The following is a 57,671-nucleotide window of genomic DNA, read 5'->3' as shown; positions in this document are numbered from 1 at the left end:
AGGTCGTAGAAGTCGCCACCGACCTCGTTGCCCTCGCCTGCGGCGCGGTAGATGACGTCGACCTCGACGCCTCCCGAGACCTCGGGCAGCTCAGGCGGCAGCAGGCTGCGCTGGAGGGACTGGCTGATGGCGGTGCGCTCGGAGTAGAGGCGTGCGTTGTCGAGGGCGAGCGCGGCACGGCGGGAGAGGTCCTCGGCAAGCTCCAGGATCTCCTGGCGGAATCTCTCGTCCGTGGGCTTTCCGAGCGTCAGCATGCCGATGACGCGGTTGCGCGCCACGAGGGGGAGCACGACCGTCTCGCCGCCGACCGCCGCCGCCGTGGCGAGGGTTGTGCCGGGGGAGAGGTGGTGGTCCTCCTCGCTCATCACGACGCTGCGCAGCGAGGTACGCAGGGCAGCCGAGTGTGCCGCATCGGTGGGCGCGGTCCAGACGCGGGCTCCGGGAGTGGGGACGGGCTCGGGCGGATCGACCTTGGCGAGGAGCGCCTTGAGGTTGTCGATGCGGTCCTCGTCCTCGTGCAGCACATAGGAGAGCTTGGGTTCGGAGCCCGGCTCGGCGACGGTGTAGACGGCGCACCAGGTGGCGAGGGTGGGGACGGTCATCTGGGCCATGAGCGCGAGCGTCTGGTCCCGGTCGAGCGTTCCGGCGAGCAGGTCGGACGCTTCGACGAGGAACGAGAGCGAGCCGCGTCGCAGCCGCTCCAGCTCGGTGAGCCGGGCACGTTCGACGGCGAGCGCGATGCGGTCGGCGGCGAACTGGAGGCGGAGGGCCTCCTCGTTGGTGTAGCGGCCAGGGGCTTCGGTGGCGACGCCGAGGGAACCGGTGAGCCTGCCTTCGACCTTGAGGGGGACGGTGACCACGGAGCGCATGCCGGTGCCGGCGAGCAGCGGAACCGCGCCGGGTACGACGGTGAGGTCCTCGTGGACGGAGGGCATGCGCGCCGAGCCGTAGCGTCCGCTGCCGGCCTCCACGGGGACGCGGGCGAACCGCTGGCGGGCCGAGGGGAGTCCGGTGGAGGCGCGGACCTCCAGCTCCGTTTCGTCGTCGGTGGCGAGGAGCAGGTAGGCGGCGTCGCCGTCGAGCATGTCGCGGGCGCGTTCGACCGTGCGCTGGAGGAGGCCGTCGAGGTCGTCGGGTGCCGGTGAGCCGATGAAGACCTCGAAGGGGTCGGCGGCCGTGGGCTCGTTGCCGTCCGAGGCGGTGCCTGTGTCGCGGGCGTGGACGCGGGGCGGGGACTGGAGGATGGCGCGTTCGTGCTCGCGCACGAGGAGGCAGACGGTGGACGGCTCGCCGTCGCTGTCACGCACGCGCAGGTGGGAGGCGTAGACCGGGATCGTACGGCCGTCGGCTCCGCGCATGCCGTACGAGCCTTCCCAGCGGGAGAGGCGGAGGGCCTCGGCGACGCCCGTGCCGGTGCCCGGGGTGTGGGGCCAGGCGGCGAGGTCGGTGAGCGGTTTGCCGATGACCTGCTCGGCCGGGTAGTCGAACAGCTCGGTCGCGTCCTCGTTCCAGGCGCTGATGGCGCCGCTGCGGTCGACCTGGATCACCGCGACGTGGACGCGGGTGTCGGTGAGGGGCAGGGCGTTGTCGGGGAGCGCGGGGCCCGCTGTGCGGGTGCCCACGGGGCGCTCGGGGAGGTTGAGGCGGAACCAGACGCGTTTGTCGGCCGCTGTGTAGTCGACGCCCCAGCGCGTGGCGAGAGCGGCGCACAGGAGGAGGCCGCGGCCTCCCTCGCGGTCGGGGCTGGCCGGTTGCTGCCCGGGCTCCAGGAGGGGCAGCTCGCGCTCGGGATAGCGGTCGATGACCTCGATGCGGACGCCGTCCTCGTCGCGCAGGCACAGGACCTCGGCCGAGGTGCCGGCGTGCACGACAGCGTTGGTGACGAGTTCGCTGGTCAGGACGACGGCGTCATCCACGATGTCCGCGAGACCCCACCCTTGGAGGGTGTCGCGCACGAAGGCGCGTGCGGTGGCGACCGAGCGGCCTACCGGCTCGAACGTGGCGGCGGCTCGCGCGGTGATCACTGGTCTCCCCATGGATGTCCTGTCGGCCGGACGCTCTGGTGTGCGCTGCGTGGCCACGGCAGTGGTGCTCCCCGCTTCCGCCGGGCTTTCAGGCCCAGGGGGAATTCCGGTGGGGATGCCCCCACGCCCGGCGCCCTGCTCTTGCGTCACCGCAGCGCCCCTCCGTTGCCTTCGTGCTCACCGCTGTCCCTGTCAGCCCCCTACCCAGTGGACCGGCGAGGGCACCCCGTCAGCGTGGGGGTTACGGACAGCCAGGTGCCAGGTTACTTACGTTCGCGCGGCGCGTGGCCGCCGGATGCGGGTGATTTCCGTCCGGGTCCCGAAGGAGAGGCGTATGCCATGCTGCCGAACTGTTATCGCCGGGTTCGGGCAGGGTGAAACACTGGGAAGGCTCGGAGTAATGGGCCCGGGCACGGAAGGTCGACCCGCAGGAGGGACAGTGGAGTCTGGCGCAACGGCGCGTAGCACCAACACGCGCGCGAAGGGCGGACGGTCCCGGAGGAATGGGACGATCGAGGTGGATGCGGCGTCCGTCAACAAGCTTCTGGGCGCGCTGACCGCCATGCGTGACGGCAATTTCCGTAAACGCCTCACTGTCACGGGTGAGGGCCCGATGGCCGAGATCGCCGCGGTCTTCAATGAGGTCGCGGACCAGAATCTGCATCTGACCGGCGAGCTGTCACGGGTGCGCCGAGTGGTCGGGCGTGAGGGAAAACTCACAGAGCGGCTCCAGACCGGCACCTGCGAGGGCTCGTGGGCCGCTGCGATCGACGCGTCGAACGCGCTCGTGGACGACCTGGTGCGGCCGGTCTCGGAGGTCGGCAGGGTGCTGTCGGCCGTCGCCGACGGCGATCTGGAACAGCGCATGGACCTGCGCTCGCGTGGTGCCGAGGGGGGCGGGCACCCGCTGCGCGGTGAGTTCCTGAAGGTGGGCCGTACGGTCAACGGCCTCGTGGATCAGCTTTCTGCGTTCACCGACGAGGTGACGCGGGTCGCGAGCGAGGTCGGTACCGAGGGGAAGCTCGGCGGGCAGGCACGTGTGCGGGGAATGTCCGGTTCCTGGAAGGACCTGACCGACTCCGTCAACACGATGGCGTCCCGGCTGACCGCTCAGGTGCGCGACATCGCACTGGTGACGACGGCCGTGGCCAAGGGCGATCTGTCACGCAAGGTGACCGTCCATGTCGCGGGCGAGATGCTGGAGCTGAAGAACACCGTCAATACGATGGTGGACCAGCTCTCCTCCTTCCAGTCCGAGGTCAACAGGGTCGCGCGCGAGGTCGGTACCGAGGGTGAACTCGGGGGGCAGGCCAGGGTCCAGGGCGTCGCCGGTGTCTGGAAGGACCTCACGGACTCCGTCAACCTCATGGCGGGCAACCTCACCTCCCAGGTACGGGAGATCGCGCAGGTCACGACGGCTGTCGCCAACGGTGACCTGTCCCAGAAGATCACGGTGAACGCGCGCGGCGAGGTGGCGCAGCTCGCCGAGACCATCAACGCGATGACGGACACGCTGCGTACGCTCGCCGACGAGGTCACACGCGCGGCGAGCGAGGTCGGGACGGACGGGGTGCTGGGCGGCCAGGCGGCTGTCCCGGGTGCCGCCGGAATCTGGAAGGATCTGACCGATTCGGTCAATACCGCCTTCCGTAATCTGACCGCTCAGGTGCGGGACATCGCTCAGGTGACGACCGCTGTGGCCAACGGTGATCTCTCGCAGAAGGTGACCGTCGATGTCTCCGGCGAGATGCAGGAGTTGAAGAACACCGTCAACACGATGGTGGACCAGCTCTCCTCGTTCGGCGCCGAAGTCACGCGCGTGGCACGGGAGATCGGGGTCGAGGGCGAACTGGGCGGCCAGGCGGCCGTGCCCGGTGCCGCGGGCACCTGGAAGGACCTGACCGACTCGGTCAACACGGCCTTCCGCAACCTCACGGGCCAGGTGCGCAACATCGCGCAGGTGACGACGGCCGTCGCCAACGGTGATCTCTCGCAGAAGGTGACGGTCGACGTCTCCGGCGAGATGCTCCAGCTCAAGAACACCGTGAACACGATGGTGGATCAGCTGTCGTCCTTCGCCGAGCAGGTCACCAGGATGGCCCGCGACGTCGGTACCGAGGGCAGGCTCGGCGGCCAGGCGCGCGTGGACGGCGTCTCGGGCACCTGGAAGGACCTCACCAACTCCGTCAACTTCATGGCGAACAACCTGACCTCGCAGGTGCGTCAGATCGCACAGGTCACGACCGCCGTGGCGCGCGGCGACCTGTCGCAGAAGATCGAGGTCGACGCGCGGGGCGAGATCCTGGAGCTGAAGAACACCATCAACACGATGGTCGACCAGCTCTCCGCCTTCGCCGACCAGGTCACCCGCGTATCCCGCGAGGTGGGCACCGAGGGCAGGCTGGGCGGCCAGGCGCAGGTGCCCGGCGTCGCGGGCGTGTGGCGCGATCTCACGGACTCCGTGAACGGGATGGCGGGCAACCTCACCACGCAGGTGCGCAACATCTCGCAGGTCGCGACGGCGGTCGCGCGCGGTGATCTGTCGCAGAAGATCGACGTGGACGCGCGGGGCGAGATCCTGGAGCTGAAGACCACGCTGAACACGATGGTCGATCAGCTCTCGTCGTTCGCCGAGCAGGTCACCCGGGTGGCGCGCGAGGTGGGTACCGAGGGCATCCTCGGCGGTCAGGCGGAGGTGAAGGGTGTCTCGGGCACCTGGAAGGACCTCACGCAGTCCGTGAACTTCATGGCGAACAACCTGACTTCGCAGGTGCGGAACATCGCCGAGGTGACCACGGCCGTCGCACAGGGCGACCTCTCGAAGAAGATCACCGTCGATGCCAAGGGCGAGGTGCTCGCGCTCGTCACGACCGTCAACACGATGGTGGACACGCTCTCCTCGTTCGCCGAGCAGGTGACACGGGTGGCGCGCGAGGTGGGCACCGAGGGGCAGTTGGGCGGCCAGGCACGGGTGCGGGACGTGTCCGGCATCTGGAAGGACCTGACCGACAACGTCAACATCATGGCCAACAACCTGACGGGACAGGTCAGGAACATCTCCCAGGTCGCCACGGCTGTGGCCAACGGCGATCTGACGAAGAAGGTCACCGTCGAGGCCAGTGGCGAGGTCGCACAGCTCGCTGACACGGTCAACACGATGGTGACGACGCTGTCCTCGTTCGCCGACCAAGTGACGCGCGTCGCCCGCGAGGTCGGTACGGACGGCGTGCTGGGCGGGCAGGCGCGGGTGCCGGGCGTGGCCGGCACCTGGAAGGACCTGACCGAATCGGTCAACTCCATGGCGTCCAATCTGACGGGGCAGGTGCGCCAGATCGCCATGGTGACCACCGCCATCGCCAAGGGCGACCTCACCAAGAAGATCGACATCGAGGCGAATGGAGAGATCCTCCAGCTCAAGACGACGATCAACACCATGGTCGACCAGCTCTCGTCGTTCGCCGAGCAGGTCACGCGGGTCGCCCGCGAGGTGGGCACCGAGGGCGAGCTGGGCGGGCAGGCGCGCGTACAGGGCGTCGCCGGAACGTGGAAGGACCTCACCGACTCCGTCAACGAGATGGCGGGAAACCTCACCCGTCAGGTGCGGGCGATCGCCGAGGTGGCCACCGCCGTGACCCGCGGCGACCACAACGTCCGTATCGACGTCGAGGCAGCGGGCGAGATCCTGGACCTTCAGGGCTACATCAACACGATGATCGCCAACCTGCGTGACACCACACAGGCCAACCAGGAGCAGGACTGGCTCAAGGGCAACCTGGCCCGTATCTCCGGGCTGATGCAGGGCCGCCGCGATCTGCGGGACGTCGCCGGGCTGATCATGAGCGAGCTGACCCCCGTGGTCTCCGCACAGCACGGAGCGTTCTTCATCTCGCTGCCCGAGGGCACTCCAGAGGGCGCCGTCGGCGTCGGCGCCGGGCCAGGTGAGGACGGTTCGTACGAGCTGCGGATGCTGGGCAGCTACGGGTACTGCACCGGCAGCATGCCCACCTCCTTCCAGCCCGGTGAGTCCCTCATCGGTACGGCGGCGAAGGAGAAGCGCACCATCCTGATGCACGACGTGCCGTCGGGGTACCTGAAGATCTCCTCCGGGCTCGGCGAGGCGCCTCCCGCACATGTGATCGTGCTGCCGGTCATCTTCGAGGGCACCGTCCTCGGCGTGATCGAGCTGGCGTCCTTCCAGCCGTTCGGGCAGATCCACAAGGACTTCCTGAACCAGATCGCGGAGATGATCGCGACCAGCGTCAACACCATCAGCGTCAATATGCGTACCGAGCGGCTGCTGGAGCAGTCGCAGGAGCTGACGGCGCAGCTCAAGGAGCGCTCCGGCGAGCTGGAGAACCGGCAGAAGGCGCTCCAGGAGTCCAACGCGGCGCTGGAGGAGAAGGCGGAGCAACTCGCCCAGACCAACAGCGACATCGAGATCAAGAACCGCGAGATCGAGGAGGCGCGGCAGGTTCTTGAGGAGCGCGCGGAGCAACTGTCCGTCTCGATGCGCTACAAGTCGGAGTTCCTGGCGAACATGTCGCACGAGCTGCGCACTCCGCTCAACTCGCTGCTCATCCTCGCCAAGCTGCTCGCCGACAACGCCGAGTCGAATCTGTCGCCGAAGCAGGTCGAGTTCGCGGAGACCATCCATGGCGCGGGCTCGGACCTGTTGCAGCTGATCAACGACATCCTCGACCTGTCGAAGGTCGAGGCGGGCAAGATGGACGTCAGTCCCACCCGGATCGCGCTGGTGCAACTGGTGGACTACGTGGAGGCCACTTTCCGGCCGCTCACCGCGGAGAAGGGGCTCGACTTCTCCGTGCGGGTCTCGCCGGAGCTGCCTGCGACGCTGCACACGGACGAGCAGCGGCTGCTACAGGTGCTGCGGAACCTGCTGTCGAACGCCGTGAAGTTCACCGACAGCGGCGCGGTCGAGCTGGTGATCCGCTCCGCTCGTACGGACGTTCCCGACTTCATCCGGGAGCAGATGCTGGAGCACGGTTCGCTGAGGGACGCGGACGCTGAGCTGATCGCCTTCTCGGTGACCGACACCGGGATCGGTATCGCGCAGAGCAAGATGCGGGTGATCTTCGAGGCGTTCAAGCAGGCGGACGGTACGACCAGCCGCAAGTACGGCGGCACGGGGCTCGGGCTGTCGATCAGCCGGGAGATCGCCCGACTGCTCGGGGGCGAGATCTACGCGGCCAGTGAGCCGGGGCGCGGCTCCACGTTCACGCTGTACCTGCCGCTGCACCCGACCGAGCTGCCGCCCCAGGGGTACCCGCAGCTCGGCTCCGGCGCCACGCTGGCCCTCGCGGCATCGGCGACCGGCGCATCCGCTGCGGAACCCGTGGAGACGGAGGAACAGGCCGGCACGGCCGACGGGACGGGCAGTGTCCCGCCCGAGTCGGCGGAGGAGGCCGCGCACTCCCTGGCCGACAGGCGCCGTATGGGCGAGGCGACCGGCCACACGCAGCCCGAACTGCCTCCGGAGGCACGGCCGTCGGGAGGGGCGCGGGAGAACGGCGGAGCGCCGTTCCAGGGCTCCTTCACGACGGAACGCGGGAACGGGACGGCCGAGGAGACGGGTGACCACTCGATCATTGATTCCGCTGCGGAAACGGAAGTTGGTGCGTACGGTGGCCAGGAGTCGCCGTCGGTGGACCCCGGAGGCAGTCTCTCGGGCCGGAAGGTGCTCATCGTCGACGACGACATCCGGAACGTCTTCGCGCTGACGAGTGTCCTGGAGCAGCACGGCCTCCAGGTGCTCTACGCCGAGAACGGCAGGGAAGGCATCGAGGTGCTGGAACAGCACGACGACACCGCCGTCGTGCTGATGGACATCATGATGCCGGAGATGGACGGCTACGCCACCACGGCGGCCATCCGGAAGATGCCGCAGTTCGCCGGGCTGCCCATCATCGCGCTGACGGCCAAGGCGATGAAGGGTGACCGGGAGAAGAGCATCGAGTCGGGCGCTTCGGACTACGTCACCAAGCCGGTGGACACAGATCACCTGCTGTCCGTCATGCGGCGGTGGATGGGGGCCGGGCGGATGTGACACGGTGTCCAATGAGGGCCACATGCTGACTCAGTGTGGTCAAGCACGTGTGGAAACGCGGTAAACCGGGAACCTTTTGGTCCCCTGGGGCGTTTTTGCTATGTGCACAGTGACATCACGGTGACAGGGTGTGGCGGGCCGCGCGGTGCGGCTACCATGACCGGCACAAGGACGGGCGGCGGCGACAGAGAGCCGCTCCCAGGGGCGGCGTCCGAGGGGCTGCCGGGGCGAGGAGGACGGGCCATGGTGCAGAAGGCCAAGATCCTCCTGGTCGATGACCGGCCGGAGAATCTGCTGGCGCTGGAGGCCATTCTCTCCGCGCTCGATCAGACGCTGGTACGGGCATCGTCAGGGGAGGAAGCGCTCAAGGCGCTGCTGACGGATGACTTCGCTGTCATCCTGCTGGATGTCCAGATGCCGGGCATGGACGGCTTCGAGACAGCGGCACACATCAAGCGCAGAGAGCGCACACGCGACATCCCGATCATCTTTCTGACGGCCATCAACCACGGGCCGCACCACACCTTCCGCGGGTACGCGGCGGGTGCGGTCGACTACATCTCCAAGCCCTTCGACCCATGGGTCCTGCGGGCCAAGGTCTCGGTGTTCGTCGACCTCTACATGAAGAACGTGCAGCTGCGTGAGCAGGCGTCCCTGCTGCGGCTCCAGTTGGAGGGCAACGGCAGCGCACAGCGGCAGGAGGCGCCCGACGAGGGCGCCGAGGCACCCGGGTTGCTGGTCGAGCTGTCCGCGCGGCTCGCGGCCGTCGAGGAGCAGGCGGAGGCGCTCACCAAGCAGTTGGGCGACTCGGCCGACGCGGCCACGGCAGCGACAGCCGCGCACCTTGAGCGCAAACTCACGGGACTCCGCAGGGCACTTGACGCACTGGAGCCAGGAACGGGCGGCGACGCCTCCGCGCAGGTGTCGTCCCAGAACTGATCCCGGGGCACTTCCCGCGCCCCGGTCGTCCGTGCCTCACGTGCCCGTCCCCGGTAACCTCACCTCCATGGCCTCACGTACGTCGGGAACAGGAAAGGCAGCCAAGAAAGCGCCCGCTAAGAAGGCTGCCGCGAAAAAGCCCCCGGCGAAGAAGGCCCCTGCCAAGAAAGCGCCGGCCAAGAAGACCGCCGCCAAGCCGAAGGGCAAGGTCGCGGCGAAGTCCGCGCCTTCGCCGACCAACGGCGTCTTCCGGCTCGTACGGGCCTGCTGGCTCGGCCTCGCGCACGCGATCGCGGCGGTCTTCCGCGGTATAGGCCGCAGCGGCAAGGGACTCGATCCCGCACACCGGAAGGACGGCGTCGCACTGCTGCTGCTCGGTCTCGCGCTCGTCGTCGCGGCGGGCACCTGGTCCAACCTCCAAGGCCCCGTGGGCGACCTCGTGGAGGTGCTGGTCACCGGCGCCTTCGGCCGTCTCGACCTGCTGGTGCCGATACTGCTCGGTGTCATCTCCGTACGACTGATCAGACACCCGGAGAAGCCGGAAGCCAACGGCCGTATCGTCATTGGGCTTTCGGCGCTGGTCATCGGGGTGCTCGGGCTGGTGCACATCGGCTGCGGGGCGCCCGGCAGAGGCGACGGCGACGACGCGCTGCGGGACGCCGGAGGGCTCATCGGCTGGGCCGTGTCCCGGCCGATGATCTTCACCGTCGGCGAGATGCTCGCCGTCGCGCTGCTCGCGCTGGTCACCGTCTTCGGTCTGCTCGTGGTCACCGCCACTCCCGTCAACGCCATCCCGCAGCGGCTGCGCGCCGCGGGCGTACGGCTCGGTGTCGTACAGCCGTTGGAGGACGAGGAGGACGGCGAGCACGAGGAGGAGACGGGCGCGCGGCGCAGGCACAGCATGCGCAAGGACCACCTGGACGCGGCGCACGCGGAGAAGGAAGCGCTCGACCGCCGCCGCACGGCGCGCAAGGGCAAGCGCGGTGCGGGGACGCAGGAGCCGCTGCCGCAGGACGCGGAAGCGGTCGCGGCGAGCGCGGGTACGAGCGAACGGACCCTGGACGCCGTGGACGTGGCAGCCGCCGCTGCCGCCTCGCTGGACGGCGCGGTGATGCACGGCGTGCAGCCCTCGCCGCTCGTCGCCGATCTGACCAGCTCCGTATCGGCGGGCCGCCGCAAGGACAAGCGGGCCGAGTCCGCCGTGCCCGGTGCGCGCGGTGAGGAGCCCACGGAGGACACGCCTGTCCCCGACCTCACCAAGGCGCCGGCGCCGCCCGAGCCGGCCGAACTGCCGCCCCGCGCCGAACAGCTCCAGCTGCGCGGTGACATCACCTACGCACTGCCCTCCCTCGACCTGCTGGAGCGGGGCGGACCGGGGCGCACGCGCAGCGCGGCCAACGACGAGGTCGTGCAGTCACTGACGACCGTCTTCACCGAGTTCAAGGTGGACGCCTCCGTCACCGGCTTCACCCGGGGCCCGACCGTCACGCGCTACGAGATCGCACTGGGCCCCGGTGTGAAGGTCGAGAAGATCACGGCGCTCGCCAAGAACATCGCCTACGCGGTCGCCAGCCCCGACGTGCGCATCATCAACCCCATCCCGGGGAAGTCGGCGGTCGGCATCGAGATCCCCAACAGCGACCGGGAGATGGTCAATCTCGGCGACGTGCTGCGCTCGGCTGAGGCCGCAGGCGAGGAGCACCCGCTGCTGGCCGGTCTCGGCAAGGACGTCGAGGGCGGCTACGTCTCGGTCAACCTCGCCAAGATGCCGCACATCCTCGTCGCGGGCGCCACGGGATCCGGCAAGTCCTCCTGCATAAACTGCCTGATCACCTCCGTGATGGCCAGGGCGACGCCCGAGGACGTACGCATGGTGCTCGTGGACCCCAAGCGGGTCGAGTTGAACGCCTACGAGGGCATCCCGCACCTCATCACGCCGATCATCACCAACCCCAAGAAGGCCGCCGAGGCGCTCCAATGGGTCGTGCGCGAGATGGACCTGCGCTACGACGACCTCGCGGCGTTCGGGTTCCGCCACATCGACGACTTCAACGAGGCGGTGCGCTCGGGCAAGGCCACGGCTCCGGAGGGCAGCGAACGCGAACTGTCCCCGTACCCGTACCTGCTCGTCATCGTCGATGAGCTGGCTGACCTGATGATGGTGGCTCCGCGCGACGTGGAGGACGCGATCGTCCGGATCACGCAGCTGGCGCGTGCCGCCGGTATCCACCTGGTGCTGGCCACGCAGCGCCCCTCGGTCGATGTCGTGACCGGTCTGATCAAGGCCAACGTGCCCTCCAGGCTCGGGTTCTCCACCTCTTCGCTCGCCGACAGCCGCGTCATCCTGGACCAGGCGGGCGCGGAAAAGCTCATCGGCAAGGGTGACGGTCTGTTCCTGCCGATGGGCGCGAACAAGCCCATCCGTATGCAGGGTGCTTTTGTGACCGAGCAGGAGGTCGCGCGCGTCGTCGATCACTGCAAGGCTCAGATGGCACCGGTCTTCCGCGACGACGTCACCGTCGGACAGCAGCAGAAGAAGGAGATCGACGAGGAGATCGGTGACGACATGGATCTGCTCTGCCAGGCGGCGGAGCTGGTCGTCTCCACGCAGTTCGGCTCCACCTCGATGCTCCAGCGCAAGCTGCGCGTGGGCTTCGCCAAGGCCGGACGGCTGATGGACCTGATGGAGTCGCGCGGCGTGGTCGGCCCGAGCGAGGGTTCCAAGGCACGTGACGTGCTGGTCAAGCCGGACGAACTGGACGGGGTACTGGCGGTGATCCGGGGCGGCGGGGAGTCCTAGGACGGCCGTAACGCATTCGTAAGGTCAGGGCCTCACTCGGAGAGACGAGCGAGGCAACCGTTTCCGCAACCGATACGTCAAGTTGAAGAGTGGAGCGGCGGCAGGGCCGTGCGGTCGGGGCTCGTGGCCATCCCGATGGCGGACAAAGTCGCTCCGCCCGCTTGCCCCACCCTTTTGCTCCGCCCCTAGACTGAACCTCCAGCAGGTGGCTACACGCTCGAAAGGCGCCCCCGTGTCCATCGGCAACTCACCCGAAGAGGACCGGCCTTCGGTCGGTCGAGCCCTCCACCAGGCCCGGATCGTCGCACGGTTGAGCGTGGACGAGATCAGCACGTCCACGCGGGTGCGGATCCCGATCGTGCAGGCCATCGAGCAGGACGACTACTCACGGTGTGGCGGGGACGTCTACGCGCGCGGCCACATCCGCACTCTCGCGCGTGCCGTCGGGCTCGACGGCGACGCGCTCGTGGCGCAGTACGACGACGAACACGGCGGCCGTCCGGCGCCCACTCCGCCCTCCACCCTCTTCGAGGCCGAGCGCATCCGCCCCGAGCCCCGGCGGCCCAACTGGACGGCGGCCATGGTCGCCGCCATCGTGGCCGTTGTCGGCTTTGTCGGCTTCACCCTCTTCAGCGGCGGCGACAACGAGTCGGGCAAGCCCGTCGCCGAGGACACGCCCTCCGAGTCCCCGTCCAAGAAGGCGTCGGACAAGCCGAGCCCGTCCAGGACCTCCGACCCCAAGCCCTCCGACAGCGCCATCGCGGGGGCGCCCGCCGACAAGGTCACCGTCAGGATGACGGCGGAGCAGGGCAACAGCTGGATCTCCGCCAAGGACCACAACGGGCGCCTCGTGCATGAAGGCGTGCTCAGGCAGGGCCAGTCCAAGACCCTCACCGACGACAAGCGGCTCAACCTCGTACTGGGCAACGCCGGAGGCGTGAAGCTGTTCGTCAACGGCAAGGAGGTCAAGCACGTGGGCGAGGTCGGCCAGGTGCAGCGCCTCAGCTACACGCGGGGCGATCCCGAGGCGGGCTGAGCCGCGGGGGAACGTCCGAGCCTGGAGGTGCTGCCCTCGCGGCGGGTGGGGTGTGCGGGACAAAGTAGGCTGAGCCCATGCCCGAACGCCGTACCGTCGCCCTTGTCACTCTCGGATGCGCACGTAACGAGGTGGACTCGGAGGAGCTTGCAGGCCGCCTGGCGGCGGATGGCTGGGACCTCGTCGAGGAAGCCGCCGACGCCGATGTCGCAGTCGTCAACACCTGCGGCTTCGTCGAAGCCGCCAAGAAGGACTCGGTCGACGCCCTCCTAGAGGCCAACGATCTGAAGAACTCGGCACGCGAGGACGGCGGCAGGACCCAGGCCGTCGTCGCCGTCGGCTGCATGGCCGAGCGCTACGGCAAGGAGCTGGCCGAGGCCCTGCCCGAGGCCGACGCCGTGCTCGGATTCGACGACTACGCCGATATCTCCGACAGACTCCAGACCATCCTGAGCGGTGGTGTGCACGCCGCGCACACCCCCCGTGACCGGCGCAAGCTGCTGCCGGTCAGCCCGGCGGAGCGCCAGGACGCCACCGTCGCGCTCCCCGGACACGGCGCCTCGGCCGACGCGGTCCAGAGCGCGCCCCAGGACCTGCCCGAGGGCGTGGCACCCGCCTCAGGGCCGCGCGCACCGCTGCGCCGGCGCCTGGGCACCAGCCCCGTCGCCTCCGTGAAGCTCGCCTCCGGCTGCGACCGGCGGTGCTCGTTCTGCGCCATCCCCTCCTTCCGCGGCTCCTTCATCTCCCGCCGCCCCTCCGACGTGCTCGGCGAGACGCGCTGGCTGGCAGGCGAGGGCGTGCGCGAGATCATGCTCGTCTCGGAGAACAACACCTCCTACGGCAAGGACCTCGGCGACATCCGGCTGCTGGAGACGCTGCTGCCCGAGCTGGCCGCTGTGGACGGGATCGAGCGCGTACGCGTCAGCTACCTCCAGCCCGCCGAGATGCGCCCCGGGCTCATCGACGTCCTCACGGGCACCGACAGGGTGGCCCCGTACTTCGACCTCTCCTTCCAGCACTCGGCCCCCGGCGTGCTGCGCGCGATGCGGCGCTTCGGCGACACCGACCGCTTCCTGGGCCTGCTGGAGGAGATCAGAGGCAAGGCGCCGCACGCGGGCGTCCGCTCCAACTTCATCGTCGGCTTCCCCGGCGAGAGCGAGAACGACGTGGCCGAGCTGGAGCGCTTCCTGACCGGGGCCAGGCTGGACGCCATCGGGGTGTTCGGGTACTCGGACGAGGACGGGACCGAGGCCGCCGGTTACGACGGCAAGGTCCCCGCCGAGGAGGTCGCCGAGCGGCTGGCGCGGGTCTCGCGGCTGGCCGAGGAGCTGACCACCCAGCGCGCCGAGGAGCGCATCGGCGAGACGGTCAGTGTCCTGGTCGAGTCCGTCGACGCGGGCGAGGACGGAGAAGGGCCGGTCGGACGGGGTGCGCACCAGGCGCCCGAGACGGACGGACAGGTGCGTCTGGAGCCGGCCGCGGGCCCGGGTTCGACGGGACAGCCCTTCCGTATCGGACGTATGGTCGAAGCGAGGGTCATTGCGGCCGAGGGTGTGGACCTGGTGGCCGAGCCGCTCACAGCCGGTGCCGCGCTCCCTGTGGGGGTGGGCAGCGGCCCTCGCGAGGGCAGTGAGGAGGCGGGCAGATGACGGGAGTCCCGGCCTCCGCGGCGGGACGCGGTCCCGTCGCGAAGCCGAAGGCCGCCGCGAATGTGCGGCCTGTGAGCCTGTGGAACATCGCCAACATCCTGACGATGATCCGGCTGCTGCTGGTACCTGGCTTCGTCCTGCTCATGGTGGCCGACGACGGCCACGACCCCGTATGGCGCTCCTTCGCCTGGGCGGCCTTCACCGTCGCCATGATCACCGACCTCTTCGACGGTGAGCTGGCCCGCAGGTACGACCTCGTCACCGACTTCGGCAAGATCGCCGACCCCATCGCGGACAAGGCGATCATGGGCGCCGCGCTCATCTGCCTGTCGGCGCTCTCCGATCTGCCCTGGTGGGTCACCGGCGTGATCCTCTTCCGTGAGCTGGGCATCACGGTCATGCGCTTCTGGGTCATCAGACACGGGGTGATCCCCGCGAGCCGCGGCGGCAAGATGAAGACCCTCGCGCAGGGCGTCGCCGTGGGCATGTATGTCCTGGTGCTGACCGGGCCGCTGGCCACCCTCCGCTGGTGGGTGATGGCCGTCGCCGTGGTGCTCACCGTGGCGACCGGTCTCGACTACGTACGGCAGGCGGTCGTGCTGCGGCGGGCCGGCATGGCCGCCGAGGCCGCGGAGAACGAGCCGTCGTGAGTGGCGGTACCTGTGCTCCCGGGGCGCTGGCACTGCTCGCGGCACGCGGCGAGACGCTCGCCGTGGCCGAGTCCCTCACCGGCGGACTGGTCGCCGCCGAGATCACATCCGTCCCCGGCGCCTCACGGGTCTTCCGTGGCTCCGTCACCACGTATGCGACCGAACTGAAGAGGGATGTACTCGGGGTCGACGGGGCACTCCTTGAGGAGCGGGGCGCGGTCGACGCCGAGGTCGCGCGCCAGATGGCGCGGGGCGTACGCGAGGCGCTGGGCGCCGACTGGGGCATCGCCACGACGGGAGTGGCCGGCCCCGAGCCCCAGGACGGTCAGCCGGTCGGGACGGTCTACGTCGCGGTCGCCGGGCCCGGCACGCCTGCCGTGGGTGAACGGTTGGGCCTCGAAGGCAGCCGGAGCGGCGATCGGGCCGGTGGGAACGGTGAGGAGGCCGGTGAGCGTGTGCGTGACGGGATCCGTACAGAGAGTGTTCGAGGAGTCCTGGAGCTGCTCTACAAGGAACTGATCGAAAATGCGGGGCGACAGGATAGGGAACAGACCGGGGGGAATGGATGTTTGCAGCCCTGAGTGAACACGACATCGCTCCCCGCACGGGTGCGGGCCGAGGCGGTACGGTGGAGCCTGAAGGATTCGGGGCCAACTGGCCGTCCCGATACAGGCTGTGGAAGACGCCGCGCGTTGAGAGGGAGGAGCACCGATGATTCTGCTCCGTCGCCTGCTGGGTGACGTGCTGCGTCGGCAGCGCCAACGCCAGGGTCGCACCCTGCGCGAAGTCTCTTCGTCCGCCCGGGTCTCGCTCGGATACCTCTCCGAGGTCGAGCGCGGCCAGAAGGAAGCCTCGTCCGAACTGCTCTCGTCGATCTGTGACGCACTCGATGTGCGGATGTCCGAGCTCATGCGGGAGGTCAGCGACGAGCTGGCGCTCGCGGAGCTGGCCGAGTCGGCGGCGAGCGATGCGGTCCCGCCCATGCGGCCGGTGCTCAACCCGCTCTCCGTGACCTCGGTGACCGGGGTTCCGGAGGAACGCGTCACCATCAAGGCGCCGACGGAGGCCGTGGACGTCGTCGCGGCCTGAGTGCCGCGGTGGCTGTGGCGCCCTGCGTGGCCCGGGGGCGTGAGAGACGAAGAACGACAGGTCCCGCCGGGGAGTACCCGGCGGGACCTTCGTATGCGCCGGGCCGGTCGGACCCCGCTGTGTAGTCGCGTGGTCCCGGCGGGTGCGGGACGATGGCGGGTGTCCTCTGCGAGCCAGGGTCTCCGCATGTGAGCCAGGATCTCCGCACCGCCGCGGGAGGTGTGTGGCATGACGGCCGTGTCCCCGCTGCCGCCGGTCCGCCGGACGCCGGTCCGCTGGCTGCTGGGCGCCGTTTGCGCCCTCTGTGCCGTCGCCTGGGTGTGTGCCGTGTGGCGGGTGGCCGTGGGCGGGAGCGGGCCGCTGGAGGTCTCGGTCGCGGCGGGCGGCTGGGGGTTGAATCTGCTGCCGGTGCACGTGGCGAACGGGAGCGCGCGCGGAAGGCCGGTACGCCCGAGGCGCCCCGCCGCGCTGTCCCGGGGAGCCGCTGCGTCCCGGCGGTCCCGGCGGCTCGGCGGTGCGCGTTCTGCGGGGGCACCGCGACCTACCAGGGCATCGCGACGCCGCCGTTGGGCCGGAGGATCTGGCCGGTCGTGAAGGAGGAGGCGTCCGAGGCCAGGTGCAGCACGGCGTGCGCGATGTCACGGGCCTCACCGACCCGGTTCAGCGGAGACCTCCCGGCCATCGCCTCTTCCACCTGGTGCTGCGCCGTCGAGCTGTCCCTGTCGGTCATGGGCGTGCGTATCCAGCCGGGCGCGACCGCGTTGACGCGTATGCCGTGCCGGCCGACCTCGGAGGCGAGCGTCTTGGTGAGCTGGACCACGGCGGCCTTGGCGGCGCCGTAGCACAGCAGGCCGGGGGAGCCCGTGTCGATGGCGCCGGACGCCATGGTCACGATGCTGCCCCGGGTCCGCGTGGCGATCATGCTGCGGGCCGCTTCCTGGCAGGTGCGCAGGACACCCTTGAAGTTGATGTCGAGGACCCGGTCGAGGTCGGCGTCCTCGGTCTCCAGGACGGTGCTGCGGTGCATGATGCCCGCGACGGCCACCGCGATGTCGAGCCTGCCTCCGGTCCGTACGGCGGCGGCCACGGCATCGGTGAGGGAGTCCCGCTCCATGACGTCGACGGTGTGGGAGTACGCGGTACCGCCCGTGTCCGTGATGAGCGCTGCGGTGTCCGCCGCGCCTTTCTCGTCGCGGTCCGTGCAGTGCACGGCCGCTCCGGCCTCGGCGAGCAGGACGGCGCTCGCGCGGCCGATACCGCTGGCGGCGCCCGTGACGAGGGCGGTCCTGCCGGTGAGGTCGTACGCCGTAAGGCTCATGGTCCACGACGGTACGAGCAGAACTGACGGGGCGTCAATTAGTGCGACGGGCCCCCGGTCCCACGCGTGCCCGTTCCCGGGCCGCCGGAAGGGCTCGATGGTGCTCCCGGCTGGCAGTGCGGGCAGTACCAGATGGTGCGCGAACGCTCGGGCGAACCGTAGTGGCCGGTGCGTACCGGGGTGCCGCAGCGGTGGCAGGGCCGGTGCTCGCGGCCGTAGACGGCGAGGTTCCGGTCGCGGCGGTGGCCGTTGGTCGTGCGGCGGACCGTGCGGTCCTTGTTCGCCTCCAGCAGCCGCTTGGCGACGGTGAGCAGGCGCGTGGGCAGGGGCGGGGTGAGGGAGCCGACGGGCGTCCAGGGCGAGGTGCGGGCGAGAAAGCACAGCTCGGCCGCGTACACATTGCCGATCCCGGCGAGATTGCGCTGGTCGAGCAGCGCCTCGGCAAGGGGGCGGTCCGGGTCCTGGAGCAGCCGCCGCTCGGCCTCGGCCGGATCCCAGTCGGGACCGAGAAGGTCAGGGCCGAGATGGCCGACCGCGCGGAACTCCTCGCTGGTGCGCAGGAGTTCGAGGAGCGGGAGCCGGTACCCCGTGGCCGTATGGGTCGCGGTGGCGAGCACGGCGCGGATCTGGTGCGAGGGGCCCGAGCCCGGGAGACGGGACGCGGTGGCTGCCCGCGGACGGCCGGCCTCCGCACCGGAAGGTTCCAGGCGCCAGGCGCCCTCCATGCCCAGGTGGGAGTGGAGGGTGAGCCTGCCCTCGATACGGGTGAGGAGGTGCTTGCCGCGCGGTGCGACCTCCAGGACCGTGCGGCCGGACAGATCGACGGTGGCGATCTGGGGGACACGGAAATCCGTACGGGTCAGCGTCTGCCCGGCCAGGGCGACGTGCAGTGCGTGTGCCGTGCGCCAGACCGTGTCTCCTTCAGGCATGCGTCCATGCTCCCAGGGCTGGTGCGCGGGCGGGAGTGCGCGCGGGTGGGTGCCACAGTGCTCCCCGGGCTGCGCCGGCCCCGGCCCGCGTCGATCCCGGCACCGTCGCGGCCCCGGCACCGTCGCGGGACCGCGACGATCGGGGATCCGGGCCGGGAACATGTCGGGGTCCGGGCCGGGAGTGTCAGGTGGCCCGCAGGCGCAGACCGCGCGGTGTCGCGTGGAAACCGGCGGCCTCCAGGGCCGTACCGAGGTGGGAGGAGAGCGCCGAGGACCCGTTGACGCGTTCGACCGTGAGCGTGCCCAGGGCGCCCTGGCGGGTGGCCTGGGCGAGTGCCTCGACCGCAGCGGCGATACGGGCCGCGCCCTCCTCGCTGGCCTCCGGGGAGGGGCCCGTGTCCTCGGCCTCGGGGGCACTCGACGAGTCCGGGTCGTTCGTCCAGGCGAGCAGCGTCTTGCCGCCCCTCTCGACGTACAGCGTCAGTACGCCGTCGACCAGGACGACGAGGGAGCCCGCCTTCCGCCCCGGCTTGTGGGTGGCGCCTCCGGGCGGCGCGGGCCAGGGAAGTGCGGCGCCGTACGCGTTCGCGGGGTCGGCCGCCGCGAGGACGAGCGCGCGCGGCGCCGTTCTCCCCGCGCCCTCCTCGCGCTCGCGGGCCGTACTGGCCGCGCGGAGCCTGTCCACGGCGCCGTCCATGGCGAACTGTGCGGCGCCCAGCCCTTCGACGACGTAGCCGCGCCGGGCCTGGCCGCTCTCCTCGAAGACGGACAGCACGCGGTAGGCGGCCGAGAAACCGCCCTCCACGCCCTCGGCCGCGACGGCGCCCCGGGTGACGACGCCGTGCCGGTCCAGGAGCGTGCGTGCCAGGGCGTGCGCGCGGTGTGTGGGATCCGTCTCGGGGATGGGAAGGAGGGCCCAGCGGCCCGCCACGGTCGGTGGGGAGGAGGCCGCCGCACGCCCCGGCGCGCGCCGCGCCACGCCGCTGCCGGCGGAGACAGCCGCCGCCGTGAACGAGCCGTAACGCCCGCGCGGCGCCGCGCGTTTGGCGCGGTGCGCCGTGGAGCCCGCCGTACGTCCCGAACCGAGCAGGGCGCGCAGCGGCGCGAGCGTGTCCCCTGTGACACGGCCCGACCAGACGAGATCCCACAGCGCGTCGGAGAGCTGCGGATCGGTGGCGTCCGGATGCGCGGCGGCCCGCACCCGCTCGGCGATCTGCCGGAAGAACAGCCCGTAGCCGCCCTGGAGTGCCTCCAGCACCGCCTGGTGCAGCGGCGTCAGCTCCAGGGGATGCGGGGGCGGGAGCAGCAACGGCGCGGTGTCCGCCGGATACAGGGTGATCCAGCCGTCCTTGCCCGGCAGGCCCCCTGCGCCCGCCCACACGACCTCGCCGGAGGCGGTCAGCTCGTCCAGCATCGGTGCCGCGTAGTCCCGGACGCGGCCGGGCAGGACGAGCTTCTCCAGCGCGGAGGCCGGGACGGGCGCACCCTGCAACTGCTCGACGGTGCGCAGCAGTCCGTCGATGCCGCGCACGCTTCCCGTGCCCAGGTGCTGCCACTGCGGCAGGAAGGCGGCCAGTGCCGTCGGCGCCACGGGCTCCAGTTCGTGCCGCAGTGCGGCCAGCGAACGGCGGCGCAGACGGCGCAGCACGGTCGCGTCGCACCACTCCTGACCGACCCCGGAGGGATGGAACTCGCCCTGTACGAGCTTTCCGCTCGCCGCGAGCCGGTGCAGCGCGCCGTCCGCGACCGCGGTGCCGAGACCGAAGCGCGAGGCGGCGTCGGCGGAGACGAACGGCCCGTGCGTACGGGCATAGCGCGAGAGGAGGTCGCCGAGCGGATCGGCCACCGGTTCCGTGAACGCCTCCGGGACGCCGACCGGCAGCGCGGCGCCCAGGGCATCCCGCAGGCGGCCCGCGTCCTCGATCGCCGCCCAGTACTCCTCACCGGCGATGCGCACCCTGATGGCGCGGCGGGCGGCCTCCAGCTCTCCGGCCCAGTCCGGCTCGGCGCCCCGCTCCGCCAGCTCGGCCGAGGTGAGCGGGCCCAGCAGCCTGAGCAGGTCGGCGACGCCCTCGGCGTCCTTGACCCGCCGGTCCTCCGTCCGCCACTGAAGCTCGCGCTCCAGCTCGTGCAGCACGTCGGCGTCCAGCAGTTCACGCAGCTCGGCCTGGCCCAGCAGCTCGGACAGGAGCCGCGAGTCCAGTGAGAGCGCCGCAGCGCGGCGCTCGGCCAGCGGTGAGTCGCCCTCGTAGAGGTACTGCGCGACGTAGCCGAAGAGCAGCGAGCGTGCGAACGGAGAGGGCTCGGGTGTGGTGACCTCGACCATCCGGACGCGCCGGGACTCGATGTCGCCCATCAGCTCCGTGAGGCCCGGTACGTCGAAGACATCCTGGAGGCACTCCCGTACGGCCTCCAGGATGATCGGGAAGGAACCGAACTCGCTCGCCACCTGGAGCAGTTGGGAGGCGCGCTGACGCTGCTGCCAGAGCGGGGTGCGCTTGCCGGGGCTGCGGCGCGGCAGGAGGAGGGCGCGCGAGGCGCACTCGCGGAACCTGCCGGCGAAGAGCGCCGAGCCGCCGACCTGGTCGGTGACGATCTGTTCGATCTCGCCCTTGTCGAAGAGCACATCGGTCACGCCGAGCGGGGGCTGGTCCGGGTTCACCGCGAGGCCAGGGGCCTCCTGCGGCTCGTCCCCGAACATGTCAAGGCCCATCAACTCCGCGTCGGGCAGCCGCAGTACCAGGCCGTCGTCGGCGTGCATGACCTGCGCGTCCATGCCGTAGCGCTCCGTCAGCCTGGCGCCGATGGCGAGGGCCCAGGGGGCGTGCACCTGGGCGCCGAAGGGGGAGTGCACGACGATCCGCCAGTCGCCCAGCTCGTCCCGGAAGCGTTCGACGACGATCGTCCTGTCGTCCGGCACATGTCCTGCCGCCTCGCGCTGCTCGTTCAGATAGGCAAGAAGGTTGGAGATCGCCAGCTCGTCCATGCCGGAGGCGGCCAGCCGCCGGGTGGCGTCCTCCGGCGTGAGCGAGCCGATCTCCCGCAGGAAGGCACCCAGGGCGCGGCCCAGCTCCAGCGGTCTGCCGAGCTGGTCGCCCTTCCAGAAGGGGAGCCTGCCCGGCACGCCGGGAGCCGGGGTGACCAGCACTCTGTCCCGGGTGATGTCCTCGATCCGCCACGTGGTGGTGCCCAGCGTGAAGACATCGCCGACCCGCGACTCGTAGACCATCTCCTCGTCCAGTTCCCCGACCCGGCCGCCGCCCTTCTTCGGGTCGGCTCCCGCGAGGAAGACCCCGAACAGGCCGCGGTCCGGGATGGTGCCGCCCGAGGTGACCGCCAGCCGCTGCGCGCCCGGCCTGCCGGTGACCGTGTGTGCGACCCGGTCCCACACCAGCCGGGGGCGCAGTTCCGCGAAGGCGTCCGAGGGGTAGCGCCCGGCGAGCATGTCCAGCACTGAGATGTAGGCGGACTCGGGGAGCGCGGCGAAGGGCGCGGCGCGGCGCACCAGGGCAAGCAGTTCGTCCACGTCCCAGACGTCCACGGCGACCATGGCGACGATCTGCTGTGCCAGCACGTCGAGCGGGTTGGACGGGACGCGGAGCGCCTCGATCGCGCCCTGGCGCATCCGTTCGGTGACGACGGCTGACTGGACGAGGTCTCCCCGGTACTTCGGGAAGACCACACCTGCGGAGACGGCGCCGACCTGGTGGCCCGCGCGGCCCACGCGCTGCAGACCCGAGGCGACCGACGGGGGTGACTCCACCTGGATGACCAGATCGACCGCGCCCATGTCGATGCCCAGCTCCAGGCTGGAGGTGGCGACGACCGCGGGCAGACGCCCCGCCTTGAGGTCCTCCTCGACCAGGGAGCGCTGCTCCTTGGAGACCGAGCCGTGGTGCGCGCGGGCGATCAGCGCCGGGGCGCCGTTGACCGCCCCGGCGTTGCCCATCAGCTCGGCGGGGGAGTGGTCCTCGGGGAGGGGCTCCCCGGTCGCGCGCTCGTACGCGATCTCGTTCAGCCTGTTGCACAACCGCTCGGCCAGGCGGCGCGAGTTGGCGAAGACGATGGTCGAGCGGTGCTCCTGGATGAGGTCGGTGATGCGCTCCTCGACGGACGGCCAGATCGAGGGCTTTCCGCCGCCTCCGGGGCCGCCGCCAGCGCCGCCCGCCGCGTCCTGTGCGGGGGAGCCGCCCAGCTCTCCCATGTCCTCGACCGGCACGACGACCGACAGCGCGAACTCCTTGCCCGAGGGCGGCTGCACGATCTCCGCGTTCCGGCGCGGCGAGAGGAAGCGCGCCACCTCATCGACCGGGCGGACGGTCGCGGACAGGCCGATACGGCGTGCGGGGCGTTCCAGCAGGTGGTCGAGCCGCTCCAGGGACAGCGCGAGATGGGCGCCGCGCTTGGTGCCGGCCACCGCGTGCACCTCGTCGAGGATGACGGTCTCGACTCCGGACAGCGCGTCCCTGGCGCCGGAGGTGAGCATCAGGAAGAGGGACTCGGGAGTGGTGATCAGGATGTCCGGCGGTCGGCGCGCGATCGACCTGCGCTCGGTCGCGGGGGTGTCGCCCGAGCGGATGCCGACCCTGATGTCGGGCTCGGGCAGACCGAGCCGTAGGGACTCCTGCCGGATACCGGTGAGCGGGCTGCGGAGGTTGCGCTCCACGTCCACAGCGAGGGCCTTCAGCGGTGAGACGTACAGAACCCGGCAGCGCTTGAGCGGCTCGGCGGGCGGTGGTGTCGAGGCGAGGCTGTCGAGGGAGGCCAGGAAGGCGGCCAGGGTCTTGCCCGAGCCGGTCGGCGCCACCACCAGCGCGTCCGAGTCCCGGCTCAGCGCACGCCAGGCCCCCTCCTGTGCCGGAGTGGGCTCGCTGAAGGCACCCGTGAACCATGCACGGGTCGCCGGTGAGAAGGCGTCCAGCGCCGGGATCTGACCCATGCCCCCATCGTGCAGCACGGCACTGACAGTGGGCGGTGAGTGCGGCGGGACCTCGCCGTGGGCGGGGCGAGGCGGGGCGCGGCGGAGACAAGGCCGCCCTCGTGCAGCGCGGCACCGAGGTGGGCAGTGAGTGCCGCCTCGCCCCGCGGGGCCTCCGCGGGGCGAGGCGGGGCGGGGACAAGGCCGCGGCCGGGAGGGCAGGGCAGGCGGGGGTGGCAGCGGGACGGGACCGGCGGGTTGGGGTGGGAGCGGGTGGCCCGAGGGGCCGTGGGAGAGGGCAGAACGCAGAATGGGCGCATGGCGACAGGGGAGAGCGCGCGGTATTGGCAGTTTCCGGGGCTGCCGGGGGTGGACCTGCTGAGTGCCCGCTACATTCGCAAGACGTTCGCGCGGCACACGCATGAGACATACGTGATGGCCGCGATATCCGAGGGCGTGGAGGCGTTCCACCACGGCGGCGGCGTGCACTTCGCGGGCCCTGGCGCGCTGGCGCTGATCAACCCCGACACCATGCACACGGGGCACGCGGGAGCGCCCGGCGGCTGGCGTTACGCCGTGCTGTACCCCGATCCGCGGCTCGTCGCGGACATCGCAGCGGAGACCACCACCATCCGGGGCACACCGGGCTTTCCTCTGCCTGTGGTCCACGACCCCGTTTCGGCGCGCTACGTGCACGAGGTCCACCGCGCCGTCGACCAGGGGAACGCACTCGCCGCCGACAGCCTGATGCGGATCGCCGTCGCCAGGCTGCTGCGGCTCCACGGTGGCCCGCTCCCCGAACGGGCCATCAGGACGGCCGGGGCCGGTACCGCCCTGCGAGCACGCGTCCTCCTGGAGGAGCGGATGACCGATCCGCCCACCCTGGAGCAGCTCGCCTCCGAACTGGGCACAGGCCCCTTCGCGCTGCTGCGCGCCTACCGGGAGGTGTTCGGCATGCCGCCGCACGCCTGGCTGACCGATGCGCGCGTCCACAGGGCACGCTCCCTGCTCGACGCCGGTGTGCCGCCCGCCGAGGCCGCCACGGCCGTGGGCTTCACGGACCAGCCGCATCTGACCCGCCACTTCGGCCGTGTCATCGGCGTACCGCCGGGCGCCTACCAGCGTGGACGCGCAAGAACGTACAAGACGGGGTCAGGCACCGACTCCTAGCGTGACGCCCGTGCCACAGCGAAAACACCTCTTGAAGTCACCCGAAGTCCCGAAGGACATAGGCAGCCCGGACGAGGGCGCCACGGTTCACGACACCGGTGCCCCAGCTCACGACACTGGTGCCGCGTCTCGTGGCACTGGTGCCGCGCTCCACGACGACACCGCTACGGAAGGCGGCCGGGACGACCGCGCGGTCATACGGGACGCGCTCGGAGTCGGGATCGCCGTCGGGCTGTCGGGCTTCGCCTTCGGTGTGACCGCCGCAGGGGCGGGGATCAGCGTCGCGCAGGCATGCGCGCTCAGCCTTCTCGTGTTCACGGGAGCCTCGCAGTTCGCGCTCGTCAGCGCGCTGGCGGCGGGCGGCAACCCGCTCACGGCCGCAGCCGGCGCCTTCTTCCTCGGAGCGAGGAACGCCTTCTACGGGCTGCGCCTCTCGTCCCTGCTGCGCCTCCCGCCGGGGACGCGCCTGGCCGCGGCCCACTGGGTCATCGACGAGACGTCAGTCGTCGCCCTCGCCCAGCGCGGCCGGCATGCCGCCCGGCTCGGTTTCACCGTTACGGGAGCGACCCTGTTCGCACTGTGGAACCTCACCACGCTGCTCGGCGCCCTGGGAGCCGAGGCCCTGGGTGACACGGACGCGTGGGGCCTCGACGCGGCCGGTCCCGCCTGCTTCCTCGCGCTGCTCGCGCCCATGCTCCGTACCGGGCCGGAACGGGCCACGGCCGGTCTCGCTGTCCTCCTGGGCCTCGGCCTGCTGCCCGTGCTGCCCCCGGGCGTGCCCGTACTGGTGGCCGCGCTGGCCGCACCCGTCGTCCTACTGGTGCACAGCCGGGCGCTGCCGGGGAAGCCCGGCCGGGGGTACGGGGCGGACGGCGCCGGCGGCGTGGAGGGACCTGGCGGGCCGGACGGTGCGGGCGGCGCGGACGGTACCCGGAAGGCGAACGGTACGGAGAAGACGGAAGCGGACGAGGAGGACGCACGGTGAGTGTGTGGATCGCCATAGGAGTCACGGCGGTTGGCTGCTATCTCGTCAAGCTGCTCGGGCTGTCCGTGCCCGCGGGGCTGCTGGAGCGGCCACTGACCCAACGGCTGGCGGCGCTCGTCCCGGTCGCCCTGCTGGCCGCGCTGACGGCGCAGCAGACCTTCGGGGCCGATACGGCGCTCGTCCTGGACGCCCGGTTGGCGGGGGTGGGCGCCGCGGCGGTGGCCCTGCTGCTGCGTGCGCCCTTCCTCGTGGTCGTCGGCGCCGCCGTACTCGTCACGGCGGGGGCGCGGGCGCTGGGCGGCTAGTGGAGGCCCCTGCCCCGTGCGGGGACCGTTCACCAGGGGCCGCGCTGTCGGCGTCCCGGCCGGGCCGCAGGAACAGCGCGACCACGACACCGGAGACGGCCACGAGCGAGGCCATGAGGAGGTAGGCGTTCTCGTAGCCGGCCGCCGTGGAGGCGCTCGCGTCGACCACGTGGCCCATCGTCAGCGGCGCCAGCACTCCGGCCAGCGCGAAGACACCCGTCAGCGCTCCCAGGGTGACGCCCCGCTGGGACGCCGGAGTGATCCGGGAAACCGCTGTCGAGGCCACGGTCAGGACGATGTCGGTGAGCGCCATGGGTCCCAGCAGCAGCACGACCTTGAGCCACATCAGGTCAGTCAGCGCGAAGCCTGCGGTGGCCAAGGCGGCTACGGCCAGCACCAGACCGTTGTTGACGCCCTCGCTCCAGGCGGGTCGCCGCCGTCCGGCCCCCGAGGCGGCGCGCTTGGCGGCACGCTGCGAGAGCAGGCCGTGGGCGAGCATGGCAAGCCCTTTGGCGAGCGCAGCCGTCATGATGAGGGTGCTGGCGCCGCGCAGGCTCAGACCCCCGACGGCCTCCAAGTAGTCGGCCGACCACGTCAGTCCGGCCGACAGCGTCCAGTAGGCGGCGAAGGCGCCACAGGCGGCGGCGAGCCAGGTGCCCGAGAGCAGCAGCTGCCGGTACGGGACCGGAGCCGGGGCCGTGACCGGAGCGGTCGCGGCGCCGTCGGCCCCGGCCCCGCTCTGCTCCCCGGAGCCGCCTTCCGGGGTACGGGCCCCACCCGTGCGGTGTGCCAACGGCGGCGCGTACGGGCCCTCTCGACCGGTTCTCAGCCAGAGCGCCGCCCAGATCAGCCCGATGCATCCGACGGTCCCGAAGGCGGCACGCCAGCCCCACTGGTCGATCACGAAGCCGAGGGTGGGGGCCGCGATCGCGACGCCCGCCGCGGCACCGAACAGCAGGATGGACGTCGGGAGTGTGCGCTCGGCGCGGGGGAACCACCCGTGCAGATGATGGGTGGCAACCGGCGCTGCGGGTCCCTCGGCGGCGCCGAGGAGTACCCGGGTCACCAGGAGGGTGCCGAAACCCGCGGCGCCGAGCACCATGGGCAGCTGCGCGGCCGACCACAGCAGCGCCATCCCCAGCAGCAGCACCGGCGTACGGACGCGCCGCGTCAGCAGGGATCCGCCGAGCGCGGCGAGGCTGAAGAGCGCGAAGAACGCGGAGGACGCCGTTCCGAACTCGCTCCGTGTCAGCCCGAGCTCTTCCATGATCGGGTTCGCGGCGAGCCCCATCACCGTCTTGTCGGCGAAGTTCACCAGCATGAAGGCGAGCAGCGTCCATGTGGTGCCCCAGCGGGTCACCGCTCGCCCGCTCCCGCCCCGGACCCCGCCTCGCGGGGGTGGCCCGAGGCGCCCGGCCCGCTGTCGGCCTGGCCGTCGTCACCGACCAGGCCGACGCTGATGGCCCCGGCCGCGCGCCGTGCCCCCTCGGCGCCGCGCGTCAGCTCCGTGCCGACGTCGGTGCCCTCGACGACGGCTGCCGCTTCGGCCGCCGCCCAGGAGAAGACACCGCGCGCCATGGTCGAGCTTTCGGCCGCCGCCCGCGCGGTGTAGACATCGGCTCGCACCCGGGCGACACCGGTGTCCCCCGGTGCGGCGAGCGCGGCCGTCTCGGCCAGGTGGCACGCCAGGCGCAGTTCGCCGCGTGCGCACAGCCCTGCGGCCCGTTCGGCGAGCTTGTGGGCGCCGCCCGCCGCTTCGGACAGCTCCCGGGCGAGCGCCGCGTCGGGCGCCGGCTTGAGATGGGCCGGATTCTGGTCGTACCAGCCGCCCCAGAGGCGCCACAGGTTGCGCACCACGAACTCGGGCTCGTCATAGGCGGGATGGAGATACGGCTTGTCCAGAAGCCGCTCGGGGACGCGTACGGCGTGCAGAACCTCATCGAGTCGCCGCCCCTCGTTCATGAGGCTCCGTGTCTGCTCGCACAGGGTCTCCAGCAGCTCCGCGCTGTCGCCCAGTGCCTGCGTGATCCGGTCGGCGCCGACTATGGGTACTCCGTGACCGGGCAGCAGGACCTCGGCGCCGAGCTTCTCCATGGCGCGCAGCGCCCGCGCCCAGTCCTCCGGGTAGCGCTGCACCTTCTGGGGGTTCCCCGCGTTGGGTGCGTTCCAGATGAACAGGTCTCCTGTGCACAGGGTGCGCAGTTCGGGCACCCACACGTAGGTGGCGTCGTCGGTCTCGCCGCGCGCGTGGACGAGTTCGAAGGTCAGCTCGCCGTGCCGCACGGTGTGCGTGGCGCGGTAGGTGGTGTCCGGGTAGCGGTACTCAGTGGGCCAGTTCAGGCCCGGAACACCGAACTGCCGCCTGTTGATCCACGAGTTGTAGCCGGCGGTCGCCCGGTAGCGGTCGAACCTCCCGGGCAGCGCCTCGTGCGCGATCACCTCGGGCCGGGGCCTGCCCAGGCGGTCGGCCTCCTCGTCGAACGGCCCGACTCCGAAGACGTGGTCGACGTGCCCGTGGGTGAAGACGACCGTACGCACGGGCGCGGGCGAGAAGTCCCGTACGGCCGCGTGCAGGGTCTCGGCCGTACGGAAGTCGCCGGTGTCGACCAGCACCAGCCCGTCACCGGTGTCGAAGACCGCGACGTTCGCGAACGCCGGGAAGAACCCGGTGCGTTCGCCGACCGCTGTCAACCTCCGCGCGGTGAATGTGCCGCTGAGGTGGGCGAGAAGGGTGCTCTCGCCGCGCCACACGCGGTCCGCGTACGCGACGTAGTCGGTGGGGCTGTGCTCGGTCATACAGATGGCTCCTGATCTCCATGAGGCGGGACTCCTGGCGCCGCGCTCAGGGCACGGACGGCTTTGAGTGTCCGTCGCACCGCGGGGGCCGGGACATCCGCTCTCGTCACACCGCAGGGCTCTCCGTAATGTGACGCGTCACAAGCGCCTCACGCAGTCAGGGAGGAAGCGTGCACCTGTCCGACGAGGCAAGGGAGCTGGCACTGCGCTGCGAGCCGCAGGTCAACGCGCTCGCGCGGACCATGGCCAGGGACGCGTTCGAGGATCTGCCCGGCTACGCCTCTGTGCCCGGCGACATGAAGGACCTGGAGGTGGCCGCCACTGTCCGGCACGGGCTGCGGCTGTTCATGCGCCGTGTGCGCGACCCGCGCGGCAGGCACGGGGACAACGGGCTCTTCCGCGAACGCGCCGCGCAGCGCGCCGAGGAGGGCCTGCCCCTGCACCTCCTGTTGCGCACCCACTCGCGCGGCGTGCATGTGCTGTGGCAGACGCTGCGCGCGCAGACCAGGGCCGGTGAGGAAGCCGCGCTCGCCGAACTCACCGACCTGCTGCTGCGCGCGCACGAGCACACCGTCTCCGCCGTGGCCGAGACCTACATGGACGAGCGGACCGCTCTGGACGCCGAGAGGACCGAGCACCACAGGTCGCTGTTGAGAGCGGTCCTGGAGGACGCCGCCGGCGCGGAAAGGGGCAGCGCGGCCGAACTCGGCCTCGACGGGCCCTGCCTCGTCCTCGCGCTCTCCGTCCCGCTGAGCGGCGGCGAGGCGGCCGTCGCGGACCGCCGCGTCCTGCGCAGGCTCCAGACCGTGCTGGACCACGCCTTCGGCACCGAGGTGCCCGTCCTGTTCTCCCGCCCCCGCCCGCACGGTGAGGGACGGCCGGAGGGGAGCCCGGCCGCGGAAGCGCTCCCGCATGGTCTGGGCATGGGAAGGGCCGTCGTGCCCGGGGCGCCCGCGCCACCGGACGACCTCATGGAACGCCTGGGCCGCGCCGCCGGTGAGGGGATACGGGTCGCCGCTGCCAGGGCACCCGAGCCGGGAGCCGTCCCCGAGGCGGCGAGTACGGCGGGCGAGGTGCTCCGTGTGGCGCGTGCCTGTGGTCTGCCGCCCGGGCTGCACCGGATCGAGGACGTACTACTGGAGTACCAACTGTCGCGCCCGTCCGCGAGCAGCGAGCCGATCGCACGGCTCCTGGACCCTGCCGGCGACCGGCCGGAACTGATCGAGACGCTGCGCGCACACCTGGAGCAGGGACAGGTGCGCCGGGCCACCGCGCGTCTACTGGGTGTGCACCCGAATACGGTCGACAACAGGATGGCCAGGATCTCCGCCATGACGGGGCTCGATACCGGCACACCGCGCGGGGCGGCGCTCGCGACGGCGGCGCTGTTGCTGCGCGGCTCCGCGCACCCTGTGCACACTGCGCGCTCCGCGGGCTCTGCTCCCGAAGGCGGGCCCTGCTCCGGAAGGCTGGAGCAACCTGACCCGGAAGGCTAGAGGCGGTCGAAAGCCCGCAGGGTGAGCAGTGCTTCCAAGGTCACCAGGGGACGGCCCTCCAGCTCCGTGCCGGGGGCCCACCGGCGCCAGTTGATGTCCCAGCCACCGTCGTCGCGCTGCCGGCGCACCAGGTGGTCGAGGCCCCGCTCCGTCTCGTGGTCGGTGAACCAGCGCCGGGCCAGCGAATCCGGGGTGCGGGCGAAGTCCGTCACGTAGTGGTGTTCACCGGGCGCGTACCCGTCGGGCACAGGGAACTCCTCCTGGTGTTCCGGGTCCGTCACGACCAGACCCTGTTCGCGCACCAGCGTCCCCAGGCGGTCGGCGGTGACCTGCGCACGCGCTCTGTCGGGCACGCCGTCCAGGAAGGCGAGCGCCGCGATCACCTCGTAGGGGTGGGTCTTCTCCAGCGACTCGATGGTGGCCCAGCAGTAGTCCGTGGCACGGAAGAGCCAGGCATGCCACACGCTGTTGCGGTGCAGTGTGCCGACCACAGGGCCGGTCGCCAGCAGGTCGCTCGGCGGAGATTCCACGACGGGGATCCAGGGCGCGGCAGGGTAGCCGCGCAGCGACGGGTGCACGGCAGGCAGAGCGCCGTCGGAGGTGGAGACGGCCGTCAGGTAGCGGCCGATACGTTCCACCCGCTGCCCGGCGCACCGCCCGATGCCGTCCAGTACCCGCACGGCTGCGGCGGTGTGCAGCGGTTGGCTCACCGGACCCCGCAGATCCGGTTCCAGGGCGTGACCGTAGCCACCGTCGACGTTGCGATAGGCGTCCAGGGCCGTTTCCACGGTGCCGGGATCGCCGTCCAGGAAATGGTGCTCGAAGCGCCGCTGCTCCAGCACGCGTGCCGTCAGCCAGATGAAGTGTTCGGCACGGGAGAGAAGAGCCGATCCAGTAGGAGCCATTCCCCGACGGTAGAGCCACGGGGCGGCCCGGTCACTGCCGACGACAGGAGCCAACCCGCAGGGCGGGATACTGGACGCATGCGGTTGACGGTCTTCTGGCAGCGAATGGCGGATCACTTCGGTGAGGCTTACGCCGATTCCTTCGCGCGCGACTACGTGATGTCCGAACTCGGCGGACGGACGGTCCACGGCGCGCTCGAAGCGGGCTGGGAGGCCAAGGACGTGTGGCGTGCCGTCTGCGCTGCCATGGACGTGCCCGCCGACAAGAGGTGAGTCGTTTACCGGGCGCTCTGTCCGGTAGCGCGAAACTTGCCCGGTGGGTGCACCAGAGGACGGCGGTCAGGGCGACGAGCGGCGCGAGGGGCGGGCAGGAGACGCCGGCGACGACGGGAGCGAAGGGCCGGCCGACCACCACCACGGATCCCCTCAGGGGCGATCGCGCGGTCCTGCGCAGGGGCCGGCGCACGGTTCCCCCGGTGAGCGGGAACAGGGCGGACCAGGGGCGGGACACAGCGGGGAGCCGCACGGGCCTGCGAGGCGCAGCCCCGAGCCGGACGGACCCGAGCCGGATGGCGAGGCAACGGATGGCGAAGCGCCGGACGGCGAGGGCTCGGACGGCGAGGGCCCGGACGGCGAGTCGGACGGGCCCGAGAGGAACGGACCTGAGCCGCGCGGGGCGCAACCGCACGCCGAGGGGCCGCGTGCGACGGAGCCGCGCGGGTCTGAACCGTACGAGGCGGAGGCTGCGGCGCGGCTCGGTGGGCGCGGGATGCCCCGCTGGCTTCCCCGTGCGTTCGTGCTCGCACTGGTGCTGCTCGGCGGCTTCCAGATCCTCAGCTGGGCGTTCCATCAGACGCTGGGGCTGCTGCTGAACATCCTGGTCGCGTTCTTCCTCGCACTGGCCATGGAGCCGGCCGTCGATGGCCTGGCCTCGCGCGGGGTGCGGCGCGGGCTGGCCACCGGGCTCGTCTTCCTGGCCCTGCTGGTGGCTGCCGCCGGATTCTTCGCGGCGCTCGGCTCGGTCTTCGCCGACCAGATCACGCGGATCGTCGACAACTTGCCCTCGTATGTCGTCGATGTCGTCAAGTGGGTCAACACGACGTTCCACACCGACCTCGACGTCGACAAGCTCCAGTCGCGCTTCTTCCACTCGGACTGGGTGCGCGGCTATCTCCAAAGCGGCGCGCAGAACGTGTGGGGTATCTCGGCGACGCTGCTGGGAGGGATCTTCCAGCTTCTGACGGTCACTCTGTTCACCTTCTACTTCGCCGCCGAAGGGCCCAGGCTGCGCGTGGCGCTGTGCTCGGTACTGCCGCCCGCTCGCCAGACGGAGGTGCTGCGCGCGTGGGAGATCGCTGTGGCCAAGACCGGTGGCTACATCTACTCGCGGGTGCTGATGGCGCTGGTCTCCGGCATCGCCCACTACGTTTTCCTGCAGCTCCTCGGGGTGCCCTACGCGCCCGCGCTGGCGATCTGGATCGGGGTGATCTCGCAGTTCGTGCCGACCGTCGGCACCTACCTGGCCGGTGCGCTGCCGATGCTGATCGCGTTCACGGTCGATCCCTGGGCGGCGCTGTGGGTGCTGGCCTTCGTGATCGTCTACCAGCAGTTCGAGAACTATGTCCTGCAACCGCGTATCACCGCGAAGACAGTGGACATCCACCCCGCCGTCGCGTTCGGTTCGGTGATCGCGGGGACCTCGCTGATGGGGGTGGTGGGCGCGTTGATCGCGATCCCGGCGACGGCGACGCTCCAGGGATTCCTCGGCGCCTACGTGAAGCGGTACGACGTTCTGGACGAGCGAATCAGCACGGGAACAGCGGGTTCGCGCGATTCGCGCGTATCAGGTGATTCACGGCGTATGCGGGGTCCGCGTTAGAGACGTCGCGGTCGCTCCTGACTGTTGCGCGTTGCGGGTCCACCTCTGTGACCTGCTGTTTCAGGAGTTATCCACAGGAAACCAGGGTGACTTGACGCAAGAATCGAACATCGATTCTTATAGGTGTTCCGGCGAGGTTCGCCCGCTCAGGCCACGGCCGGGGGAGCGCGGGCCCGGACCGATTGTCAGTGGCAGGCGCTAGCGTCGGTTGACGTGAAGCGATCGACTCAAGCAAACAACCGGGTGGCACCCATGGCAGGAACCGACCGTGAGAAGGCGCTCGAAGCCGCTCTCGCGCAAATTGAACGGCAATTCGGCAAGGGCGCCGTGATGCGTATGGGCGATCGGCCGAACGAGCCGATCGAGATCATCCCCACCGGGTCGACCGCCCTCGACGTGGCTCTCGGCGTAGGTGGTCTCCCGCGCGGCAGGGTGGTGGAGATCTACGGCCCCGAGTCCTCCGGCAAGACGACCCTGACTCTGCACGCGGTGGCCAACGCCCAGAAGGCAGGCGGCACGGTCGCCTTCGTGGACGCAGAGCACGCCCTCGACCCCGAGTACGCCAAGCGGCTCGGAGTCGACACGGACGCACTGATCCTCTCCCAGCCGGACAACGGCGAGCAGGCCCTCGAAATCGTGGACATGCTCATCCGTTCCGGCGCCCTGGACCTCATCATCATCGACTCGGTCGCGGCACTTGTGCCCAGGGCCGAGATCGAGGGCGAGATGGGCGACTCCCATGTCGGCCTCCAGGCCCGGCTGATGAGCCAGGCCCTGCGGAAGATCGCCGGTGCGCTCAACCACTCCAAGACCACCGCGATCTTCATCAACCAGCTCCGCGAGAAGGTCGGCGTGATGTTCGGCTCTCCGGAGACCACCACCGGTGGCCGCGCGCTGAAGTTCTACGCCTCGGTGCGGCTCGACATCCGCCGCATCGAGACGTTGAAGGACGGCACCGAGGCCGTCGGCAACCGCACTCGCGTCAAGGTCGTCAAGAACAAGATCGCTCCGCCTTTCAAGCAGGCCGAGTTCGACATCCTCTACGGCATGGGGATCAGCCGCGAAGGCGGGCTGATCGACATGGGCGTGGAGAACGGCTTCATCCGCAAGTCCGGTGCCTGGTACACCTACGAGGGTGACCAGCTCGGTCAGGGCAAGGAGAACTCCCGCAACTTCCTGCGGGACAACCCCGATCTCGCCAATGAGATCGAGAAGAAGATCAAGGAGAAGCTGGGCATCGGCGTAAAGCCGGAGGAACCCGCTGCCGAGCCCGGTGCCGACGCGGCAGGAGGTCCTGAGGCCACGGACGGCACCGCCGACGGGGCGGACGACGCCGCCAAGACTGTTCCCGCACCGGCGGCCAAAACCACCAAGACGGCCAAGACGGCCAAGGCCGCAGCGACCAAGAGCTAGTCCGTGACGCGACGCAGCAACTGGCCGGAGCACTGGGAGAGTCCGGAGCCGTCGAACCCCTCGGGGGAGGACGGCGGCTTCCGGGCCGGCTCGGAGGACAGCGATGGCCCCGCTCCGATGAGGGCCGGGGCGGGGTCATCGCGGCGACGTGCGTCTCGCCGTACGCGGGGGGACGGCGAGGCGCCCGGCGGGGGAGGGCGCAAGGAGGAGGAGCCACGGGATCCGGCGGAGCGAGCGCGTGCGATCTGCCTGCGCCTGCTCACCGGCACCCCCCGTACGCGGCAGCAGCTCGCGGACGCGCTCCGCAAGCGGGAGATTCCGGAGGAGGTCGCCGAGGAAGTGCTCTCCCGCTTCGAGGATGTCGGGCTGATCGATGACACCGCCTTCGCCGACGCCTGGGTGGAGTCCCGGCACCACAGCAAGGGCCTCGCGCGCCGGGCACTCGCGCGTGAACTGCGCACCAAGGGCGTGGACTCGGCCGTGATCGACGAGGCCGTCGGGCAGCTCGACCCGGAACAGGAGGAGGAGACGGCGCGCGTGCTCGTGGAGCGCAAGCTGCGCTCCACCCGTTCCCTCGACCGGGACAAGAGGCTTCGCCGCCTGGCCGGAATGCTGGCCCGCAAGGGCTATTCGGAGGGACTTGCTCTGAGCGTCGTCCGCCGCGCGCTGGAGGAGGAGGGGGAGGACCCGGAGGTGCTGGAGCAGCACCTCCCTGGCATATAGCCGCGCACAGGGTCCAGCAAGCCGCACACGGCCCAGACTTCGGGACCACCCTGGCGGCCAGGACTCTGCAGGCCGAGGACTCCCACAGGCCAGGAAACCCGCAGGCCAGGCCAGGACTCCCGCAGGCTGGAACTAGGGTGCGCCCGTGTCTGTGCCCGTGTCGGCGCGGCCCGGGCCCTGGCCCGTGGTCGGTTCGGGGCGTTGGCCGAGGCTTCTGGGCCGGCGCTGTGGCGGGGAGCCGGTGCCGGGGGAGCCGGGTTCACCACGGACAGCGGAGGAGTCGGGGGAGTCGGGGTGCGGGGGCTCGGCCGCCCGGGCAAGCTCCGCGTCGGTGCCGCCTCGTACCGCGTCGGCGCATGCGCGCAGTTCGGTGGCACGCCCCGCCGGGAGTGCTGCCACCAGGTGACCATCGGCGCGGATGACCAGAACGGTGTGGGCGGCGGCACCCGGGTAGCTCTCTGTGACGAGCAGGGTGGCACGGACGGGCAAGTTGCGGACGGCGTTGGCCAGTTCGGGCATCATGCCGGCCGACAGCCAATGGCGGCTGTCCCATACGCCTGTCCCCGGCGCGACGAGCAGAACCACCAACTCGCCGCCTCCCCCTGTTGCCCGAGTCCCCACCCCGGCTCCGGCCCGCGCCTCAATACCGTCCCCCAGCCCAGGCCCAGCACGGGTCCCGGCCCCGACCTCGGCCCCAACTCCCACGTCGGCTCCAGCCCCAGCCCCAACCCCAACTCCGGCTCGGGTCTCATCTCTGGCCCCAGCGCCGGCCCCGCCTCCGGCGGCGGCTGCACCCTCGACGCCGGCCCCGCGCCCGGTGCCGGGCCCCGCGGCGGTGTCGGGCTCGTCTCCGCCGGCCGGGCCGACAACCGTGCCGCTCATGCCTCCTGGGCCGGCGGCAGCGGTTCCGCGTCCGCTGGCCCCGCTGCCCCCGTCGTAGCCCCTGCCCCCGTCGTAGCCCCTCCCTCCTTCGTAGCCCGGGCCTCCGCTCTCGATGGCGAGTCGGCCCACGCCTCCGGCCGCGCCTCCGCACAGCCAGTCACGGAGCTTCCCCCGCGCCCCGTTCAGAGCGGTCACCCGTACGTCGCGTACGGGGGCACCCGGGGCGGTGCTGACGGGGACGGTTGCCACGGTGCCCCGCGCCGGGGCCAAGGGGGTGCGTGCGTAGGTGGCGGGGGCGCCCAGCAGGCCGCGGCCCAGGTGTCCGTCCGTCAGCAGGCCCAGGTGGGAGCGGGCCCCGCCGCCGGTGAGCAGCGCGCGCAGGCCGCCGGCACGCCGTACGAGGGGGAGGGCCTGGTCGACGGCGCGCAGGCGGTTGGCGACGGCGGCGCGGCGTTCGGCCTCGTAGCTGTCCAGCAGCGTGCCCGCCGCGCGGTCGTGACCGTGGTGCCAGGCGAGGGCGAGCTTCCAGGCGAGGTTGGTCGCGTCGCGCAGCCCTTCGTCGACGGACTGGACGCCCAGCGCGCCCGTCAGATGGGCGGCGTCTCCCGCGAGGAAGACGCGGTCCACGCGCCAGTGCCGTGCGAGGCGTTGGTGTGAGGTATGGACGCCGGTGTCGACGAGTTCGTAGGGCCCGATGCCGATGTTGTCGTCGGCGGTGTGCGCACCGGCGCCGCTGCCGGCGGTACCCGCGGCTCTGCGGACGCTCTGCCTGGGTGTGGCCTGACCCCGGCTGTGCGCCTCCTGCCTGCGCGCGTCCTCGGCCCACGCGGCCAGCGTGTCGCGTACGCGCTCCAACATCTCCTCGGGTGTGACGAGTTCACCGCGCGGAGGCAGCAGCCAGTCCAGGCGCCACAGTCCGCCGGTCAGCGGGCGGGCCGTCACCTCGCCGGGCACACCGCCGGGGTCGCGGTGGAGCAGGGCGGCACCCTCGTTGCCCGGCACCCACGTGCCGTCGTCGCCGTAAGCGCCCTCCTGCCAGGGCAGCCGTACGCGCAGTGCGGCGACAGCGTGCCGTTCGACGGCCGTACGGCCGGGGAAGCGCACGCCCAGTTGCTTGCGGACCGTCGAGCGGGCGCCGTCGCAGCCGACGGCGTAGCTGCCGCGCCACCAGGTGCCGCCCGGACCGCGGGTGTGGGCGGTGACCCCGCGCGCGTCCTGCTCCAGGACGTCGACATGGCTGGCGGTGACGATCTGGGCGAGCGGCTGGGCCGCCAGGGCGGTGCGCAACGCCCGCTCCAGGGCGTGCTGTTCGATGTGGAGGGGCGCGTCGTCCGGTTCCAGGTCGACGCGTTCGACGAGTTGGCGGCGGCGCTGTGCGCTCCAGGAGCGCCAGCGCAGGCCCGGGAGCGCCTGTGGCAGGCACGCGGCGGTGTCGGGCCGCAGAACGCAGGTGCGCGCCGCGCGCGGGGTGGTGCTGCCGTCGGTCGCGTCGAGGACGACGGAGGGGACGGAGCTGCGGGCGAGAGCGAGCGAGAGAGTGAGACCGACAGGTCCCGCGCCCACGATGATCACCGGGTCCACAGCGGGGAGACCTCGCAGCCCTGATGGTGCTGACGGGGGCCGGGGTTCGCAGCTCCTGGAGCCTGGTGCACGATCACGATCGTATGCAACCTACTGCCTGTGCGGGCGTCAAGTGACGACCTGTCTGGGCGTCAGATGACGGCTCCGTCAGGCGTCAGGTAACAGCTTTCCGCCCGCGAGCAGGCGATGAGCAGCCCGAGGACCTGCCGGGGTCCGGCCGGTGACCCGCACGGGCGCCGCGTGACGACGGCGGCGGCCCCCTTCTCAAGGGGCCGCCGCCGTCAGCGCCGTTGTCCTGCGGGCGAGGTCACGCGTGAGCGGCCTCGGCCGGTGGTGTGGCCTTGGCCGGTGTGATGCCGGTCTTCGCACGGCGACCGCGCCGCTCGATCCAGTTGGCCAGGGCCGACAGGAGGAGACAGAGCAGGATGTAGATGCTGCCGATGACGATGACCGTAGGCACGTAGGGATAGTCGCCGTTCACGGTGGTGTTGGACGCGATCAGCCGTGCCGTCTGGAGCAGTTCGGGGAACAGGATGATGTACCCGAGCGAGGTGTCCTTGAGGGTCACCACGAGCTGGCTGATGATCGTCGGCATCATCGCCCGGATGGCCTGCGGCATCAGGATGGTGGCCATGACCTGCGTCTTGCGCATGCCGATCGCGTAGGCCGCCTCTCGCTGCCCCCTGGGCACCGAGTTGATCCCCGCACGCAGCACCTCGGCCTGGACGCACGCGTTGTAGATGCCGAGGCCGAGGACGAGCGCCCACATCGGCTTGATGCTGACGGAGAACGGCAGCAGCGAGTCCAGGATGCCGACCCACAGCGCGAAGATCGTGATCAGCAGCGGGATGGAGCGGAACAGCTCGATGAAGATGCCCGCCGCGCCCCGGACGAGCTTGTGGTCGGACAGTCGCCCGACACAGAGCACGACCGCGAACGCCAGGGAGAGCGCGGCGGCCATCGCGAACACCTTCAGCGTCGCGAAGAGGCCCTCGATGATGTTCTCGCGGATGCCCGAGTAGTTGAAGATGTCCCACTTCGCGCCCTCGAACTCGCCTTTGTCGTAGAGGCGGTAGAGGATCAGCGCCACGATGCCGGCGACCAGCAGCGAGCCGAGGACGGAGTAGATGACGTTCCGGGCGCGGGCTTTGGGCCCCGGTGCGTCGTAGAGCACGCTCGCGCTCATCGGGCGACCTCCATACGGCGCTCCAGCAGCCGGAAGAGGCCACTGATGGTGAAGGTGATGGCCAGGTACCCGAGCGTGATCCAGAGGAAGATCACGAGGATGTTGTAGCCCTCGTTGCTCAGCGTCTTCTGGATGTTGAACAGGTCGACGTTGTTGAAGGCGCCGGCGATGGCGGAGTTCTTCGTCAGTGCGATGAGGAAGCTGCTCAGCGGGGGAAGCGCGGCGCGTGTCGCCTGCGGCAGCACGATCATGCGCAGGATCTGCGTGAACGTCATGCCGATGCTGCGCGCCGCCTCGGCCTGTCCCATCGGCACGGTGTTGATGCCGGACCTGAGGGCCTCGGCGATGTAGGCCGAGGTGTACATCCCGAGGGCGACGACGGCCAGCAGGAAGGAGTTGATCCCCGGGAAGAGGATCTGCGGGACCACGAAGAAGGCCACCAGGAAGAGCAGCGTCAGCGGGGTGTTGCGCAGCAGTGTGACCCAGACCGTGCCGAACAGTCGCAGCGGTGGTACCGGCGAGACCCGGAACCCGGCGATGATCAGGCCGAGCACCAGGGCGAGCAGTGCACTGGTTGCTGTCAGCGACAGGGTTCCGACGAATCCTTCGCGGAACAGCTCCAGATTGTCGAGCAGTACGTCCATAGAGTGTCTCGTCTCCGCTGGCCGGAGTGCGGCGGTGTTGCGGGCAGGGGCATGAGCCCTGCCCGCGCTGACGGGCCGGCAGCACCGTCAGCGCGAGCAGGGATGGAGAAAAGGATCCGGAGAACTACAGGCGCTTACTTCTCCTCAAGGGCCGGCGGCTCCTGGAACTTGGAGCCCGACTTGCCAAGAGTGGCTTCGTACGCCTTCTTGTAGTCGCCGTTGTCCTGGTGCGCCTTGAGCGCGTCGGCGACGGCCTTCTGGAGCGCGTTGTCGCCCTTCTTCAGGCCGACGCCGTAGGGCTCGTCACTGAAGGTCTCGCCGACGACCTGGAGCTTCTTCGGGTTGTCGGCCGCGTAGCCCTTGAGGATCGCGTCGTCGGTGGTGACCGCGTCCACCTGGCCGTCGACGAGCTGCTTGACGCAGTCCGAGTACTTGGCCAGTTCGGTGACCTTGGCGCCGTACTTGGGCTCCTTGATCGTCTGGAGCGGGGTGGAGCCGACGATCGAGCAGACCTTCTTGCCCTTGACCGTGTCGGGCCCTGTGATCGCCTTCTCGTCCTTGCGGACCAGTAGCGACGCACCGGCGTGGTAGTACGGGCCGGCGAAATCGATCTGCTTCTTGCGCTCAGGGTTGATCGTGTAGGTACCGATCATCAGGTCCACGTCGCCCTTGCGGACGGCGGCCTCACGGGCTCCGGAGTCGACCGTTTCGAACTTGATGTCCTTGGCGGCGAAGCCGAGGTCGGCGGCGACCATCTTGGCGATCTCGATGTCGAAACCGGAGTACTTCTTGGTCGCCTGGTCCTGGAAGCCGAGGTAGGGCTGGTCGGCCTTGGCGCCGACGATCAACTTGCCGCGCTTCTGGGCCTTCTTCAGCACCGGCGAGCCGACATCGACGGACTTGGCGACGTCGTACTTCGGCAGGGACTTCTCGTCCGTCTTGCCGCCCTGCTTGTCACCCGCGGAGCCCTCCTTGCCGCCGCAGGCCGCGGTGGCGGCGAGTGCCAGGATCACAGCCGCCGAGGCGGCGGTCTTCTGGAGCTTCATAGTGAACATCCCTTGCTTGAACAGTCGTTGGCCCAGACAGTGGCTGTCGTCGGCGCCCTCGGTCGCGAGACGCGGCCAGAGGCGCGGTCAGTGGTGCAGGATCTTCGAGAGGAAGTCCTTCGCACGGTCGCTGCGCGGGTTGCTGAAGAACTGGTCCGGGGTCGCTTCCTCGACGATCCGGCCGTCGGCCATGAAGACCACACGGTTCGCGGCGGAGCGGGCGAACCCCATCTCGTGGGTGACCACGACCATGGTCATGCCGTCGCGTGCCAACTGCTGCATGACCTCAAGGACCTCGTTGATCATCTCGGGGTCGAGCGCCGAGGTCGGCTCGTCGAAGAGCATCACCTTCGGGTCCATCGCGAGCGCCCGCGCGATGGCGACGCGCTGCTGCTGACCGCCGGAGAGCTGTGCGGGGTACTTGTCGGCCTGGTTGCCGACGCCGACCCGGTCGAGCAGGGCGCGGGCCTTTGTCTCCGCCGCCTGCTTGTCCGTCTTACGGACCTTGACCTGGCCCAGGGTCACGTTCTCCAGCACCGTCTTGTGGGCGAAGAGGTTGAAGGACTGGAAGACCATGCCGACGTCGGCACGTAGCTTCGCCAGCTCCTTGCCCTCCTCGGGCAGCGGCTTGTCATCAATGGTGACGCGTCCGGAGTCCACCGTCTCCAGCCGGTTGATCGTGCGGCACAGCGTGGACTTCCCTGACCCCGAGGGACCAATGACGACGACGACCTCGCCGCGCGCGACGGTCAGTTCGATGTCCTGAAGGACATGCAGCGCACCGAAGTGCTTGTTGACGTTGTCCAGCACGACCAGTTTGTCGGTCGCCGGGCCTGGACCACCGGCGTCCTTGGTCACCGATACTTCGCTCATCGGCGTGTAGCTCCGTCCTCGTCGGTTGCGAGGACCCTAGTGAGCCGCTGCCATCAGCGTCATTACATCTGAGCGGAAATTGAGCATAACGATCTGGCCGCAACCGGGCACACTGGGTAAAGAGGACGGTAGCTCCCGGAATGCCTGCCCCGACTCTGAACGGTCGTTCCCGTGGAACCGCGCAGCCCCTGTAGGACCGCTGCCGGTTCCGCGGGACCCGGCACCCGTTCCCGTGCGTCCCGGGAAGCCGTTTCCGTACGGTCCGGCAGCCGTTCCGCGGTACGGGCGCGGCCGTTCTCGTGAGACAAGGCTGTACCGGCTCTATAACGGATGGCCATGCACGACAGGAAGCCCCTTGACTCACCCGCGCCCATCAGCGTGGATGCACTGTTGGATCCACGCCGGACGAAGGATTGGGCCCTCGCCGGGCGAAGGAGCTGACAGGACCCGACGAGGACGGGGAACCGGAGCGGAGAGGACCGCCTTCGCCGCCGGAGCGCACGCAGAGCTGGAGAGGAGGGCCCGGAGATGAGACTGCTGCTCGTCGAGGACGACGACCACGTCGCAGGAGCGCTCTCCGCGGTCCTGGCCCGCCACGGCTTCGAGGTCACACATGTGCGCAGCGGCGCCGAGGCGCTCCAGGAACTGCTGCCCGCCGAGCCGGGATCGGCCCGCGAGGGCTTCGCCGTCGTGCTGCTCGACCTCGGCCTTCCCGATCAGGACGGCTTCGAGGTGTGCGGGCGCATCAGGCGCACCAGCCAGACGCCCGTGATCATGGTGACGGCCCGCGCGGACGTCCGCTCCCGCATACATGGGCTCAATCTCGGCGCTGACGACTATGTGGTGAAGCCCTACGACATGGGAGAGCTGCTCGCCCGCATCCACGCCGTCAGCCGCCGCACGGCGCCCGAGGAGAGCGCCGGCGGGGAAGAGGGCGGCGACGAGGCGGACAGGGCGCCCTCGGGCGGCACACTGCGGCTCGGGGAGGTGACGATCGAGCTGCTCACCCGGCAGGTCTGTGTGGACGGCGCGGAAGTGCCCCTCACCCGGAAGGAGTTCGACCTCCTGGCGCTGCTGGCGCAGCGGCCCGGTGTCGTCTTCCGCAGGGAACAGATCATCAGCGAGGTCTGGCGCACGAGTTGGGAGGGCACGGGGCGCACCCTTGAGGTGCACGTCGCCTCGCTGCGCTCCAAGCTCCGGCGGCCCGCTCTCATCGAGACCGTGCGGGGTGTGGGATACCGCATGGCCGCACGAGGTGCCTGACTCCGGTCGGGCAGGACCGGAACGAAGCGCGTGCGCACCAGACTCCTCCCCCTCCTCACCCTCCTGCTCGCGGGAGTGCTGCTGGCGCTGGGCTTCCCGCTCGCCGTCAGCCAGGCCCAGGCGGAACAGCAGAACGTCGTGGTCGACAGGATCGACGACACGGCGCGCTTCGCCTCGCTCGCGCAGTTCGTCACCGCGCCCAGCCAGCCCGACGAGCGCCAGGCCACCCTGCAGAACGAACTCGACAGATACCACGACCTCTACGGCATCCGCGCGGGTGTCTTCTACCGCGACGGCCGCGTCATGGCTGCCGCGCCCGGCGGCTGGCGCGTACCCGGCGGAGCGGAGGACGGGGGCGAACACGGCGCGGACGACGGTGGACGCGCCTTCGCCGAGGCCCTGGCCGGACGCCGCAGCCACGACCCGCCCCAGGTGTGGCCCTGGCAGGAGGGGCGGATCGCTGTCGCCTCACCCGTCATCCGTGACGGGGACGTGGCGGCCGTCGTCCTCACCGACTCGCCGACGGGCCAGATGCGGGCCGGCACCCTGCGCGGCTGGCTCGCCATCGCGGCGGGAGAGGCCGCCGCCATGCTGCTCGCCGTCGGCGCCGCGCTGCGGCTGACCGGATGGGTGCTCAAGCCGGTAAGGACGCTGGACCGCGCCACCCATGAGATCGCCACGGGACGGCTCGCCTCCCGTGTCGCCGCCTCCGGGGGGCCGCCCGAACTGCGCAGGCTCGCACACTCCTTCAACGAGATGGCCGGCAACGTCGAGAGCGCCCTCGAACAGCAGCGCGCCTTCGTCGCGGACGCCTCGCACCAGCTGCGCAATCCGCTCTCGGCGCTTCTCCTGCGCATCGAACTGCTCGGCCTTGAGCTGCCCGAGGGCAACGAGGAGATCGCCTCCGTACGCACCGAGGGCAAGCGTCTGGCCCGCGTACTGGACGACCTGCTCGACCTCGCGCTGGCAGAGCACGCCGACGACGCGCACGTCGTGCTGACCGATGTCGCCGAGCTGGCGGCCGAACGGGTCGCCGCGTGGCGGCCCTTCGCCGAACAGAAGGATGTCGCGCTGGTCTCGGCAGGACAGGCGGCTGCGACCGGCTGGGCCGACCCCGTGGCGCTCTCCAGCGCGCTGGACGCCGTGGTCGACAACGCCGTGAAGTTCACGCCTGCCGGGAGCACGGTGACCGTCACGGTGAGCGCCGGGGGAGACCACGTCACCCTGGAGACGGCGGACGGCGGCCCTGGCCTCACCGACGAGGAACTGGAGCGCGTCGGCGACCGCTTCTGGCGCAGCGGTCGCCACCAGAACGTCTCCGGCTCCGGTCTCGGCCTGTCCATCACCCGCGCGCTCCTCGCCGCGGGCGGCGGGGCGCTGACCTTCGAGCACAACGAGCCCGAGGGCCTGCGTGTGCTGATCACCGTGCCGCGGAACGCCCCAGACGCAGGGTGAGGATCTGGAACGGGCGCAGCCAGACCCGCACACCCGCGCCCTCGACGTGGTGGTGCGTGCCGGGCAGGGGCCTTTCCAGCAGGTCCGTCTCCGCGACCGACGCCACAGGGAAGCTCGCGGACAGCAGGGCCGTCGCGCGTCCTCCGTACGACTCGTACAGCCGCACGATCACATCCCCGCTCCGGTCCTCGGCCAGCTTCACCGCCTCGGCAACCACCTGGTCGTCGTCCAGGGTCACCAGCGGCGCGACCGGGCTGCCTTCGCCTGGGACGGAGCGCTCGGGCAGATTGATCCGGTGCCCCTCCCGCACCGCGTCCCCGACGGAGGCGCCGGGCACCAGCCCGTACCGCAGCAGGTGCGTGCCCTGGTCGGTCTCCGGGTCCGGATAGCGGGGAGCGCGCAGCAGGGAGAGCCGCACGGTGGTGGTCTGGCCGCCGTCCTCGCGGATGTCGCGGGTCACGTCGTGCCCGTAGGTCGAGTCGTTGACCAGTGCGGCGCCCCAGCCGGGCTCCTCCACGTGCAGCCAGCGGTGTGCGCAGATCTCGAACTTCGCTGCCTCCCATGAGGTGTTCGTGTGGGTCGGCCGGAACACATGCCCGAACTGGGTCTCGGACGCCGACCTGTCGGCCTTCACATCCAGCGGGAATGCGGCCTTCAGCAGCTTCTCGCTCTCGTGCCAGTCCACCTCCGCCTCGATCTCCAGCGTGGCGCAGCCCGCGCGGAGGGTGAGCCGCTGGTTCACGGTGGACTCGCCGAAGGAGCGCGTGACAAGGACCGTGGCCTGCCGGTCGTCCGGCGCCGAGACCGTCATCTCGTCGGCGTGTGTCAGGTCGGTGACGGTGTGCCGGTAGAACGCGTCGATGTCCCAGGCGTCCCAGTGGTTGGGGAGATCGGGGTGCACCTGGAGGAGGTTGGCAGCGTGCCCGGGCGCCACGGCCTCACGGTCCGCCTCCCTGTCGTAGGCGGAGACCACCAGGCCGCGCCCGTCCACCTCGACCCGCAGCAGACCGTTGTCCAGCGTCCAGCCGCCGCGTGCCCTCTCGGCCACCGTGACCGGCTCGCCCGTACGCTCCGGCTCCGGCACCGCTCCGCCTGCGGGGACGCCGCCACGCGCGTGCGGAGCGCCGTTGAAGACCATCCTGTGGTCGCCGCTTCCCGCGAGCGTGGTCTGGGCGCCGCGGATGATCCCGTCGAGCTCCGCCCGTACGCGCTCGTACGTCTCCCGGGCCTCCCTGTGCACCCAGGCGATGGAGGAGCCCGGCAGGATGTCGTGGAACTGGTGCAGCAGCACGGTCTTCCACAGCCGCTCCAGCGGCCCGTACGGGTAGGCGTAGCCGTCGCTCCGTACCGCAGCCGTCGCCGCCCACAGCTCCGCCTCGCGCAGCAGCGACTCCGAACGCCGGTTGCCCTGCTTGGTCCTGGCCTGCGAGGTGTACGTCCCCCTGTGCAGCTCCAAGTAGAGCTCGCCCGCCCACACCGGCGCCTGCGGATACTCCTCGTGCGCCTTCTCGAAGAACGCGGCCGGCTTCTCCAGCGTCACCCTCGGAGAGCCGTCCAGATCGCGCAGCCGCGCGGCGCGCGCCAGCATCTCGCGGGTCGAACCCCCGCCGCCGTCCCCGTAGCCGAACGGCGCCAGCGAACGTGAGGCCCCGCCCTTCTCGCGGAAGTTGCGCGCCGCGTGCGCCATCTCCTTGCCGCTGAGGCGGGAGTTGTACGTGTCGACGGGCGGGAAGTGTGTGAAGACGCGGGTGCCGTCGATGCCCTCCCACCAGAACGTGTGGTGCGGGAAGGGGTTGGTCCGGCTCCAGGAGATCTTCTGCGTCAGGAACCACGTCGAGCCCGAGAGCTTCACCAGTTGCGGAAGCGCCGCCGTGTAGCCGAAGGAGTCGGGCAGCCACACCTCCTTGGTCTCGATGCCGAACTCCTCCAGGAAGAACCGCTTTCCGTACAGGAACTGCCTGGCCATGGCCTCGCCGCCCACCATGTTGGTGTCCGACTCGACCCACATGCCGCCCACCGGCACGAACTGCCCGTCGCCGACCTTCTTCTTCACCCGTGCGTACACCTCGGGCCTGTGCTCCTTGAGCCACGCGAACTGCTGCGCCTGGGACATGGCGAAGACGAAGTCGGGGTGGTCGTCCATCAGCGCCACCATGTTCGACGCGGTCCGCGCGACCTTGCGCACGGTCTCGCGCAGCGGCCACAGCCACGCCGAGTCGATGTGCGCGTGCCCCGCCGCGCTGATCCGGTGCGCCGAGGCACGTGCGGGGGCCGAGAGCGCCTCTGAGAGCCGCTCTCGCGCCCGTGCGGCGGTGCCGGGTACGTCATGCAGGTCGATCGCGTCCAGGGCCCGCTCGGCGGCACGCAGCAGCTCCCAGCGCCTGGCGTCCTCCTTCGGCAGTTCCCGCATCAGCGAGTCCGCGACATCCAGGTCCTGGACCAGCTCCCACACCTCGGTCTCGAAGACCGTCAGATCCATGCGCGCCAGCCGGTAGAGCGGATGACCGGCCGCCGTGCGCCTGTCGCCCTCGTACGTCGGTGTCTGCGGGGTGTTCAGCACGGGATTGGAAGCCGCCTCGACATACAGCTCGACCTCTTCACCGCCCCTGGCCGAACCGGTCACCCGCACCCAGGAGTTGCGCGGGTGCAGCCCCTTCACGGCCTCGCCGTCCGCCCCGTACACCAGCCCCTCGCACTGGAAGCCGGGCATGTCGCGGTCGAACCCCAGGTCCAGCACCGCCTCGACCGTGCGGCCCGCCCACGCGAGCGGAACACGTCCTGTCACCCGGAACCACGTGGTGCCCCACGCCGGCCCCCACAGGTCACCGGCAGCCGCCGGCACGTACGAAGCCGAGAGCCCTTCGGAGACCGGCACGGGCTCTCCCGGCGCGTCCCAGCGCTCGACGGTCAGCGGCTGCGGCGAGGTGTGGACGGCCGGCCTGACGCGCTCGTCCAGGACGCGGCGCAGCCGGTCTTCGACGGTGCGGCGGTCGTCATGCATGGGGCGGCTCCTCTGAGGGCTCTCGCACGGGCGGGCACACAGAAGTGGATTACCACTCGCGCTCCCCGAGAACCGCTGAGGCGTCCATGAGCGATTCGTCCCGCCGCCGAGACCCCGTGCCGCGGTCGGCCCCACCCCCGGCCGGCCCTCCGGAAGGCCCTCGTCCGTAACGCGGTCCTGCCCGTAACACGGTCCTACAGGTGACGTGCCAGGCTCCGTACGGTGCGCCAGGTCAGGGCTTCACGGAGCGGTAGTAGCGCCGGGCTCCCTCGTGCAGTGGTACCGGATCGGTGTAGATCGCCGTCCTGAGGTCCACCTTCTGCGCCGCGTGCACCTCCCGGCCGATCTGGTCGCGGCTCTTGATGACGGAGCGGGTGACGCCCTCCGTCAGCGCCGCGTCCGTGCGGTCGGTGGTCACCAGGAGGTTGGCGATGGCGAGGGTCTTCACCGACTTGCCGCGCTGCACCGTCGGATACGCGTCGGGCGCCATCACGGCGGCCCGGTAGTAGCGCGTCTCGGGTTCCTGGTCGTGCAGCCGGGGCACCAGGTCGCCCAGCTGCACCAGCTTGATGTCCGTGCGGTCGGCAAGGCGCTCGATGGCGGTCGTCGGCAGGCCGCCCGACCAGAAGAACGCGTCCAGCTTCCCCTTGGCCAGCAGCGCCGGCATCCGGTCGATGCCGGCGCGTACGGGCTCGATGTCGCGGTCCATGTCCAGCCCCGCGGCCTGGAGCAGCCGCCCCGTCACCAGGGAGACACCCGAGCGTTTCTCGCCGACCCCGACCGTGAGCCCCTTCAGGTCCCTGGCGCTGCGTACGGACGAGTTCTTGGGGACGACGAGCTGCATGTAGTCGTCGTAGAGCCGCGCGCATGCCCGGATACGTCCCGCGTTCCGGCCGTCCTGCTCCTGGTAGGCGGCCACGGCGTCGGCGGCCGTGATGGTGAAGTCGGCCTTTCCGGACACCACTTGCTCGATGTTGTGCACCGAGCCCTGGCTGTGCCGCAGCCGCAGATCGACATCCGGCAGGTCCTTGGAGAGCCGTTGCTTGAACAGCTTCCCGTAGCGCTCGTAGACGCCGGTGCGCACCCCGGTGGCGAAGCTGACCTTCCCGCCCGGCGACGGCTCGCTCCCCGGCACCAGCCACCAGGCGAGCAGCCCGCACACCACGGCCGCCGCACCGGCTGCCCACAGGCCATGGCGTACCCGCGGGCCGAGCCCGGCGGGACGGGACCTGGCACCGGCCTCTCCCGGGGGTCCGTCACGGCGCGTACGCAGGCTGGCCATGGACGGGATACTGCCAGTAAGGCCGCTCCGTGGGCAGAGCCGGGGCGCTGACGACCCTCCGCGCACGACGTGTGCGCCCGCCGTCCCCGAACCGGAGGCGCACGCAGGTGCCCGGGACGCCCCCTCGCACGGAATCCGCAACCACGGTCCGGGGTCAGGAGGCACCTCCGCAACGGCCTACCCTTGTCGTATGAGCAGCATCGACCGGGGACAGACAGCGGGCGCCAAGGGAACGTACGAGCTGCGCACCTTCGGGTGCCAGATGAACGTTCACGATTCGGAACGGATGGCGGGCCTGCTGGAGGACGCCGGATACGTACGGGCACCCAAGGACGCCGAGGACGCCGACGTCGTCGTCTTCAACACCTGCGCCGTCCGCGAGAACGCCGACAACCGTCTCTACGGGAACCTCGGACAGCTCGCCCCCAGGAAGGCCGCACGTCCCGGCATGCAGATCGCGGTCGGTGGCTGCCTGGCACAGAAGGACCGCGACACCATCGTGAAGAAGGCCCCCTGGGTCGATGTGGTCTTCGGTACCCACAACGTCGGCAAGCTCCCCGTGCTGCTGGAGCGCGCCCGCGTCCAGGACGAGGCACAGGTCGAGATCGCCGAGTCACTGGAGGCGTTCCCCTCCACGCTGCCCACGCGCCGCGAGAGCGCCTACGCGGCCTGGGTCTCCGTGTCGGTGGGGTGCAACAACACCTGTACGTTCTGCATCGTTCCGCAGCTGCGCGGCAAGGAGAAGGACCGCAGGCCAGGCGACATCCTCGCGGAGATCGAGGCACTGGTCGCCGAGGGCGTCAGCGAGGTCACGCTGCTCGGCCAGAACGTCAACGCCTACGGCTCCGACATGGGCGACCGTGAGGCGTTCAGCAAGCTCCTGCGCGCCTGTGGCCGCATCGAGGGCCTGGAGCGCGTCCGCTTCACCTCGCCGCACCCGCGCGACTTCACCGACGACGTGATCGCCGCCATGGCCGAGACCCCGAACGTGATGCCCCAGCTGCACATGCCGCTGCAGTCGGGCTCCTCCCGCGTCCTGAAGGCGATGCGGCGCTCGTACCGCCAGGAACGCTTCCTGAACATCATCGAGAAGGTCCGCGCCGCCATGCCCGAGGCGGCCCTGTCGACCGACATCATCGTGGGCTTCCCCGGCGAGACCGAGGAGGACTTCGAGGAGACGCTGCACGTCGTACGGGAGGCGCGCTTCTCGCAGGCGTTCACCTTCCAGTACAGCAAGCGCCCGGGGACGCCGGCGGCCGAGATGGACGGGCAGATCCCCAAGGAGATCGTGCAGCGGCGCTACGAGCGGCTCGTGGCACTCCAGGAGGAGATCTCCTGGGAGGAGAACAAGAAGCAGGTAGGCCGCACGCTGGAGTTGATGGTCGCCGAAGGCGAAGGCCGCAAGGACGACGCCACCCACCGCCTGTCCGGCCGCGCGCCCGACAACCGGCTGGTGCACTTCACCAAGCCCGAAGAGGCCGTGCGTCCCGGTGACACGGTCACCGTCGAGATCACCTACGCCGCGCCCCACCACCTGCTCGCCGAGGGCCCCGTCACCTCCGTACGGCGCACCAGCGCCGGTGACGCCTGGGAGCGGCGCACAGCCGCTCCCGAGGCACCACAGGGCCAACAGGGCGTGCTGCTCGGCCTGCCCACGGTCGGCGCCCCCGCACCGCTGCCTGTCGCGTCAGGCGGCTGCGACCTCCGCTGACACCAGCAGGAGCGCCGAGCGCCGCCCGCCTGAACGCCCCCAGGGGCAGACGGAACGCTCCACAGGAACACCAGGCGACGTCGTCCGCCCCGGGCGTCCCGCGATCTCGCACGGCCGGGTGAGTCACGGCCCGGGCAGGGTGGGAAGTGGGACGCCCGACCCTTAAGCTGCGCGCCATGCTTGTCGCCGCCGCCGTATGCCCCTGCCCGCCGCTGCTCGTGCCCGAGGTCGCCAGTGGCGCCGCCCACGAGATGGACCAGGCGCGCGCCGCCTGCTACGACGCCGTCGGCGTCCTCGCAGCCGCGCGTCCCGATCAGCTGTATGTCATCGGCCCCGCCGAACAGCCAGGGCGCGGCCCCCACCCCCAGGGCACCCGCGGATCCTTCCGCGGTTACGGCGTCGACCTGGAGGTGCGCCTCGGCAAGGGCGACGCCTCCCGGCGTGAGCTGCCCCCCTCGCTCGCCGTCGGAGCCTGGCTGCTGGAGCGCACGGACTGGACCGGCTCGCCCGTCGAGGGCCTCGGCATCGGCGAACCGCTCGCGCGGGCACGCTGCGAGGAGACGGGCAAGGAACTGGCGGCTTCCGCCGACCGCGTCGCCCTACTGGTGATGGGCGACGCCAGCAACTGCCGGACCCTCAAGGCGCCCGGGTATTTCGACGAACGGGCCGCCGCCTTCGACGCCGAGGCGGCGCGGGCCCTGGGAGCCGCCGACATCGACGGACTGCTCGCCCTGGACGAGGAGTTGGCGTACGACCTCAAGGCGGCCGGGCGCTCCTCCTGGCAGACCCTCGCGGGCGCAGGCCAGGGCGCGGGTCTCGGCGGGCGGCTGCTGTACGACGACGCCCCGTACGGCGTCGGTTACCTGGTGGCGAGCTGGTCGTAGGCGATCGCCCGGTGCGGCCGGCCGGTCCTGGACATGGCCCCGGTCGGACCGCGCGCCTCGTGGCCGCGGGCGCCCGGCCGCCGGAGCGGGCCCCAGAACGCCTCCGACGGTGCCGGGACGCGCGTGTGGGGGGTGTGCGGACTCCGCACACCCCCCACACGCGGGAGGACCGCTCACAGGGCCGTCAGGAGCCGGAGCCGCTTCCGCCGCTCTTGCCGCCGTCGCCGCCGCTCTTTCCTCCGCCTTCACCGCCCTGGCCCTTGCCCTCGTCGGAGAGCCGCTCGGTCGCGTCCTTGGCCTTCTGCGTACCGGACTTGATCTGGTCGCTGTACTTGCCCTTGGTCTTCGAGTCGGCGACCTTGGCCGCCTTGTCCAGGCCCTGCTGGACCTTGTCGCCGTGCTGGCCCAGCATTCCCTTGACCTTGTCCATGAAGCCCATCGCGGTCACCTTCCTCCACACACACCACCCGGGTCTTCCCCGGCGGTCTACTTACGGACGCTGTCGCCTGTACCGCTGCCGGCGGCCTCCCCGGGGGAGTGCTGCTGGGGGATGCCGACGCCGTCACCAGGCTCGACAGTAGCGGCAGCGGGCTCCGCTTCCGCGCCGGTGACCGGGTCCTGGGACGGGGCCTCGTCCCGTGCAGCCTTGACCGGCCCCTCCCCGGACGCCGTGGCACATGGGCTCCCGTCCTCTGCGTTCCGCTCTCCGGAGTTGCGCTCTTCGGTGTCCCGCTCTCGCGCGTTCCATGTGGCCCCTGCCACCGGAGTGGTGCACCCGGCGGCAGGAGCGGTCGCCTCGGCCGCCGGAGCACCGGTCTCCTCCGGGGGAGTGGCCTCGGCGCTGTCCGCTGTTGACTTGCCGGACGAACGACGGAGAAGCTTCGCAAAAACGCCCATATCTGCTCCAGATCGTACTCGTGTGGGCGAAATCCCGCGCTCGCGGAGCGTCTCATTGCGTCGCCCCGAGGTACCGGTGCGGTAACCGGCTGTCGGAACCTCGCAACGGGCAACGACTCCGTAAGCGGAGCGTCACGTAGCTCGTTCGAGAAGGTGACGGGAGGTTTGCGACACTTACGCAGTGAACGCCGCAGATTCAACTCCGCATCCCGCTCGCACTCCGTCGCAGCTCCCGCCGGTCGTGGCCGTTGTGGGCCCCACCGCGGCAGGCAAGTCCGACCTGGGCGTCCACCTCGCCCGCGAGCTGGGCGGTGAAGTCGTCAACGCGGACTCGATGCAGCTGTACCGGGGCATGGACATCGGCACGGCCAAGCTCACCGTCGAGGAGCGCCAGGGCGTGCCGCACCATCTGCTCGACATCTGGGACGTCACCGTCGCGGCGAGCGTCGCCGAGTACCAGAGGCTCGCCCGCGCCGAGATCGACAGGCTGCGCGCGGAAGGCCGCGTCCCCGTCCTGGTGGGCGGCTCGGGGCTGTACGTGCGCGGCGCGCTGGACGCCATGGAGTTCCCGGGCACGGATCCCGCCGTGCGCGCCCGGCTGGAGGCCGAGCTGGCCGAGCAGGGGCCCGGTCAGCTGCACGCGCGACTGGCCGGCGCCGACCCCGACGCGGGGCGCGCGATTCTGCCCAGCAACGGCCGTCGCATCGTGCGGGCCCTGGAGGTCATCGAGATCACCGGGCGGCCCTTCACGGCGAACCTCCCGGGGCACGAGTCCGTCTACGACACCGTCCAGATCGGCGTCGATGTCACCCGCGCGGAACTCGACGCGCGTATCGCCACGCGCGTCGACCGCATGTGGGAGGCGGGACTGGTCGACGAGGTGCGCGCGCTGGAGGCGGAAGGGCTCCGAGAGGGGCGCACCGCCTCCCGCGCTCTCGGCTACCAGCAGGTGCTCGCCTCGCTCGCGGGCGAGTGCACGGACGAGGCCGCGCGGGCCGAGACCGTACGTGCGACGAAGCGCTTCGCGCGCCGCCAGGACTCGTGGTTCCGCCGGGATCCGCGCGTGCGGTGGCTCAGTGGAGCGGCGGCGGACCGCGCGGAACTCCCCGGACGCGCAATGGCGTTGCTCACGGGTGCGGTCACAGCCTGATCACGCAATGGCATCGGGAAGCGCCGCAGGCCGATTCCGTTACGTGCGGCGTGCCATCATCGACCATCGTTCGGAGCCGTGAAGCCGGAGTTGGGAGGGCATGTGGCGATGGAGGCCGGCCCTCGTGACAACGAAGAGACACCGGTGAACGATGTGCGCCGTGTGCAGGACCCGACAGAGGAGCCCGCCGTGGACCCCTCGGCCGCCCGGGACCATGACGGGTCCCCGGCCGACGCAGCCGAACCTCCCGTGGAGCCGCAGGAGCTGCGCCCCCAGCGGAAGCTGAGACTGTGGCAGCTCGCACCCATCGTGGTACTGGGCGCACTGGGTTCGCTGATGTTCGCCTTTCCGCTCGCCTTCGAGCCGGGCGGCAGCTCAGGCGCCGTCGTCTCCATGCTCGGCCTGCTGCTGTGCGGCTGCGCCGCCGGGTGGGGTGTCATGGCAGCGCGCCGGGTGGGGCACACCTGGCCCGGGCTCCCGGCCCGGGGCTCGGGCGGGCGACCCGACTGGCGTGTGGTCCTCGTGTACGCGGTGCTGGTGGCCACTGTCGTGGTCCTCGCCGTCTGGCGCGTCGACCGGCTTCGTTGAGTGATGCACGTGTCCCGTACGATCGAGAACGTGACCAGTGCGCAGGACGTGCCGTTCCAGTTCCTCAAGGGCCACGGTACGGAGAACGACTTCGTGATCATCCCCGATCCGGAAGGCGGACTTGAGCTGTCCGCGCCGGAGGTGGCCCGCCTGTGCGACCGGAGGGCGGGTATCGGCGCCGACGGAGTGCTACGTGTCGTGCGTTCCGCCGCGCACCCCGACGCCAGGGCCATGGCCGGTGACGCGGAGTGGTTCATGGACTACCGCAACGGCGACGGCTCCGTCGCGGAGATGTGCGGCAACGGGGCCCGGGTCTTCGCACGCTACTTGCAGCGCGCCGGTCTCGTTCAGCCCGGTGACCTCACCTTCGCGACCCGCGCGGGAGTGCGCAGGGCCCACATCGCCAAGGACGAGGGTGACATCACCGTCGCGATGGGCAGGGCGGGACTTCCCCAGGGTGCCGATGGCGAGGTCACGGTACGTGCGGCGGGCCGGAGCTGGCCCGCGCGCAAGGTGAGCATGGGCAATCCGCACGCCGTCGCCTTCGTCGGCGATCTCGCCGATGCCGGACCGCTGCTGGACGCCCCTGAGACCGCGCCGGCCTCCGCCTACCCGGAGGGCGTGAACGTCGAGTTCGTCGTCGACCGGGGCCCCCGGCACGTCGCGCTGCGCGTGCACGAGCGCGGCTCGGGAGAGACCCGCTCGTGCGGTACCGGCGCCTGCGCCGTGATGGTCGCGGCTGCGCGCAGGGACGGTGCCGATCCCCAGAAGGACGGCGTCCCCGTGACCTACACCGTGGATGTGCCCGGTGGACGACTGGTCATCACTGAACGGACCGACGGCGAGATCGAGATGACCGGCCCGGCCGTCATCGTCGCCGAAGGCAGAATCGATTCCATCCCGCTTCCGTAAGGGCCCGGGCGTAAACGTCGCACGATGGGGTGATCCCGCTCACGGTGGGCAATACCCGGTCAGCGGTGCGTGATGGGGTCTGTAGCATCGCATCCCCGGCCCGGGGGCGCGGCAGAGCGGGAGGTGCCCATGAGCGCGGTGCGCAATCTGCGGAAGCTCAGCAGGGCCGCCGTGCTGGGCGGAACGTCCAGGGGCTCCCTGCCGGATGCCATCGAACACGTGGCCAAGGTGCACAGGGCTCTCCACCCGGGAGCCGACCTCCGTGCTCTGCGCAGGGCCTATGTGCTCGCGGAGTCCTCGCACAGGGGGCAGACGCGCAAGAGCGGTGAGCCGTACATCACCCATCCCCTCGCCGTCACGCTCCTGCTCGCGCAACTCGGCGCCGAGACCACCACTCTCACCGCTTCTTTGCTGCACGACACCGTCGAGGACACCGAGGTGACGCTCGACCAGGTGCGCGAGGAGTTCGGCGACGAGGTCTGCTATCTGGTCGACGGCGTCACGAAGTTGGAGAAGGTCGACTACGGAACGGCGGCCGAGCCGGAGACCTTCCGCAAGATGCTCGTCGCCACCGGCAACGATGTCCGCGTCATGTCGATCAAGCTCGCCGACCGGCTGCACAACATGCGCACCCTGGGCGTGATGCGCCCCGAGAAGCAGGAACGCATCGCCAAGGTCACCAGGGACGTGCTCATTCCGCTCGCCGAACGCCTCGGCGTCCAGGCGCTCAAGAGCGAGCTGGAAGACCTGGTCTTCGCGATCCTGCACCCCGAGGAGCACGCCAGGACACGGGAGTTGGTCCGCGAACACACCGAACGCCTCGACCCGCTCACCGGCGTGGCGGCGCAGGCACGTCGGCTGCTCCGCGAGGCCGGGATCAACGCACAGGTCCTCATCCGCCCCCGGCACACCGTCTCCGTGCACCGGCTGTGGCTCAAACGCGGTGAGCTGGGCCCCTGCGACTTCGGCCGACTGCTGATCCTCGTCGGTGAGGACGCCGACTGCTACGCCGTGCTCGGCGAGCTGCACACCTGCTTCACGCCGGTGATCACGGAGTTCAAGGACTTCATCGCGTCGCCCAAGTTCAACCTCTACCAGTCACTGCACACCGCCATCGCCGACGACAGCGGGCGCGTGGCCGAGGTTCTCGTGCGTACCCGCCGTATGCACCGCGTCGCCGAGGCGGGCGTGATCGCGCTCGGCGATCCGCACGCGGCGGCGGAGGGCGGACAGGAGACAGCGGAGGAGAACCCGGGGGAGCGGGCCGACCCGACAAGGCCCGGCTGGCTCTCGCGGCTCCTGGAGTGGCAGAGCCACGCGCCCGACCCGAACACCTTCTGGACGGAACTGCGCGACGAGCTGGCCCAGGACCGGGAGATCACCGTCTACTGCGCTGCGCCGGGCGCCGAGGCACCGGGTGGCGGCGCGCTCCCGCTGCCCGCCGGTGCCACCTGCGTCGACACCGCCTACGCCCGGCTGGGAGAGGCAGGCCACCGATGTATCGGGGCGCGCGTCAACGGCCGCCTGACCGCGCTCAGCACGGTTCTGCGGGACGGTGACGCCGTGCAGCTCTTCCTGGAGCCTGCCAACGGCAGCCCCTCAGGTCCGTCCCCGGAGTGGCTCGACCACGTACGGACACCGGCCGCGCGCATCGCCATCCGGCAGTGGCTCTCCGCACATGCCCAGGCCACGGCGGAGAACGACACCGGCAGCGCGGACGGAACACTCGCAGGGACGCATGACGCGGACACGCCCGGCCCTGACGATGCCGTCGAGGAGCTGAGCGACCAGCCGACCGAGAGCACCCCCGTCGTCCCGGGCCGGCCGGACACCCCCGTACGGCTCGCACGCTGCTGCACCCCTGTGCCGTCCGACGCGGTCATCGGGTTCCCCGTGCGCGGTGGCGCCGTCACCGTCCACCGCGACACCTGCCGGGCCGTCGCGCGCATGTTGTCCGCCGGGCGCCCCACGCTTCCGGTGCGCTGGGAACAGGGCGCGGCCGGATGCCGGGTCACGCTGCGGGCCGAGGCGTTCGGCCGGGCGCATCTGCTGGCCGACCTCACCGAGACCATCGCGGCCGAGGGCGCCGCCGTGGTCTCCGCCGATGTCGAACCCCCGCGCGAGCAGCGCGTGCGCCACACATACACGCTCCAACTCCCCGACGCCAAAGGGCTTCCCGCGCTGATGCGCGCCATGCGGCGGGTCCCTGGCGTCTACGACGTGACCCGCGCGGTACACGATCTGACCACGGGCTGAGCCCGGCCGCGGACCCCGGCTGCTGAGCCCGGCTCCAGGCTCCGGCTCATGAACCCCGGCTCGCAGCCGCCGCGGCACCGCTCTCGGGCCGCCGCACCACCGGTCGCCGAACGTGCGCCGCGAACTCGTTCGGGTGGACACGCCCGTGCTACGCCTGGCGGGGCTCCGGGCGCTGGTAGCGATGGTGTATGCCCCTCACACGCTCACGCGCTGGATTCCATCGCCGCTGCGCCGTCGCGGGAACGGTCACCGCCGCCGTCCTCACCCTCGTCGCCGCCGCCCTTCCCGCCCCCGAGCCCGCAGGCATCGGCGACCGTCTGTTCCCCCAGCTCGGCAACCCGGGCTACGACGTGCGCGCGTACGACATCGCATTCCGCTACAGCGGGGACAACAGCAAGCCGCTGAGCGCCCGTACGAAGATCGACGCCACGGTCACCGGGGACGGGATGGACCGCTTCAACCTCGACTTCGCGGGCGGCGAGGTGCGCTCCGTGCGGGTCAACGGCCTTCCGGCACGCCACGCGCGCGCGGGCGAGGATCTCGTGATCACCCCGGCCGCTCCGCTGCGGCGCGGCACACCACTACGCGTCGACGTACGGCACACCAGTAGCCCTTCGACCCCGAACGGAGGGTGGCTGCGCACCACGGACGGTCTGGCCATGGCCAACCAGGCCGACGCGGCGCACCGGGTCTTCCCCTCCAACGACCACCCCTCCGACAAGGCGATGTTCACCTTCCACGTCACCGCTCCCCGCGCCGTCACGGTGGTCGCCGGCGGGCTGCCGGCCGGCAGGACGCGAGCCGGGGACAACACGGTCTGGACGTACCGTCACATGCACCCCATGGCGACCGAGCTGGCGCAGGTCTCCATCGGCCGCTCGGCCGTGGTGCGCTCCCAGGGGCCGCACGGTCTGCCGCTGCGCCATGTAGTGCCCGTCGCGCAGCGCAAGGCCCTCGCACCCTGGCTGGACA

41 protein-coding genes (2 of these 41 only partly in view) are annotated in these 57,671 nt (G+C 70.9%); 25 read left to right on the top strand and 16 right to left on the bottom strand.

Translation table 11 applies throughout. From position 1 onward, the window contains the following. Positions 1-2,036, bottom strand: the 5' portion of a protein-coding gene (locus NMN56_RS03025; RefSeq protein ID WP_430542449.1) for a SpoIIE family protein phosphatase. The gene continues 595 nt to the left of window position 1, outside the view; the window shows 2,036 of its 2,631 coding nt (coding positions 1-2,036); it begins with the start codon at positions 2,034-2,036; its stop codon lies beyond the left edge, outside the window. Between the two features lie 427 nt (positions 2,037-2,463). Between NMN56_RS03025 and NMN56_RS03020 the strand changes: the two genes are divergently transcribed. From NMN56_RS03020 to NMN56_RS02985, 8 genes are all read left to right on the top strand, one after another. Continuing rightward, positions 2,464-8,088: a HAMP domain-containing protein gene (locus tag NMN56_RS03020; RefSeq protein ID WP_274043457.1), complete on the top strand. Its 5,625-nt coding sequence runs from the start codon at positions 2,464-2,466 to the stop codon at positions 8,086-8,088. Positions 8,089-8,331: 243 nt separating this feature from the next. After that, on the top strand, positions 8,332-9,027 hold the full coding sequence (locus tag NMN56_RS03015) for a response regulator (RefSeq protein ID WP_274043458.1): 696 nt from the start codon (positions 8,332-8,334) through the stop codon (positions 9,025-9,027). Between the two features lie 67 nt (positions 9,028-9,094). Then, the gene (locus tag NMN56_RS03010) at positions 9,095-11,827 is read left to right on the top strand and encodes an FtsK/SpoIIIE family DNA translocase (RefSeq protein WP_274043459.1); all 2,733 of its coding nucleotides are present in this window, start codon (positions 9,095-9,097) and stop codon (positions 11,825-11,827) included. A 232-nt stretch (positions 11,828-12,059) separates the two neighbouring features. After that, the gene (locus tag NMN56_RS03005; RefSeq protein WP_274043460.1) at positions 12,060-12,863 is read left to right on the top strand and encodes a helix-turn-helix domain-containing protein; all 804 of its coding nucleotides are present in this window, start codon (positions 12,060-12,062) and stop codon (positions 12,861-12,863) included. Positions 12,864-12,940: 77 nt separating this feature from the next. After that, complete coding sequence (gene rimO / locus NMN56_RS03000) at positions 12,941-14,512, top strand: 30S ribosomal protein S12 methylthiotransferase RimO (protein ID WP_274043461.1); 1,572 nt, start codon at positions 12,941-12,943, stop codon at positions 14,510-14,512. After that, on the top strand, positions 14,509-15,162 hold the full coding sequence (pgsA, locus tag NMN56_RS02995) for a CDP-diacylglycerol--glycerol-3-phosphate 3-phosphatidyltransferase (protein WP_274043462.1): 654 nt from the start codon (positions 14,509-14,511) through the stop codon (positions 15,160-15,162). Before rimO ends, pgsA begins: the two co-directional genes overlap by 4 nt. Beyond that, positions 15,159-15,743 (top strand): CinA family protein, encoded by a 585-nt coding sequence (locus NMN56_RS02990; RefSeq protein WP_274043463.1) that lies wholly within the window; start codon positions 15,159-15,161, stop codon positions 15,741-15,743. The genes pgsA and NMN56_RS02990 overlap by 4 nt, the downstream gene beginning before the upstream one ends. A gap of 130 nt (positions 15,744-15,873) precedes the next feature. Continuing rightward, the gene (locus NMN56_RS02985) at positions 15,874-16,251 is read left to right on the top strand and encodes a helix-turn-helix domain-containing protein (RefSeq protein ID WP_274043464.1); all 378 of its coding nucleotides are present in this window, start codon (positions 15,874-15,876) and stop codon (positions 16,249-16,251) included. A 541-nt stretch (positions 16,252-16,792) separates the two neighbouring features. On the opposite strand, the gene NMN56_RS02980 is transcribed toward NMN56_RS02985, so the two are convergent. From NMN56_RS02980 to NMN56_RS02970, 3 genes are all read right to left on the bottom strand, one after another. After that, on the bottom strand, positions 16,793-17,569 hold the full coding sequence (locus tag NMN56_RS02980; RefSeq protein WP_274043465.1) for an SDR family NAD(P)-dependent oxidoreductase: 777 nt from the start codon (positions 17,567-17,569) through the stop codon (positions 16,793-16,795). Positions 17,570-17,607: 38 nt separating this feature from the next. Continuing rightward, positions 17,608-18,498: an Fpg/Nei family DNA glycosylase gene (locus NMN56_RS02975; protein ID WP_274043466.1), complete on the bottom strand. Its 891-nt coding sequence runs from the start codon at positions 18,496-18,498 to the stop codon at positions 17,608-17,610. Between the two features lie 184 nt (positions 18,499-18,682). Then, positions 18,683-23,437, bottom strand: coding sequence for an ATP-dependent helicase (locus tag NMN56_RS02970; protein ID WP_274043467.1), 4,755 nt, complete (start codon positions 23,435-23,437; stop codon positions 18,683-18,685). 297 nt (positions 23,438-23,734) lie between these two features. Here NMN56_RS02970 and NMN56_RS02965 point away from each other — a divergent pair, with 297 nt between their 5' ends. The 3 genes from NMN56_RS02965 to NMN56_RS02955 all read left to right on the top strand — a co-directional run bounded on the left by NMN56_RS02965 (position 23,735) and on the right by NMN56_RS02955 (position 25,876). Then, positions 23,735-24,586 (top strand): AraC family transcriptional regulator, encoded by an 852-nt coding sequence (locus NMN56_RS02965; protein WP_274043468.1) that lies wholly within the window; start codon positions 23,735-23,737, stop codon positions 24,584-24,586. A 196-nt stretch (positions 24,587-24,782) separates the two neighbouring features. Then, entirely contained in the window at positions 24,783-25,571 is a 789-nt protein-coding gene (locus NMN56_RS02960; RefSeq protein WP_274043695.1) for an AzlC family ABC transporter permease, read from the top strand. Continuing rightward, entirely contained in the window at positions 25,568-25,876 is a 309-nt protein-coding gene (locus NMN56_RS02955) for an AzlD domain-containing protein (protein WP_274043469.1), read from the top strand. The genes NMN56_RS02960 and NMN56_RS02955 overlap by 4 nt, the downstream gene beginning before the upstream one ends. Here the strand turns inward: NMN56_RS02955 and NMN56_RS02950 are convergent. Further along, on the bottom strand, positions 25,845-27,236 hold the full coding sequence (locus NMN56_RS02950) for an MFS transporter (protein WP_274043470.1): 1,392 nt from the start codon (positions 27,234-27,236) through the stop codon (positions 25,845-25,847). The two genes, NMN56_RS02955 and NMN56_RS02950, sit on opposite strands and share 32 nt — an antisense overlap. Next, positions 27,233-28,672, bottom strand: a complete 1,440-nt coding sequence (locus NMN56_RS02945) for an alkyl sulfatase dimerization domain-containing protein (protein WP_274043471.1) — start codon at positions 28,670-28,672, stop codon at positions 27,233-27,235. Before NMN56_RS02945 ends, NMN56_RS02950 begins: the two co-directional genes overlap by 4 nt. Before the next feature lie 170 nt (positions 28,673-28,842). Here NMN56_RS02945 and NMN56_RS02940 point away from each other — a divergent pair, with 170 nt between their 5' ends. Further along, positions 28,843-30,168, top strand: coding sequence for a PucR family transcriptional regulator (locus NMN56_RS02940; protein WP_274043472.1), 1,326 nt, complete (start codon positions 28,843-28,845; stop codon positions 30,166-30,168). Here the strand turns inward: NMN56_RS02940 and NMN56_RS02935 are convergent. Further along, positions 30,165-31,073, bottom strand: coding sequence for a hypothetical protein (locus tag NMN56_RS02935; protein WP_274043473.1), 909 nt, complete (start codon positions 31,071-31,073; stop codon positions 30,165-30,167). The two genes, NMN56_RS02940 and NMN56_RS02935, sit on opposite strands and share 4 nt — an antisense overlap. Before the next feature lie 78 nt (positions 31,074-31,151). On the opposite strand from NMN56_RS02935, the gene NMN56_RS02930 reads away from it, so the two are divergent. The 4 genes from NMN56_RS02930 to recX all read left to right on the top strand — a co-directional run bounded on the left by NMN56_RS02930 (position 31,152) and on the right by recX (position 35,088). Further along, positions 31,152-31,346: a DUF3046 domain-containing protein gene (locus tag NMN56_RS02930; RefSeq protein ID WP_274043474.1), complete on the top strand. Its 195-nt coding sequence runs from the start codon at positions 31,152-31,154 to the stop codon at positions 31,344-31,346. Between the two features lie 496 nt (positions 31,347-31,842). Next, positions 31,843-32,952, top strand: coding sequence for an AI-2E family transporter (locus NMN56_RS02925; RefSeq protein WP_274043475.1), 1,110 nt, complete (start codon positions 31,843-31,845; stop codon positions 32,950-32,952). Between the two features lie 252 nt (positions 32,953-33,204). Beyond that, complete coding sequence (gene recA, locus NMN56_RS02920) at positions 33,205-34,365, top strand: recombinase RecA (protein ID WP_347178571.1); 1,161 nt, start codon at positions 33,205-33,207, stop codon at positions 34,363-34,365. A gap of 3 nt (positions 34,366-34,368) precedes the next feature. Continuing rightward, positions 34,369-35,088, top strand: coding sequence for a recombination regulator RecX (gene recX, locus NMN56_RS02915; RefSeq protein WP_274043476.1), 720 nt, complete (start codon positions 34,369-34,371; stop codon positions 35,086-35,088). Between the two features lie 132 nt (positions 35,089-35,220). On the opposite strand, the gene NMN56_RS02910 is transcribed toward recX, so the two are convergent. The 5 genes from NMN56_RS02910 to NMN56_RS02890 form a co-directional block, all read right to left on the bottom strand. Continuing rightward, entirely contained in the window at positions 35,221-37,551 is a 2,331-nt protein-coding gene (locus tag NMN56_RS02910) for an FAD-dependent monooxygenase (RefSeq protein ID WP_274043477.1), read from the bottom strand. A gap of 307 nt (positions 37,552-37,858) precedes the next feature. Then, positions 37,859-38,737 (bottom strand): amino acid ABC transporter permease, encoded by an 879-nt coding sequence (locus NMN56_RS02905; RefSeq protein WP_274043478.1) that lies wholly within the window; start codon positions 38,735-38,737, stop codon positions 37,859-37,861. After that, the gene (locus NMN56_RS02900; RefSeq protein ID WP_274043479.1) at positions 38,734-39,381 is read right to left on the bottom strand and encodes an amino acid ABC transporter permease; all 648 of its coding nucleotides are present in this window, start codon (positions 39,379-39,381) and stop codon (positions 38,734-38,736) included. The genes NMN56_RS02905 and NMN56_RS02900 overlap by 4 nt, the downstream gene beginning before the upstream one ends. A 134-nt stretch (positions 39,382-39,515) precedes the next feature. Further along, positions 39,516-40,427, bottom strand: a complete 912-nt coding sequence (locus NMN56_RS02895; RefSeq protein ID WP_274043480.1) for a glutamate ABC transporter substrate-binding protein — start codon at positions 40,425-40,427, stop codon at positions 39,516-39,518. An 87-nt stretch (positions 40,428-40,514) separates the two neighbouring features. Next, positions 40,515-41,300: an amino acid ABC transporter ATP-binding protein gene (locus NMN56_RS02890; RefSeq protein WP_274043481.1), complete on the bottom strand. Its 786-nt coding sequence runs from the start codon at positions 41,298-41,300 to the stop codon at positions 40,515-40,517. A gap of 528 nt (positions 41,301-41,828) precedes the next feature. On the opposite strand from NMN56_RS02890, the gene NMN56_RS02885 reads away from it, so the two are divergent. Further along, positions 41,829-42,563 (top strand): response regulator transcription factor, encoded by a 735-nt coding sequence (locus NMN56_RS02885; protein ID WP_274043482.1) that lies wholly within the window; start codon positions 41,829-41,831, stop codon positions 42,561-42,563. Positions 42,564-42,593: 30 nt separating this feature from the next. After that, positions 42,594-44,018 carry a sensor histidine kinase gene (locus tag NMN56_RS02880; RefSeq protein ID WP_274043483.1) on the top strand — a complete coding sequence of 475 codons (1,425 nt, stop codon included), beginning with the start codon at positions 42,594-42,596 and terminating at the stop codon, positions 44,016-44,018. On the opposite strand, the gene NMN56_RS02875 is transcribed toward NMN56_RS02880, so the two are convergent. After that, a complete protein-coding gene (locus NMN56_RS02875) occupies positions 43,984-47,019 on the bottom strand; it encodes an alpha-mannosidase (protein WP_274043484.1) in 3,036 nt (1,011 codons plus the stop codon). The genes NMN56_RS02880 and NMN56_RS02875 overlap by 35 nt on opposite strands. Before the next feature lie 232 nt (positions 47,020-47,251). Further along, positions 47,252-48,301, bottom strand: coding sequence for a TAXI family TRAP transporter solute-binding subunit (locus NMN56_RS02870; protein ID WP_274043485.1), 1,050 nt, complete (start codon positions 48,299-48,301; stop codon positions 47,252-47,254). Positions 48,302-48,491: 190 nt separating this feature from the next. On the opposite strand from NMN56_RS02870, the gene miaB reads away from it, so the two are divergent. Together miaB and NMN56_RS02860 are read left to right on the top strand one after the other, a co-directional pair. Further along, positions 48,492-50,012 (top strand): tRNA (N6-isopentenyl adenosine(37)-C2)-methylthiotransferase MiaB, encoded by a 1,521-nt coding sequence (gene miaB / locus NMN56_RS02865; RefSeq protein WP_274043486.1) that lies wholly within the window; start codon positions 48,492-48,494, stop codon positions 50,010-50,012. Positions 50,013-50,188: 176 nt separating this feature from the next. Further along, entirely contained in the window at positions 50,189-50,896 is a 708-nt protein-coding gene (locus NMN56_RS02860) for a class III extradiol dioxygenase subunit B-like domain-containing protein (RefSeq protein WP_274043487.1), read from the top strand. Between the two features lie 184 nt (positions 50,897-51,080). On the opposite strand, the gene NMN56_RS02855 is transcribed toward NMN56_RS02860, so the two are convergent. Beyond that, positions 51,081-51,335, bottom strand: coding sequence for an antitoxin (locus NMN56_RS02855; RefSeq protein WP_274043696.1), 255 nt, complete (start codon positions 51,333-51,335; stop codon positions 51,081-51,083). Positions 51,336-51,382: 47 nt separating this feature from the next. Beyond that, a complete protein-coding gene (locus NMN56_RS02850; protein ID WP_274043488.1) occupies positions 51,383-51,793 on the bottom strand; it encodes a hypothetical protein in 411 nt (136 codons plus the stop codon). A 181-nt stretch (positions 51,794-51,974) separates the two neighbouring features. Here NMN56_RS02850 and miaA point away from each other — a divergent pair, with 181 nt between their 5' ends. The 5 genes from miaA to NMN56_RS02825 all read left to right on the top strand — a co-directional run. After that, complete coding sequence (gene miaA / locus NMN56_RS02845) at positions 51,975-52,943, top strand: tRNA (adenosine(37)-N6)-dimethylallyltransferase MiaA (protein ID WP_274043489.1); 969 nt, start codon at positions 51,975-51,977, stop codon at positions 52,941-52,943. A 78-nt stretch (positions 52,944-53,021) separates the two neighbouring features. Then, positions 53,022-53,531 (top strand): hypothetical protein, encoded by a 510-nt coding sequence (locus NMN56_RS02840; protein WP_274043490.1) that lies wholly within the window; start codon positions 53,022-53,024, stop codon positions 53,529-53,531. A gap of 30 nt (positions 53,532-53,561) precedes the next feature. Beyond that, entirely contained in the window at positions 53,562-54,443 is an 882-nt protein-coding gene (gene dapF / locus NMN56_RS02835; RefSeq protein WP_274043491.1) for a diaminopimelate epimerase, read from the top strand. A 129-nt stretch (positions 54,444-54,572) separates the two neighbouring features. Further along, positions 54,573-56,699, top strand: a complete 2,127-nt coding sequence (locus NMN56_RS02830) for a RelA/SpoT family protein (RefSeq protein ID WP_274043492.1) — start codon at positions 54,573-54,575, stop codon at positions 56,697-56,699. A gap of 188 nt (positions 56,700-56,887) precedes the next feature. Continuing rightward, positions 56,888-57,671: the 5' portion of a M1 family metallopeptidase gene (locus NMN56_RS02825; protein ID WP_274043493.1), read on the top strand. It continues 671 nt past the right edge of the window; the window shows 784 of its 1,455 coding nt (coding positions 1-784); it begins with the start codon at positions 56,888-56,890; its stop codon lies off the right edge, out of view.

This window comes from Streptomyces iconiensis, assembly GCF_028657195.3.
Taxonomy (GTDB): Bacteria; Actinomycetota; Actinomycetes; order Streptomycetales; family Streptomycetaceae; genus Streptomyces; species Streptomyces iconiensis.
Note: the sequence above shows the minus strand (reverse complement) of the source record. Positions and strands in the feature narration are given on the sequence as shown.

Excerpts from the sequence above, each read along its gene's own strand:
- NMN56_RS03015 (WP_274043458.1), top strand. The coding sequence starts at position 8,332 with ATGGTGCAGAAGGCCAAGATCCTCCTGGTCGATGACCGGCCGGAGAAT.
- NMN56_RS03010 (WP_274043459.1), top strand. The coding sequence starts at position 9,095 with ATGGCCTCACGTACGTCGGGAACAGGAAAGGCAGCCAAGAAAGCGCCC.
- rimO (WP_274043461.1), top strand. The coding sequence starts at position 12,941 with ATGCCCGAACGCCGTACCGTCGCCCTTGTCACTCTCGGATGCGCACGT.
- pgsA (WP_274043462.1), top strand. The coding sequence starts at position 14,509 with ATGACGGGAGTCCCGGCCTCCGCGGCGGGACGCGGTCCCGTCGCGAAG.
- NMN56_RS02985 (WP_274043464.1), top strand. The coding sequence starts at position 15,874 with ATGATTCTGCTCCGTCGCCTGCTGGGTGACGTGCTGCGTCGGCAGCGC.
- NMN56_RS02980 (WP_274043465.1), bottom strand. The coding sequence starts at position 17,569 with ATGAGCCTTACGGCGTACGACCTCACCGGCAGGACCGCCCTCGTCACG.
- NMN56_RS02975 (WP_274043466.1), bottom strand. The coding sequence starts at position 18,498 with ATGCCTGAAGGAGACACGGTCTGGCGCACGGCACACGCACTGCACGTC.
- NMN56_RS02970 (WP_274043467.1), bottom strand. The coding sequence starts at position 23,437 with ATGGGTCAGATCCCGGCGCTGGACGCCTTCTCACCGGCGACCCGTGCA.
- NMN56_RS02965 (WP_274043468.1), top strand. The coding sequence starts at position 23,735 with ATGGCGACAGGGGAGAGCGCGCGGTATTGGCAGTTTCCGGGGCTGCCG.
- NMN56_RS02945 (WP_274043471.1), bottom strand. The coding sequence starts at position 28,672 with ATGACCGAGCACAGCCCCACCGACTACGTCGCGTACGCGGACCGCGTG.
- NMN56_RS02935 (WP_274043473.1), bottom strand. The coding sequence starts at position 31,073 with ATGGCTCCTACTGGATCGGCTCTTCTCTCCCGTGCCGAACACTTCATC.
- NMN56_RS02930 (WP_274043474.1), top strand. The coding sequence starts at position 31,152 with ATGCGGTTGACGGTCTTCTGGCAGCGAATGGCGGATCACTTCGGTGAG.
- NMN56_RS02925 (WP_274043475.1), top strand. The coding sequence starts at position 31,843 with ATGCCCCGCTGGCTTCCCCGTGCGTTCGTGCTCGCACTGGTGCTGCTC.
- recA (WP_347178571.1), top strand. The coding sequence starts at position 33,205 with ATGGCAGGAACCGACCGTGAGAAGGCGCTCGAAGCCGCTCTCGCGCAA.
- NMN56_RS02905 (WP_274043478.1), bottom strand. The coding sequence starts at position 38,737 with ATGAGCGCGAGCGTGCTCTACGACGCACCGGGGCCCAAAGCCCGCGCC.
- NMN56_RS02900 (WP_274043479.1), bottom strand. The coding sequence starts at position 39,381 with ATGGACGTACTGCTCGACAATCTGGAGCTGTTCCGCGAAGGATTCGTC.
- NMN56_RS02895 (WP_274043480.1), bottom strand. The coding sequence starts at position 40,427 with ATGAAGCTCCAGAAGACCGCCGCCTCGGCGGCTGTGATCCTGGCACTC.
- NMN56_RS02890 (WP_274043481.1), bottom strand. The coding sequence starts at position 41,300 with ATGAGCGAAGTATCGGTGACCAAGGACGCCGGTGGTCCAGGCCCGGCG.
- NMN56_RS02885 (WP_274043482.1), top strand. The coding sequence starts at position 41,829 with ATGAGACTGCTGCTCGTCGAGGACGACGACCACGTCGCAGGAGCGCTC.
- NMN56_RS02875 (WP_274043484.1), bottom strand. The coding sequence starts at position 47,019 with ATGCATGACGACCGCCGCACCGTCGAAGACCGGCTGCGCCGCGTCCTG.
- NMN56_RS02870 (WP_274043485.1), bottom strand. The coding sequence starts at position 48,301 with ATGGCCAGCCTGCGTACGCGCCGTGACGGACCCCCGGGAGAGGCCGGT.
- miaB (WP_274043486.1), top strand. The coding sequence starts at position 48,492 with ATGAGCAGCATCGACCGGGGACAGACAGCGGGCGCCAAGGGAACGTAC.
- NMN56_RS02860 (WP_274043487.1), top strand. The coding sequence starts at position 50,189 with ATGCTTGTCGCCGCCGCCGTATGCCCCTGCCCGCCGCTGCTCGTGCCC.
- NMN56_RS02855 (WP_274043696.1), bottom strand. The coding sequence starts at position 51,335 with ATGGGCTTCATGGACAAGGTCAAGGGAATGCTGGGCCAGCACGGCGAC.
- NMN56_RS02850 (WP_274043488.1), bottom strand. The coding sequence starts at position 51,793 with ATGGGCGTTTTTGCGAAGCTTCTCCGTCGTTCGTCCGGCAAGTCAACA.
- NMN56_RS02830 (WP_274043492.1), top strand. The coding sequence starts at position 54,573 with ATGAGCGCGGTGCGCAATCTGCGGAAGCTCAGCAGGGCCGCCGTGCTG.